Origin of the sequence: Ihuprevotella massiliensis (genome assembly GCA_900095835.1) — a bacterium.
GTDB lineage: Bacteria > Bacteroidota > Bacteroidia > Bacteroidales > Bacteroidaceae > Alloprevotella > Alloprevotella massiliensis.
The window spans coordinates 2414765-2472435 of record LT608321.1 but is presented as its reverse complement, the minus strand read 5'-3'; the positions used below and the strand labels follow the sequence as shown (position 1 = coordinate 2472435).

Below are 57671 nucleotides of genomic sequence, written 5' to 3'. Positions count from 1 at the left end.
CTCAGAGGAGGGAGCAGTTGGTGCCATACCTTTCCTCTACCAAGGGCAGTACCTTGATGGGGAGACGGGATTAGCTTACAATCGCTTCCGCTACTACTCTCCCGAAACTAAAGCGTACATCAGTCAATATTCGAGTCATCTTGAAGCAGAACTCTCCAACCTTTGCCCACGATGTGAATGCAGGGTGGATCCTTGGGGGCTAGAACTCATTCCTAATAAGGTTGCAGGAAATGCTCGTGAAGCACTTGCAAAGAAATGGCTTCAAAAAATACCCTAATGCTCAGATACTTTCTGAGCGATATATCAGAGACTCTTCTGGGGTTAGCGTGAAAGATAGTTTCGGCTTACGAAGAAGATTAGATTTTGTTGTTGTCGAAGACGGAAAGGTTCGAGGTATATTTGAGGTCACAAGCCCGACCGCTGATAAAACTCTTCAAATACGTAAAGAACAATATATCAGAAATAACGGAGGGACTCATATTAAGGCACCTGGAAGAAATGGAATGTTATACGACATTTCAGAGGTTGATACTCAAAGATTGGATATTGATTTAGAGTCACATAAAGTTAGCTCTCATTAAAACGAAAAATCAATGGATGGAAACAAAGTACTGGAGAAGTTGAGCTGGATAACTCAATCTAAATTAGCTCCACAGCCTGTAACTGAGGAATATAAAGAACGGATATATCGTTTCTTTGAAAATTATGTTCACTTTTTACAAGATAACGGGTTTACCACAAGGGAGATCCTAAGAAAGGGAGAAAAAGCTACCGACGAATCCCAGATAACAATTGGAGATTTAACAGAACAAGGCTTCAAGTTTTATGCTTTTGGCATTCTTAAATGGATTGCTAAATATGACCGAGCTAAAGACAAGGATAAAGCTATTGGAGATTTCTCTTTCATAGAGAAAAAGCTCAAGGAGTTTCGAGAAAGACATGGTGGCTAAAAACATATTACTCTCCCGAAACAGGAGCATACATCAGTTAAGCCCCTATTCGTCTCGAGACGGGATTAACAAACCTGTATGCATACGTACACGTTGTAAACGTCTGGATCAATCCATGGGGGCTAGTACCTCTAGGGACAGAAGGATTCTCTGTTTATGCACTATATGAAAAAGGCTGTTCTACCCCTTATTATATTGGGATTACTCGACAAGATGTCGATGTGCGTATGGAACAAAATATTAAGACTGGGCGATATGAAGCCACTACCACCCATCGTGTTTTACATCCAGATTTAACTATTGAAAGAGCAAGAGGATCTGAACAATTTTATATAGAGAAATACCAAACAGGAATTATAGGCCAAGAAGTTTCTTCTACGAATAAAGGGAACAAAATCAACTCATTTGATAAAAGCAGAGTTGATCCTAGAGGTAAAGCCTTTAAGGCGGAATACGATGATATCGTAGCTAATCATAAAAAACAAATAACCCCAAATAATTTTCATTGATGAAGTTTTTTCAGAAACGAGTAGGGAGTATATTCATTGTGCCACTATTCTTGCCTAGTGAATATACTGATAACATCAAAAGCTATGCTTCTGTTGACTTTCCCCCAACAGAACTCTATGCTTTCGGTCGGTTGATAGAAGTTGACGAATCTGGTGGAGATTTGGTGGAAATTTTCAACTATATAGGAGCAATACCGAGTTCTCCGATGGGGATAGTAAATTCTGGGCTTATGTTTAAGCCTTTACATATAAGTTTGGGGTTCAAAAAGAAAAGGTGGAGATTTATATTTGAAGACCCAAACTATGACAAGATAAGGGATTCTAATTATCAAGAAATTACATTCCTTATGGGAACCCCAGAGATGCCTACCCTTTGGGTTGGGGGAGAGTGCAAAAGAACAACTGTCTATGATTGTGAGAGCTACAGAGAATGGTTAGTATTTACTCCAACCGAAGTGGAAGGATTAATTAAGGAGTTAATTTAAGGAATGAGCTATTGACGGAGTCCTATCCTCCTGATATAGATATATCTCAATAGCATAGAATAGTAATTATGAGCAAGTGCATAGGAGGCATCGCACATGACGCAGTACAACTTGTTTGAGGAGAAGAAGGCGCAGCTGAACCCTCTTCAAGTGGGTCTTGCTGCCTCTGTGATGCCCAAGACGCCACCTATGCCAGCAGCGAAGTACAGTGATTTTGGGTTTGGTATAGACCTACATAAAGCCTTGCTCCCCATTATGTCTCTATTTCCTATTTCCAATATCAGTATGGTCTTCGACATTATAGGGGCAGTCTTTGCGAGCATCATCACCTTCTTGCCCGATCCACCTGTACCCCCCTCCGCCCACCAATGAAGATGGGACAGATGGAATAGCTCCAGAGCTATCCTTCTGTCAGATGGTAGCTATGGTTGCTCTCACCTTGATTGAGGGTCATCCTTACCATCAACTAAGAAGGCATCTTATAGCCAAAAGAAGGATATGAATGAAGAATATAATCACATGATGAAACAGCGAATGGATGAGCTTTATGATATTTCCAAAATTGAAGAGTGGGATCAACGAAGAATTCAAAAGGAAGTCGTAGGTTTACAAACCGAAGTCAGACAAGGATTGGATTCTGGAAAATATAAAACGCACTAATAGAAATGTATAGACTTCAACAACAAAGTGATATGGATTTTGTGCCATGTCACATCAGGAATCGCCAAAGGCAAGAAGAGTTATATGAATTTTTGATAGATGATAAGGAAGAACTTCTTCAGTATTCTCCAGTTCTGATCGCTGATAATAGATTGACATTGGAGTCCATCCAAAAGTTGGACTATCTCGAAAGTTTTTTGCCTGCTCCGATTTTCTCAGAACGAGCGAAAAAGAGAATTGAGCAAATTGTAGGAGAAGATGTTATCTTCTATCCTTGTAAGATAAGTCTTAGAGGAGAGTTATTGCAGTTTTACCTGGCTAAGATCTTTCGAAAGCTTCCAATATTAGATGTGGAGAATAGTCCATTTCGCACCTTATCCAATGGAAAAAAAATTCCCACATATCCTTATAAGTTTACCTCGCAAGATTTAGAGTTCACGCTCGCAAGAGATTGCTACTACCCTTCATTATTTGTTGTGTCTTCTAGGTTGCAAAAAGAAATGTATGGTTTGTCTTTAGATCTAGTTCCATTAATCTAAGAATGAAATAATTTTGACAGCATGCAGGATCTGATTTGTCACGTAAACGAGGGTTGCAAGATGTCGCGAAAGCACTGGACGTTCACTAATATTATCCGTTATATTGAGGAGTATGAAAGAAATCCTCTACTCATAGAAAGGATGAAGTGGAAATTTATTCCAGAGGGAGAGTGCATAGTTGAGTTCGTGGAGCTATGTAAGCATCTCGTCCTAGAACGAACTATTGATTCCAAGGAACCTCTAACTACAGCTATTTACTTGAGGTATTCTTCGCAATTGCTACTTAAAAAGAAGAGAGCAATCAGACGTCTTGGCATAGAGAAAGAAAACATTTCTGCAATCTTAAGACAGTGTGGTAGACATTATAAAGAGTATGGGGACGATGAGCATCGAGTCTTTTTTCTGGATACGGATGTGAATATATACTTCTGCAAACACTATCAATTACCTATGTACATTATACAAAGAATTGAATTCTCCAATAAAGAATCTAGACCTTTTATCCTCAAGGTTCTTCCAGGGAAAAAGGATGAATGGTAACTACTCCCGAGAAGACCTCGTCACAAAGGGGAGAGCTGGGACTTTATCTCATGATTTTGATGCTGAAATTGATTCAATATTGGTAAATCCTCATGGGAAGGATCCTAAAGCAAAAGGTGCTCAATTTCCGATAGTTAGCGATAAAACCACAGACATATTTTGACAAACACTAGGTTGTTGCTATAGATAGTCATTAGAATTATATTTTTATGGATGAGTTACTAATCTTCAAAGACAATCAGACTGGAGATAACGTTGGGATGTATTACAATACATGGTTGCTTATAATCAAATGTATTTTGATAGAATACGCGTATAAAACGACTGAGGAGGCAAATGAGGTTCTAAAAAGGCACTATTACAAAAAGCCAAAAAGCTATTATGAAGTCCTGTACCTGAGCCATGAAACCGAGTATCATTGGGCTATGCTCGGAGCTTACGGCGAACTGTATTGGTTAAAAGGAGTGAGTTCTCAAGCCCCTATTGACTATGATACTTGGTATAATAGTTTTATACGAAACAACAATTTGCCCTCCCCTTTTCAATGGTTCTAAGCGGGAGTAAAAGGGGACAAAAGTAGATTCCAGTTGTAAGGTTATATTCAAGGTATCAAAACTTCACAGAAGCCTTTTGGGGTTGACAATTAGGATGATGATTTGAGGTATCAGACCTCAAGGTGATATAGACGATCTGAGTATTTGCCTGTTGTCATTTGTGATGCCACAGCCCCCAATAGAAAGAGCAGAGCCACTGGGAAGGATAACATGGCACGTGTCAACGTAGGTGGCATCTTCGTTAAACACCTGGTAGCGCTGTAAAAGTGGACGTAAGAAACAAGTTCTGATATCCTCTTTGCAAGCGATAGGGACGAAGCCAACTTGCTGTCTACGATACTGTCTCTACTATAGATGGATTCGTGACAAGTTAAGGCACTCAGCATAGCTTCAACGAGAGTGTTAAAACTACTTTCAGGAGAGAGAGAGGTCCAAAAAAACTCCTATATTTGTGACTTAGTAAGTTCCACAGCTCTTGTTGGTTTTTCTTTCACCACAGAATAATGAGCTTTGCAATTCAGATACAAATTTAGGACACTATCCACTATCCCTTCGTTCAGTAACGCATGACAAGGAGCTCCAGAAGGAGGAAATTTGAAAAGGGACGACCGAATAGAAGATTAGCATTCTAAAGAACTAGAGCAAAGGCACACGATAGGAATGTAAACAAGATAATAGATTAGTTATGTATTCAGTTCGCATTCAGAATGGAGCTATATGGAATAGTTTCTTCGATATTGGAACGCTGACATCTGAAAATGAATATCTCTATATAGAAAGTCTATACATAGATTTATTGTTAGAGATTGCTCGTGAGATTGACGTTGCGTTCTTTGTTATAGCGGAATTTGAGAATTATGATTCGTTCCCTCTTAAGGATGGGCAAAATATTAGCTTGGAAAAACTTCCTTTTGTAGCTAAATCTATCCTCAGAGATAAGTGTTGGTGCAAGTTAGTCAATGATAGCATGGAGATCCATTTTGGCTATGATTATATTATGTATGTGGTAATCAATAAGGTCAATGTAAATATCAAGCCAATTCTTAATGAGTATACAGGAATGCTTGTGATAGACGAGAGAATGTCACCATACCTGGCGAATAGTTAAATGCTATGTCGAAGGTGCAATAGGCAGAAATCCAATCATAACGGTATAAATTTCAGGAAAAAGAATCGCGATGGCAGAGAAAAAAGTCAGACGCATGAGAAGAAATAAGATCTACTTCCAACTTGAAATGGATGAGGATGGATACCCACCATTTGATGTAGAGTCTCTATGGGTAAGCACTATTGATAAGGGAGTCGGCATTATTGACAACATACCTTTCTTTGTGAAAGGTATTGCTCTAGGTGATAGAGTTACTTTCGATGATGATTTTAACTTTGTCGCAGTAGAAGTCCCTGCTAATAATGCGACTATAAGAGTCTATTGCCCTAGTTGGGAAGAAGAAGTAGATATCAAGAATATACTCAAAGAAGAAAACTGCTCTTGGGAACTATCTCATCTATCCTCTTTGATTGCGATAAATGTCCCGAATGATAGTCTTGAGAAAGTACAGAGTTACCTGTTTGAAAGATCTGACATTGAGCCACTGTTTGCGTTTGAAAATGCAACAGATGGAAGACGCATCTAAGGGGCTACTGATGTCAGATAGCGAAGCTTCACGGAAATAAGCTGTATCATAGCTCAAGGCATAGAGGATATACAAAGATGGTTACAGGAAAGCTCAATAGCATAAAGAAAAGATTTGATATCGGGAAAATATCTCAAGAGGAGGCTGCAATGAATGTAAAAGCTCTCCAAAGGAGCCTTCGAAAAAAGATACGGAAAGGTAAGATTAAAACTAAAACATATAATGGCAGACTTGAGTAAATACTGGGCGTTAAAAGAGATAAAAGAGAGATGTGCACCTATCTCTATTTATGAGTGTGTTTTACATACAGCATTCTACGAAAAAGATCCTTGGAGCCTACGTCCAACTGATTATGGAGGTTGGACAGACGGAAAATGGGAACGAGTGGAATTACCCGAAGAGTTTTGGTTGATTAGTCCTGACAGGAAGTATAAGTTTGATTTAAGAGAGTACTATGATGGGTTCGTTGTCTCTGAACGATTTCTTTCTCTTTTGCTCTCAATGGAGGTTCAACCTTTCGTTTACAAGGAGGTATTCATAGTAAACAAGAGGAAGCAGTCTATTATTGAGAGTAAATACTACTACATACAGTTCTACCTCAAGACAGACGACCTTATTGACAAAGAAAAGTCTGTACTACAGCTAGAGAAGACTGGGTGGGTAAAGCGTATAGAACATCTCTGCATTAGAGAAGATGTCACTTGGGAAGCCTTTGTCATATCACCTAGTCCTATATCATTCACTTTGTTTGTTTCTGAGGAATTTCGTCAAAGATGCAAGGGAATGAAACTCATAGGAATAAAATTCTCCCCTTCAGAAGAAGCTGGACTTAATAGGTTTAGTTATGAATAGATTTGTGTCCTCTCTTAGAAGTCATCATAGTCTATACGAACCTCTCCTCACGTTCGCTTATGCCCCGTGGTTGCAGCACCCCGATCGAGGCTATTTTGATAGTGTAAGCACTCAGTTGGAGCTGAGTGTAGTAAGCCAGTTTTCTGTTAGTACGTAAGTTGCGTAAGAAGGGACTTAGCCTAGCACATAACCGAGGAAGAGATAAAATATCAAGTAGGATACAAGGGAAAGAAACCCTAAATAAAAAAGTCATGAAGGAGTATATTATATCATTTCCAAGTGAAATATCAAACCTAACAAGCCTAGAAATTAATCTGCAGGCTGTAGGAGTTAGGTTGAGCGAGATAGTAGATAAACTTGCGAAAGAACTTGATATGGGAGGAAGATCTTTGGTTATTTCCGTTATGACTAGAGCCTCGGATAGGGTTGGGGCAACTAAACGCTCTTTTCGCTGGGGAGAGCAGTATCGCTTATTTATCTCAATCCCCATTCCTAGTCATAAACAAACTAGATGGGGACTTCGAAAAGTAGAATGGTCTTTATGGAATCCGATATCAGACAGTAGGCACTTTTATTTCGTAGAAGAGATAGATTACTCAAGTTATAATACAATAGAGGACTACATTGTCGACGCAGCGACAAAAGCACTAATTCTACTTTTTACCAAAGGTGTAACATGTGGTGGGCATCGGATTAAATTCAGCAAATGCCCTTTAGGGTAACTTCTTCGATGACCCCGAACATAAGCTACGCAAGTACCTCCAAGGGGGTAAAATCGAGCAGTCGGGCAAGTGGACTCCATAAGAAACATCCCCGACTTATTACGAAAAACAGGATGGATATAAATATGAAATGGTGGCAAATACAATTCCCCGAAGAGGAAACTTCCTCAACACCCCTAGCTATCTCCCCAGGTGGGGGAAAAACTCTTATAGACTGGATGGAGGCAATCGAATCTAACAGAAGATTTCCATTCCAATACAGACTATCTCCCAAAATGTCATTGGACGACTATATCGCCGATGACTTGGGTGTACCATTATTCTCCGAACAAGTTCGAAATATCATAGATGAATTAATGACAGGCGAGGAGGGAATTGAGTGGTACGAAGTGCCCATAGTTCAGTCAGGAAATCAGTATCGTTATTTTGCTCCAAAATTCACTAGAACTCTTGATATACTTAATGAAGATAGTTCTCTTTATGGGGTGAATAAAAGCATATTGATTAAAGCAGTCCTCTCTACGGAGAAGATAAAAAAATACTCTATTGTCCCAATTGTTGGTTCCTCTGAGGCGTTTTTCTTCCCAACTAGAATAGCGATCTCTGACAGAGTCAAAAAGGCATTGAAAAAGGCACGAGTTAGCGGAATCAGTTTCTCCCCCATTAAAGTAGATTGATAGTTTTTATGCCTTGGGGCGTCGTCTCAGCAAGCCCGTCAGTGAATACACCCCCATTGGGTATGGAACTGCAATGTGCCGCTTGCACGAGTGAAACTCCAGCAGGGAATGGAAGAACGACGGCTGGCAACACTACGAGCTTGACCTCAGAACTTGTTTTTTCTGTTTATACATATAGAGTTCGCCACAGCTGGAATTACAGGCATTCAAAACGAACGTATAATCCATAAGTACAATGTATATCACAGCCTTTAGATGCACTATAGATGCTATCCAGAAAGCCTTGTTGGGTGTGATGAGTAAGACAGACCATTCTAATGGATGTCAAAGGATGCTCTCTCTTGATCCTCGAGGTGAGGAGCTATCTCTTTCTAATTTACAGTCACTATTATCACATAAAGAGGATGTCTCTCCCAATAGCTATACAGCATTCTTCTATAGACCACTGAATGCTCCTGATTTTGTATGTATGAGAACACGCCTTGAAGATGGTTGGCAGACGCTCTTCAATGTACTATCTTTGGAGTTGGCAGTAGAATCTTACAGAATATCTGCATCAAGTGGTAGGGGTGATTTTTATTGCTTTCAGTCTTATCAACAAGGCAAAGAACGTGTTGTCTATCTGATGAAGGATACTAAATGGATTTTCTATGAAAAAGGCGAAAGGCTTGCATTTGAACAAAGTGATATGTACACCAAACGGCGAATAAGAGACCGATTAAACGAGCCTATGCTGCTGGATTACTTGTTGCAGATCGGGCTTAATGCTCGTGATAGCTTGTTCTATCATTCCGAGGATAATATTTTGGTGTTTTATTATACTTGGGAAAGTTAGATATAAAGGGGAAATGATGGTCCAATTAATTTAGATGGCACTATACACGACAGTGACCCTAATTTTAGTAGAAAGACGAAAGAATGGATAAAACAGCACGGATGGAATTTATAACAGCAGAAGTTCATAGAAAGATTATTAATCAAGAGTTGTTTGATAATATTTCCAAGGTGAACGTCCTTGATGGTCAGTATGAGGAAATACCATTAATTACCAGGTATAAAAGTGTAGATTTCTTGAAGGATTATTTCAGTAACGAAGAAATCTCTTTATACCTTGCGTCAATGGCTCAAATGTTGCTGTTTGATAGTAGAACTTACTTTCGAAAGCTTTATTCATCGATGGAAGAGCGAAGGTTATTCAGTTGTTTGACCTTCGTTGACTTTGATGATGAAGTGGATGATGTCGGTTTTTGTATTCCAAATCTATTTTTTAGTACACTATCGACTGTGGAGTATCTGGATAACCCTCTAGATGATATGGGGTTTGATTGTAGATTTTCTACAACATATGCCCCAATACTTAAAGATAAACAAGTAAAGATCTATAAGACTATTACAGAGCAAGGAGGAGTGAATACTAACCGGATCTATCTCGTGTTTCCAGATGATTGTAATGGTAGATATTGATTGGCTATCTTGAAATTTGGAAAATACAAGAACATGGATAGAGTTCCCCCCTATTAATGAACTGATATAATGGAAGCATTTGGATATAGCAACAATGGACGAAAACTCCTAACTCTGAAGGAGGTTACACTCCATTTATCAAAAATGGAGCTAGATAGACTAATCGAGTTTCTTAAGATTGTTCGCTCCAGACATCAAGAAATTGCATTAGAGATCGGAGAGCAGGAAGAAGAGATAAATCCTGATGAACCACTAGGTTTTACTCACCTGAAAGACTGGATGAAAACAAATAAGGAGGATGTGGATTTAGTTATAAGCACTCATTTGTACTAATTTTGGAGCGCACACCTCTAACGCGAGGCGGTAAACGAACACGCTCGTGTGAGCTTCCGTTATGATGGTATGGGGCAACAAATAGCCCCAGAGGGATAAGAGGTCCCTAGAAGTATTTAAAAATTTGATAGCAAGGGAGAGATCCTAGCCTTGAATGCTATATACAAGAAGAAATGATTATCGGAGAAAAAACAACATTTGCGGTGGAGTTTTATGCCCTACTAGATACTATCCCTCCTTTTGGCCAAATTTGCTACTGGGTCGATGGAGAGGCTTATGGTGATATTGAATTAATTAGTACTTTAGGTTTGCTTTTCGGAGGACTAAATACAGAAAAGCAGAATACCAAACTATTCCTCAAAAAGAATATCCAACAAGAAGAGTTAGATAAAAAGGATTTTGATGACATATCGCTTCAGATTTTTGATAAGAAGAGTGTATCAGGGAGCTATGAATATTATGGATATCCTCTTACTGTTGAGGCTGCTGAATCCTTTGATGGTTATCACGTCTTCTTACTGCAAGATATACAACAAAACGCATGGATTATTGCAGAGGATTTTGAGAAACAGAGATATTGCTGTATCAATGTTAATGTCGATGATATTCAAAGTGTCTTTTGCAATCTCTCCAATAAAATTCATAATCTCTTGGAGCGGCACTATAAATAAGGCGTAGATAGACTCTCTGGTCTGCTGGATTTCCTATCCACTCGTCGTTTGGCAATCAATCTTACTTTATTATGTAAGGAGGGTCGGACTACGTCCAAGAGGAGCAGACTCTCCCGATTGCCTAAATAAATATACCACAATATAGGTTGATACTTCCTCTAAAAGGACTCTCTCTTCGCTTTGGATAGGCAACTGAAACTAGCAGGAACAAAGGAGAAGAGCTTCCTCTAAATAGGGAGAAAAAGTCTTATCATAAAAATAGTTAAGGTCATGAATATAAGAATAAGTTTTAGTTCAATGTTGATCAATACTCCTCTGGTTCAAGATATGCCACTTCTATTAAGTTTTATCAGCAAATACATTCAGCATATCGAAGGTATAGAGAAGTTAGACGGTTGGACTATGGTAATTTGTATAAACTATACAAGTATAAAAAATCATGGTTCTTTCCTCTGGATCTTTAAGAGAAGTATAACCTACAAGAACGATAAAGAGAAGGAGTTTACGATTCACTTACCCCTACCTTCTTCGATAGATAAGGATTGGGGGATAGGGTGGAAGCAAATTACTCCTCAGCTCCCCTTCAATGATGAGCGTTTTCACAAAATCGATATTGACCTAGATACCTACAACAGTCTGTACGATTATGTAAACGACTTGATTATTAAGGGTGTGCGTGAGCTTTTCGCAAGAGGATTTACTTTCGAGGGGGTAAAAATAAAGATAAAAGAAAATGAGACAATACATCCCTTAAATAGGTAATGCAATCTCTTAAAAAGCGAGATAATGGATCGAAAAAAAATAGCGGTAAGGGTTATAAAGGAAGAGCTTTCAGGATTTGGTTTTTCTCAGAATGGTAAAGAGTGGTTCTTAGGATCTGATGAAGTTGTTTTCGTTTTGGCGCTGCAAAAATCATCATTTGATGACTGCCTTTATTTTAATGTTGGCATCTATATCTATAGCTTATCAATGATTACCAGGACTCCCAAAGAAAGAGAATGTCATATTCGAACAAGACTTGAGGATCTATTTGTACATCAAATAGGTAGGACTCCTCCTAATCTTTATTATACAGATACTGATGAGGACTTCGAGAAGTCTCTCCGAATTCTTTTGAAGCAGTTTTTATGCCCATTACTCTCTCCCTTAACTAATATCTCTGGACTCAAAGAGCTGTATCGGAATAATGTGTTTTCAAAATCTCTCATTTCTCGTGAGGCCAGAGAAATAATCAGCAATCTGTCCTAACGATACAGAATATATATTTTAGCAATCTCATAATATCATAATCATGGAATATGAAAGATACATACAAGCTCTTATAGAAGAGCAAAAAGCCCTAGGGGCTGTAGAAGAGGAGGTGGTTTCAAGATATGGACATATACCTCTGGCAGGTCCAGAGGCATATAATATCTATACATTTGCACCCCTTACAGAAGAGCGACTTGCACTGGTGGAACAAAATATTGGAAGAGAAATCCCTTACCAATATAGAACATTTCTCACCCATGTTAGTAATGGGCTATACATATTCCACAGAGGGCTCTTTCTCTACGGACACCAAGGAAGCTTTAAAAGGGAACAGGGCGTTCAAGGTCCATTTGATTTATCGGATCCTAATGTGTATGAACGTCCTAAAAATGCAGATAAGAGTTGCTTCTTTTTTGCCTCTTACAGCAAAGATGGTTCTCGCTTATACATGAAGGATGATTCTGATAAAGTATATTATTGTGCTCGGCGAGATGCAACTCCACTCAAAGAGTGGAATAGCTTTTCTGAGATGCTCATAGAAGAGATTCAAAGACTTAAATCTCTACATGGCGCAGATGGAATGCTTCAAGTTCCAAGAGAAGAGACTCTCCCGATTGCCTAAATAAATATGCCTCAATATAGGTTGATACTTCTTCTAAAAGGACTCTCTTCTCTTTGGATAGAAAACTGAAACTAGCAGAGACCATAATTATAATGGTATTATAAAGCGATTAGTAGATGTAATAAAGTCAAGTTAATTCGATGTACTCGTCTTTCTTCGGATGCTATTTCGAGATTGATGAAGTAATAGGAGTATAGATATGAATACTTTCATAAGATTTCTCATCACTGTATGGCTGTTGCTGGGGTTCATCTCATGCCATAGTCACGAAGGAAATAAAAAAACATCAATGCAAAAGTTTCGGTCAAAAGGCCCAATAAACTATTTGCCAGCAGAACTCGATACTCTCTATCAGCCTCTTTCTCGAGATAGCTTCATATTACAAGAATTGCACGATGAATTTAGGAATCCAACAGAGAGGCTATTCCCAATGGAGCAACGAAAGGCACATAAGACATGGATTCTAGAATTCACTTGGAGAGAGAAAGCTGATAGTCTGATCACAGTATGGTATATAAGAGAAGCTGATACATTAAAACGTCTCAGATATTTCAGGTACTCAGAGTTCGACATTTTCTAATATAAAGACTCCTTAATCAGCCCCTTATGTTACCTATCCTCTTGAAGTTACTCTTGGCATTTCTATGCTTTGGACTACTTCATTTGAGTTACCATTTCGAGCTAGATGCAGCGGGTCATGTGATGCGCGAGCAAGGCTTCGACATATAGTACCGTACCTACAAGCGCGACAGTGCCGGTCGTGTGTTCAAGGAGTTCCTCCCCAGTGGCAAGTTCAAAGAGAACGAGTATGCCAAGTGTGGTCGAGTAGTTAAGACTAGAGTAAGTGGAGGTAGAATACGACAAGTTAGCAAGATAGAAAATCAGGAAGAACTGAACTTCAAGTAAGTAGATGTAATAAAGTCAAGTTAATTCGATGTACTCGTCTTTCTTCGGATACTATTTCGAGATTGATGAAGTAATAGGAGTGTAGATATGAATACTTTCATAAGATTTCTCGTCACTATATGGCTATTGCTGGGATTCATCTCATGCCATAGTCACAAAGGAAATAAGAAGACATCAATGCAACAGCTTCGTTCGAAAGTTCCAATAAGCTACCTACCAGGTGAGCTAGATAGTCTCTATAAGACTCTTTACCGAGATAGTTTTATTTTGCAAGAGAAGCATGACGAATTTAGACACCCTGTTGAACAGCAGTTTCCAATGAAACAACGCCTGGCACATGATACATGGATTCTAGAATTCACTTGGAGAATTAAAGATGATACTCTTATCACTGTTTGGTATATCAGAGAGTCCGATACCTTACGCATCTTGGATAGATATATATACTCCGAGCACGCTGAGTTTTAAGCATCTCTCTACTCCTTAACCAGTCCCTTTAGATTCGGGTCATTCTTGATTCGCTCGATCTCACTAGCGACAAGGCTCAGCACCTCTTGTTTAACCCGCTTATAGTTGGCTTCGATAGTCTCACGGAGATTGTCGGAGCCATCTTCGTTTGTGAAGTCAGCGATGATGGGAATGGGCTGATAGGCTTTCATATCGGCAAAGACTTTGGTGGAGTCTACAACTATCTCAGCGTGGAAGATTTTACTGTGCCCTCTCCCTCATCGTGTGTTTTTCCGTGTTGTGCCAGAAATAGAAGTTCTTCTCCTGTCATCTGCCACACAGGTTTGTCGAGTAACTCATGTAGTGTCATAGCATATAGTTGTTATTTGTGCGTTGATGTCGCATTGTTTTTTATGATGTTTTCCGAGCCTTCGGGAGCCCTTCTGAAAGGCTCTGACACTGCAAAAGAACTTAGTTTTTAGGCTACAAACAAGAAAAGGAGAAAATGGGGAAATATAGGGATGAATAGGAAAGTCCTCCAACGTTCCAATGGCTAAAAATCAGTGAAATAGACTGTCATTGATGCGTGTTTCTCATAGAAGTTACTCCGTATATGTAAAATGTCATGTCTTTTATGCTTTTCCCTGCCTATTAGTTCGTATTTTTGTAGGTAAAAATAGAGTGAGGCTACAAAGAGGGTTATATTTACCTTTAGAAAATCCGCTTGAAATAGAGGCACATTGACATGTTTTATCTAGTTGTTTGGGCTTAGTTCCAGTAATACTAACGTTGATAGTTGCATCCATAAGTAGCCTATTTTGTTACGATATTAAAGTAGCAGACATGCTCAATGTTTCATCCAAAGAATAAATAAGATAATTAACGATGAATAAGAACCAGAATCAACTCAACGAATGGGCTGAATTAGATTGCGACTCCATTGACTTTGATGACCTTGAAAGTAAGCTGAACTCTGAATTGGAGGAACAGATGGCGGATTTGGAGGGTTTGGAACTCGATAGAGAAAAAATAGGCAATCCAGATACCATCGGTCATGTCGTTATGAATGTTGTATGGGAGCAGTTTATCAATCAAATCGGGGTTATTGCCGGTGAAGACTTCATCAAAGAAAACCGCGGACTGACATTGGACTTGCGCGATTCGGCTCACATCCAAACTACAGACAATTTTGCGGAAGGAAAAATTGCGACTCATAATGATAAAATTGATTATCAGCAAAGGTATGACGATTGGCAAGGAAATTTTCAGCATGATGAAAATGGAAGTATTATAACTCATCAAACTAGATCAGGCAAAGAAGAAGCAACTTTAGATAGGGGAGCGAGAAGACCATTTGATCAAGGAAGACCAGCAGGTTTTGTTGAACGTAGTACTGATATGGACCACACTGTCTCCGCAGGTGAAATCATCCGCGATCCAGCGGCAAATGCTCATTTGACAAAAGATGAGCAAATAACATTTGCTAATAGTGATGCCAATCTAAATGAGATGAATGCAAGTCACAATCGCTCAAAGGGAGACAAAACAATGAGCGATTGGCTTGATAATCCGAACTCCAACGGTCAGACCCCAAAGGATATATATGCAGACCCGATGGATAAGACTTATTTGAGTGACGAGAAAGAACAAGAATATCGGGATAAGGATGCAGAGGCGCGAGCGGAGTATGAGAAACAGAAGAAAGAAGGAGAGAAGCGGTCTATTGAAACGGGCAAAAAATCTCAGAAAGACGAAGCTCTACGTATTGGTCATAAAGCACTTCGATCTGTCGTTATGGGACTTTTGGCTTCTCTCATCAAAGATATTATCCGCAAGCTAATTTCTTGGTTCCGCCTTGGAAACAGAAAGATTAGAACGTTTATAGATAGTGTTAAAGAAGCAATAAATTCTTTTGTGTCAAATTTAAAAGGACATTTGCTTAATGCAGGCAACACCTTTGTGACAACAATTGCCACTGCTATATGTGGCCCTATTATTGGCATGATTAAAAAAGCATGGCTTTTCCTTGTACAGGGATGTAAGTCTGTAAATGAAGCAATCAATTTTCTGAAAGACCCAGCTAATAAAAACATGCCGTTTAGTCTGAAAATGATGGAAGTAGGCAAAATTATTATTGTTGGTTTCACTGCTGGAGGTGCAATTGTTTTAAGCGAAGTGATTGAGAAGGGACTTCTGTCTATACCTGGATTTGCGATTGAAATTCCACTATTGGGAAGTCTTGCTAGTCTTGTTGGTATGTTCCTTGGTGCTCTTGTCAGCGGTCTTATAGGTGCTTTAGCACTAAATCAGATTGATAGACTTATAGCAAAGAAACTAAAAAGAATCAACACCCAACAACAGATTGAGAAGAGAAATGAAATCCTTGCAACCCAAGGTCAACAAAATAAAGTAGCAGCAAAGAAAGTAGAAAAGACTAGAGATAAAACGATAACAAGTATCAAGGAAAGACATGCAGCAGCAGCAGAAATAATAGAAGAGTCAATAAAAAAGATAATGAGTAACTCTGAAGATATTGCTGCAGAACCTATCGAAGATGCAGAAGTAATCGAAGAAAATGAAAACGGTATTTCAGAGAATAACGATACTTTTGATCATATTTTCAGTGATTTAGAATCATTAAGTTAGTATGGCAAACGAAATCATAAAACCCAAGGATTTTGAAGACGCGAAGAATAAGATTCATTCGTTGTCGAAGAAAGAACCCAATGTATCCCTACAGAACTTTCCAACAGAGGGTTCTATATTTCCATGGAATAAGCATAATATAACTGGTGATGAAGTAAATAAATTGTTAGTATCTCCTCTGCAAAGTACTTTAATAGAACAAAATTCGACGATAAAATCCCTTTTCGAGATTGCAGACGAGGTTTATAAGGCGTTAGAATCCTTGGATAAAGAATATATAAAAGGTATAATTACTGCTATAAAGTCTGCTGAAGCTGCTAGCAATCAAGCAAAAAAAGCGAGCGACAAAGCAAATACTGCAAGTGGTCAGGCGCTTGAAGCAAGTCGTAAAGCATTTGACGCTTCAACAAAGGCTACAATTGCACAAGCTGATATAAAAAAAACAATTGAAGCATTGCAGACTACGGTTAGGATTTTGAAAGAGTTTAAAGAGAAGGCAACAAAGGATTTGTCCTCAGTCGCTTCTCTGAATACAGAAATCTCATCTGTTAATAGCAAAATACAATCTATAGAAAATGAGATTAATGATTTTGCAGCTTCTACTCAGGAAATAAAGGACATCCAATCATTCTTGTCGAGCCTTACTCATATTAAGGATATTGATCAAATCTGGACTGATTTGACAAGTAGTCGTGAGGTTGTAAAAGGGCTAATAGATACTCTTACTCCATTTATGTATGAAGTCAATCAAGCCACCTCACGCATTGACACCGACATAGAGGCCTTGAAGCAGTACCGCACTATCCTCGAAACATACCAGCACCTTGGAGATGTTGATGCGATGTGGAACGATGTGGAAGAACACAAGACCAATCTTGAAGACTTTCATAAGCAGGTTGATGCCTTTGTTGAGAAAGTCAATCAATCCACCTCACGCATTGATACCGACATTGATGCCTTGAAGCAGTACCGCACTATGCTCGAAACATACCAGCACCTCGAAGATGTGGATGCGATGTGGAACGATGTGGAAGAACACAAGACCAACCTTGAAGACTTTCATAAGCAGGTTAACGACTTTATTGAGAAAGTCAATCAAGCCACCTCACGCATTGACACCGACATAGAGGCCTTGAAGCAGTACCGCACTATCCTCGAAACATACCAGCACCTTGGAGATGTTGATGCGATGTGGAACGATGTGGAAGAACACAAGACCAATCTTGAAGACTTTCATAAGCAGGTTGATGCCTTTGTTGAGAAAGTCAATCAATCCACCTCACGCATTGATACCGACATTGATGCCTTGAAGCAGTACCGCACTATGCTCGAAACATACCAGCACCTCGAAGATGTGGATGCGATGTGGAACGATGTGGAAGAACACAAGACCAACCTTGAAGACTTTCATAAGCAGGTTAACGACTTTATTGAGAAAGTCAATCAAGCCACCTCACGCATTGACACCGACATAGAGGCCTTGAAGCAGTACCGCACTATCCTCGAAACATACCAGCACCTTGGAGATGTTGATGCGATGTGGAACGATGTGGAAGAACACAAGACCAATCTTGAAGACTTTCATAAGCAGGTTGATGCCTTTGTTGAGAAAGTCAATCAATCCACCTCACGCATTGATACCGACATTGATGCCTTGAAGCAGTACCGCACTATGCTCGAAACATACCAGCACCTCGAAGATGTGGATGCGATGTGGAACGATGTGGAAGAACACAAGACCAACCTTGAAGACTTTCATAAGCAGGTTAACGACTTTATTGAGAAAGTCAATCAAGCCACCTCACGCATTGACACCGACATAGAGGCCTTGAAGCAGTACCGCACTATCCTCGAAACATACCAGCACCTTGGAGATGTTGATGCGATGTGGAACGATGTGGAAGAACACAAGACCAATCTTGAAGACTTTCATAAGCAGGTTGATGCCTTTGTTGAGAAAGTCAATCAATCCACCTCACGCATTGATACCGACATTGATGCCTTGAAGCAGTACCGCACTATGCTCGAAACATACCAGCACCTCGAAGATGTGGATGCGATGTGGAACGATGTGGAAGAACACAAGACCAACCTTGAAGACTTTCATAAGCAGGTTAACGACTTTATTGAGAAAGTCAATCAAGCCACCTCACGCATTGACACCGACATAGAGGCCTTGAAGCAGTACCGCACTATCCTCGAAACATACCAGCACCTTGGAGATGTTGATGCGATGTGGAACGATGTGGAAGAACACAAGACCAATCTTGAAGACTTTCATAAGCAGGTTGATGCCTTTGTTGAGAAGGTCAATCAATCCACCTCACGCATTGATACCGACATTGATGCCTTGAAGCAGTACCGCACTATGCTCGAAACATACCAGCACCTCGAAGATGTGGATGCGATGTGGAACGATGTGGAAGAACACAAGACCAACCTTGAAGACTTTCATAAGCAGGTTAACGACTTTATTGAGAAAGTCAATCAAGCCACCTCACGCATTGACACCGACATAGAGGCCTTGAAGCAGTACCGCACTATCCTCGAAACATACCAGCACCTTGGAGATGTTGATGCGATGTGGAACGATGTGGAAGAACACAAGACCAATCTTGAAGACTTTCATAAGCAGGTTGATGCCTTTGTTGAGAAGGTCAATCAATCCACCTCACGCATTGATACCGACATTGATGCCTTGAAGCAGTACCGCACTATGCTCGAAACATACCAGCACCTCGAAGATGTGGATGCGATGTGGAACGATGTGGAAGAACACAAGACCAACCTTGAAGACTTTCATAAGCAGGTTAACGACTTTATTGAGAAAGTCAATCAAGCCACCTCACGCATTGACACCGACATAGAGGCCTTGAAGCAGTACCGCACTATCCTCGAAACATACCAGCACCTTGGAGATGTTGATGCGATGTGGAACGATGTGGAAGAACACAAGACCAATCTTGAAGACTTTCATAAGCAGGTTGATGCCTTTGTTGAGAAGGTCAATCAATCCACCTCACGCATTGATACCGACATTGATGCCTTGAAGCAGTACCGCACTATGCTCGAAACATACCAGCACCTCGAAGATGTGGATGCGATGTGGAACGATGTGGAAGAACACAAGACCAACCTTGAAGACTTTCATAAGCAGGTTAACGACTTTATTGAGAAAGTCAATCAAGCCACCTCACGCATTGACACCGACATAGAGGCCTTGAAGCAGTACCGCACTATCCTCGAAACATACCAGCACCTTGGAGATGTTGATGCGATGTGGAACGATGTGGAAGAACACAAGACCAATCTTGAAGACTTTCATAAGCAGGTTGATGCCTTTGTTGAGAAGGTCAATCAATCCACCTCACGCATTGATACCGACATTGATGCCTTGAAGCAGTACCGCACTATGCTCGAAACATACCAGCACCTCGAAGATGTGGATGCGATGTGGAACGATGTGGAAGAACACAAGACCAACCTTGAAGACTTTCATAAGCAGGTTAACGACTTTATTGAGAAAGTCAATCAAGCCACCTCACGCATTGACACCGACATAGAGGCCTTGAAGCAGTACCGCACTATCCTCGAAACATACCAGCACCTTGGAGATGTTGATGCGATGTGGAACGATGTGGAAGAACACAAGACCAATCTTGAAGACTTTCATAAGCAGGTTGATGCCTTTGTTGAGAAGGTCAATCAATCCACCTCACGCATTGATACCGACATTGATGCCTTGAAGCAGTACCGCACTATGCTCGAAACATACCAGCACCTCGAAGATGTGGATGCGATGTGGAACGATGTGGAAGAACACAAGACCAACCTTGAAGACTTTCATAAGCAGGTTAACGACTTTATTGAGAAAGTCAATCAAGCCACCTCACGCATTGACACCGACATAGAGGCCTTGAAGCAGTACCGCACTATCCTCGAAACATACCAGCACCTCGAAGATGTGGATGCGATGTGGAACGATGTGGAAGAACACAAGACCAATCTTGAAGACTTTCATAAGCAGGTTAACGACTTTATTGAGAAAGTCAATCAAGCCACCTCGCGCATTGATACCGACATTGAGGACTTGAAGCAGTACCGCACTATGCTCGAAACATACCAACACCTTGGAGATGTTGATGCAATGTGGAACGATGTGGAAGAACACAAGACCAACCTTGCAGACTTTCATAAGCAGGTTGATGCCTTTGTTGAGAAGTTCAATCAAGCCACCTCACGCATTGACACCGACATTGAGGACTTGAAGCAGTACCGCACTATGCTCGAAACATACCAACACCTTGGAGATGTTGATGCGATGTGGAACGATGTGGAAGAATACAAGACCAACCTTGAAGACTTTCATAAGCAGGTTGATGCCTTTGTTGAGAAAGTCAATCAAGCCACCTCACGCATTGATACCGACATTGAGGAATTGAAGCAGTACCGCACTATACTCGAAACATACCAGCACCTTGGAGATGTTGATGCAATATGGAGCGATGTGGAAGAACACAAAACCAATCTTGAAGACTTTCATAAGCAGGTTGACGACTTCATAAGGGAAACTCGTTCCGAGCACGCGAGAATTTATGACTTAATTCATCAGATGGAAGCTGATAACGACTTTACGCGAAAGCAATACAATAAAAAAATCAAAATCGCATACTGGATAAGTGGCAGTGCTGCTGGACTTACTGTTATAAACTATATTCTTCAGATTATTGGGGTTTTATGAACCATAATCAATACGAAAAGGCATTAGTTGACAATGCAACATATTTGGACACTGTTACTAAAGGTGATGGTAGAATTATTGATTGTGCCAAATTAATTGTAGAACACAATGACAAGGAGGCAATCAAACTGTGTCAATACATAAACATAGCAACAGAATACAAAAATGCTCAAATAACAAAGATAGCAATATCAGTTAAAGAAGCTCTTATTAAATTCTATGGCCATAGACAATTGAGAAGTATTTGTTCTAATGAAATAGTTCGCGAAAAGGACTATAGTCTGGAAGAGTTAATGAGCCAATTAAACTCATTGATTGGTTTGGAGAAGGTGAAATCAAAGGTTAACGACCTTATTGCGTTCCAAAAAGTACAACTATTGAGGAAGGCAAAAGGACTTCATACTCCTAAGAGCACAATGCATTTAGCGTTCACAGGCAATCCTGGTACTGGTAAGACTACTGTTGCAAGAATTGTCGGGAGAATTTATAAAAAGATTGGGCTTCTTTCAAAGGGGCATTTTATGGAAGTATCAAGAACAGACCTTATAGCTGGCTACCAAGGACAAACAGCCCTTAAAGTGAAAGAGGTGATAGAGAAGGCTAAAGGCGGGGTATTATTTATCGATGAAGCATATAGCATAACAGAAAACGACCATAGTGATTCGTACGGACGTGAATGTCTTACAGAATTAACTAAAGCACTAGAGGACTACCGACAAGATCTTGTTGTTATAGTTGCGGGATATTCTGACCCGATGAAACAGTTCTTTGATTCTAATCCTGGACTGAAATCTCGATTCAACACCTTTATAGAATTTGAAGACTATAATGACAATGAGCTTTTTGACATTCTCCAAAGTATGTGTATGAAAGAGGATTATATGCTTTCAGAAGAACTTAAACAACTAATAAAGAATAGTCTGAAGAAAGACACTTTAAATCAAGAAAGCAAATTCTCTAATGGGAGATTCATCCGTAACTTATTTGAAGAAATGATAATGAAACAAGCAAGAAGACTAGCTACCAATGTAGCCCCAACTATAGAAGACTTGAAAACATTATATCCAGCAGATTTTTCGATAACAAACCAAAACTCCAAAGAACAACATCTGTTGTAGAGAACCTCCAACAAAGGCTTATAAGATAAATTCTGCTGTTCTCCCTATGAGAATAGAGAATCTTTTCAACAAACAACTTTTCGGGCGTAAAAAAGGGTGTAAATCGCATAACTTGCTGATTTACACCCTTGTTTGCGGAGAGAGAGGGAAAGGAACGAACCTCTCTTATTTCGTTGTATTACAGTCCTTTAGTAAATTCAGTCAAGTGGTAGTGTAGCAATTATGTAGCAGTTTTTTGACTACCTTATGACTACCTTTCTGACGGGCTCTTGAAAGCGTAATAGCTCTCTTTTCTTTGGTGCAAAGGTACATAAAAAAGAACCATTTACCAAAGTATTCTCTCATAATTATTTACAGTTTTTTCTGCTACACTGCCTGGTGCACGGTGCAAGACCCTTTATATATAAGGGCTTGCACCGTGCACCAGTGTCCCTTGGTAGTTGCAAAAAACAAACTTTTTTGTACCTAAATTTTGTCCTCCCTTTATCTTATACCAGCCCTATTGCATTCCTATCAATACTTACTTTGCATCTGATGCAAGACCTCTTGCATTGGGCGCACAAACTTGCATTATATGGGTTGGTCAAGCTAGGATGCGTTTATAACTTTGACTATATGATAAAGTTACTTCAGATTCTGAGAGAAAATCGCCTGGAAAAAGGCATCTCTCAAGAGTATCTTGCTGGAAAACTGGGTGTTTCCTCAAGTACAATCTCTCGCTGGGAGTCTAAGGGAAATTTCCCAAGTACTGACAAGCTTTTCGAGTATGCGAGCTTTCTAGACCTCTCATGCTACGACGTACTTGCACTACTTGCAAATGAGCAACCAAAACCTGTGGGTAGGATTGAAATTTCTGCCTACAACAAAGCAACCTTCAATCGTCTTGTTAATCTTCTTCTCAAAGAAGGAGGAAATGATATTGACTTTACTAAAACACATCTAATGTAATGGAAGTAATTTCTATGGAGAGCAGTGTCTACCAAGACTTGATAGACCGTCTCAATCGAATTGAGCAGTACGTTGAACGCACAACGCACTTGCTTCAAGACATCGACGATGAACTCGAGATGTCTACCAAGGATCTCATTGATACCTTGGATGTATCAGAATCAACCTTATACCGTTGGCGTAAAAAGAATATTGTTCGCTTCCGCTATACGGAGAGTGGAGATGTTCGTTACTTCTATAAGTCACTACTCATCTGCGCTCGGTGCAATCGTCTACGCATATCGGGTATGCGCAATGACGAATTGTTGGAGCGCCTACTTCGCTACAAGGATAAACTGATTCTTTGCAACTGCCTTAGTTTAGAACAAAAAGACGAACCATGATAGACAAAGAACGAATACTAGCATTAACAGATAGAGGACTAAGGGTCTTCTGTCATTATCTAGGCTTCGAGGTCAATCTGCATCGTAACTTTCGTAGTCCATTCTACGATGATAAGCGAGCTTCTTGCCATATCTATTATGACAAAAGGTCCTCGACTTATAAGTACTATGACCATGGCAATCCCTCCTATGCGGGGGATTGCTTCTGGTTCGTATCCGAGTTGAGAGGCATAGACCTTAAGACTAGTTTTCCAGAACTACTTCAAATGATAGGTCAAGACCTAGATCTTTGTATTCTTGATGATGTTAAGCAGCTACACAAGTTTGTTTCAACAAAAACGAAACCGACAGCCCCTATCTCTCTTCAATGCCAAACAAAACATGTAGAAAAGGCTGATGAGCTACCTTATAGTTTTGAGATACAACCTTTCGATGCTGCACTTCTTGCTTATTGGGCTCATTATGGCATTTATGAGGAAACATTGAGGCGATTTCGGGTTCGTGCTCTAAAAAGCTATTCTAGTCAAACTAGAGAGGGAAAACAATTTGAAATCAGGGCTACACCAACAGAACCCATATTTGCGTATATAGGAAATGGATACATCAAAATCTATCGCCCCAATAGTCCAAAGATGCGTTTTCTCTATGGTGGACAAATGCCCAATCCTTACAGTTTCGGAATGGAACAGATTCCAAGTAAAGGAGATATACTCTTTATCACTGGTGGAGAAAAGGATGTTCTGTCTCTCTCTGCTCATCACTTCCATGCGATATGCTTTAATAGTGAAACAGCACAAATACCAGAGAATATTATAGAGAGTTTACAGCTACGCTTTCGACACATTATCTTACTCTATGATACGGATGAAACAGGGGTAAGAGAATCTGATAGACAAGCAAATCTACTAGAGGCTTACAAGGTACAACAGCTTCAATTACCACTAAAAGGGACAAAGACAGAAAAGGACATATCTGACTACTTTGCACTAGGTAATGAGGAAGAGGACTTTCGTAAGTTGCTCGATAAGCTTTTCTCTCAAATGTACACGCAAACTATGATGATGCTACGTTCATGTGAAATAGACTATGATAATCCACCTGATGCATCGAAGTCAGTGATAGCCGTTAATGGCGTTCCTCTCGGTACACAAGACAATCTCTTCTGTATCACTGGAGGAGAAGGAACAGGCAAAAGTAACTACATCGCAGCTATACTTGCTGGCACATTAGGAACTGAGCGATTGGATGCAGAACAAACCCTAGGGCTTGAGGTTACACCCAATCCTAAAGGGCTAGCAGTGCTACACTATGATACCGAGCAATCAGAGGCGCAACTCCACAAAAATCTGGGCAAGACACTTCGGAGAGCATCTCTCACGAGTGTTCCCGATTTTTATCATTCGCTTTACCTCGCTTCTCTCTCTCGAAAGGACAGACTGAAACTCATCCGTGAAAGTATGGACTTGTTCCATCACAAACATGGGGGAATACATCTCGTAGTTATTGACGGCATAGCCGATTTGATCCGTTCAGCAAACGATGAAACAGAAAGCATCGCCATTGTCGATGAACTCTACCGCTTGGCAGGTATTTACAACACGTGCATTATCTGTGTGCTTCACTTTGTGCCGAATGGTATCAAACTGAGAGGGCATATCGGTTCTGAGCTACAGCGAAAGGCGGCTGGCATTCTCTCCATTGAGAAAGATGAAAACCCTGAATACTCGGTAGTAAAAGCCTTGAAAGTACGTGATGGAAGTCCGTTAGATGTACCTATGACGCTATTTGGCTGGGACAAAGCTCTCGATATGCACGTTTATCGTGGAGAGAAGTCTAAGGAAGACAAGGATAAACGAAAGAGCAACGAACTCCATGCTGTCGTACGTGGTGCTTTTCGCTCTGCAACACGCCTTTCTTACCAACAGCTCTGTGAGATTTTGATGCGAGAACTCGACATCAAAGACCGCACAGCTAAAAAATATATTGCTTATATGAAGGAACAAGGTATCCTTATTCAGGATAGCCAAGGAAACTATCAACAAAGAAAAATATGCCTTATCTAGATCCACATTATACCGAAGAACAATTTCGGAATTTGTTTCAGAAGCTCTTGCAGATGGAACTTAAACTTGATGAGTTGATATCATTGCAAGCACAAGAACACGCAACTACTGTTCATCCACCTCTCAGACCAGAGTACCTCGACATCATTGATGTTTCCAAGCTCCTTAAAGTTGAGCAGAAGACCATCTATAATTGGGTGTCGCAAGGAAAGATTCCCTATCTCAAAGCCAATGGCAGGTTACTTTTCCTTCGGGAGGAGGTGGATAATATGCTTAAACGGGGAGAAAGCTAGTAAAGACTCATTTCAGTCCTCTCTGGAGTAAAATACTTGGATAAAAAGGACTATAAGTCATCTCTTTCTGTTACCTTTGCAATAAAATAGATTTATGGCAAAAGAAGCAATCAACATTGACGAGCAGATAAGCCTTCTAAGGCAGCGAGGAATGATAATAGACAATGAAGATAAGGCTAAGGAGGTCTTATCGGATGTTGGTTATTATCGTTTAGGCTTTTACTGGTTTCCTTTTGAGCGTTCATACCCATGTAAAGTTGGTAGGACGCATGAGTTTCGGGAGGGGACTAACTTTGATGACATTGTTAGGCTGTACTACTTTGACTTCAATCTTAGAGGCATCCTAACTAGGTATCTAAATCGAATAGAGATTCACCTTAGGACATTTCTGACTTATTATGTCTCAAACTACTATAAGACCTCTCCTACGTGGTTTGTTGATCCTTCTATTGTTACAGCTAACTACATACAAAGCTTTGACCAAGAAGTATACACTAGTCGATTTAAGCGGACACCAGTGATAAAGCAACATCATCAAACCCATATCAACGATAAGTATGCTCCAGCTTGGAAGACATTAGAGTTTATGACTTTGGGAAGTGTCATACATCTCTTTAGTACTCTCAAGAATCAGCTAGTTAAGAGAAGAATTGGGGAGCATTTTGGAATAAAGCAACTTGTTGTATTTGAGAGCTACCTGTGTCTAATAAATACGATAAGGAATTATTGTGCTCATGGCAATGTTCTATACGATATTGCTCTGCCAGTGTCTATAAGACGTGGTCCCGCAGGTAAGATGGAGGAAACAAATTATCAGAACCTCTATGGTGCGATAAAAGTCATTTATTATATGATTGGTATTGTGTCACAGAATAGACAGGCTGATTTGAAAAGAGAATTATCCCAATTATTTGATAAGTATAATGCGTTTCAAGAGGTCCAAAAGACGATTGTAAAGGCAACTGGGATAAAAAATATCGGAGAAATGCTTGGGTAATTCAAGCATATGTATTACCTTTGCATCCAGTTAGAAGTGCCGGTAAAGACTTTAGTCGCTTTGCTAGCACTATAAAAAGTGATAATGGGGCTGTACACTTCGTCGGTACAGTCCCACTCTTTTTGTATATACTCCACATACATCATCTCATCTTCGGTCTACTGAACACTACTTTGCTCATGATATTTTGTTTCTCTTCCTTTTGTGGATTGAACGTTTGAGCGTAGTTGGAAGCAGACTTGAAGGTCTTTGAAGTATCTAATGGAGAACCAGCGGTATTCCCATTTCCGATGCTCTGGTGCTGTCCGCTCTGCTCCTGCGTACTCCTTGTCTGTTGCCCTTCTTTCGCTACATTCTCTTCCGAGGGAGGATTGAGGGTTAGCGCAATCTTTCGGTCAAGTTCTGCAGCTTGGGCTTTGATGTTGCGCAGCTCATCCTCCTTATTCCAAACTCCGGAGGAGATGGCTTTGTACACGTCAATGTCTTTTGTAGCCTTGGCGAGTTCCTTTTCGTGAGTGGCAATGACTTTCGGTATGCGCTCGAGTGCAGAGAGGAAGTTTTGACAAGCTAGTTTGGGGTCATTGGCTAGTTTGCCGTTGTTGTGCGTATAAAGAATACTACCCTCTCCTTTGACAAAGAACCGATTGACAGAGCCTTGGAAAAGCAGTAGAATATAAAAAAAACAGATTACCCACATATTATTTTGTTTTCCCCAAATTATTACCTATCTTTGCGGGAGATAAATGTTTATTTGATATGGCATATATTTCTTATACAACACTTAGTCATTATTTTGCAAGAGTAAAACGTCTTGCTCCATCACAGGTTGGTCAACTCATAGGGGGGAAAGTTGAAGAAAATATTAAAGCAAATATATTCCAAAATGCTTGTGCAATTAGACTTTCATACGCCTTTAATTATTCAGGATTACCCATAAGTAAATATGATGGTAAAGTTTCATCAGGGAAAGACAAAAAATGGTATTTATATCGTGTCGAAGATATGAAGAGTTTTGTCAAAAGGAACATTGGAGGAACGCCTATAAAAGGACACTCTCCAAAAGATTTTAGGGGGAAGAAAGGGATTATCATATTTACAGATTGTAACTGGACTAACGCTTCTGGTCATGTAGATTTGTTTAATGGAAAAGAAGTTGAAGGGCATGGATATTTCAATGAATGTGGAATGGCTATGTTATATGAACTAAAATAAAAAAATGAAAAATCGCAATAAGATTTTCTATCCTGCAATAACTTGCATCGCTCTTTTGTTTGTTAGTTGCGGAAAGAAAGAGAATAGGCTTTTCGTTGTGGAAAGAAACAACCTGTATGGATATGTCAACCAAAAAGGTGATACAGTTATAGATTGTAGATATCCGCTGACTTACACGGATACCATATCAAAGATAGGTTTTGTTGCCGATAACGAGGGAAATGTGAGGTGTTTTGATAATAGAGGAAAATTTCTTTTTTATGTATTCAAGTATGATAATGGACCAGACTATCCCTGTGAGGGATATTTCAGGATAGTGGATAAGAATGGACTTGTAGGCTTTGCCGATACTTTAGGAAATATAATTATAACTCCTAAATACAGGTTCGCCTATCCTTTCTCTGATGGAAAGGCCAAAGTAACGGATACGGGGAAATTAGTTATCGAAAAGCAATCTCTTGATAATCATACATACTGGTTATCTGATAAGTGGTATTTCATTTCATACAAAAAAACTCAAACACCCTGATTGAAAGAAATATAATATTTCAGGCGTATAGATCAAATTGCAGGCTGATTTGATGGTACTACAAGCACAAAAAAGGGAAAAAGTTTTGTCTATTCAAGAAAACTCCGTATATTTGCACTGAAATAGTAATGACACTTGATTGTAGGTTATGCCTACATCTAATGATAACAGTACTCGCTTGGCATACCGTAAGAACTGCCAGCGAGTCATTTTTTTATGTCTAACAAGGAATCACGATCTATTAGTGAGCAAATTGCGCTTCTAAAAAGAAGGGGTATGAGAATTGATGATGAGTTAGAAGCTTATCATCTACTAAGTCATGTCAGTTACTATCGCCTAAAAGGATATTGGTGGGACATGCAAAGTGATAAAGAGATACACCTCTTTAGAAATAATGCAGACTTTAAGGAAGTTGTCACCCGCTATAAATATGACAAGGAATTACGAATCTTGCTCTTTGGTGCGATAGAAATTATAGAAGTAGCTTTAAGAACAAAGTTGATATATCATCTTTCTCAATCTTATAGTGGTCAATTCTATACCCAAGCCTCTCTATTTGAAGATAAAGCAATCTTTCAAGAGCAAATTGCAACTTTGAAATCTGAATTTCTACGTAGTAATGAGCCTTTCGTCAAGGAGTTCAAAACAAAGTATGGAGTTTGGAACGGTCGAATATGTACTGATTTAAAAGAAGCTCCCGACTCGTGGATTATCTTTGAACTTGCCAGCTTCGGTACACTTTCAAAGATATACAAGAACTTGAATCACCAGCTCCCTGAGAAGGCACGTATTGCTAATGACTTTGGGTTAAATTTGCATAGCGAACTTTCTAGTTGGTTGGAGGCAATAACCTATTTAAGAAACCTCGTTGCTCATCACTCTCGACTTTTGGGACGTACAATGGTAAAGAAACCGATGCTTCCAAGTAATCCAAAAGGCTTATGGCATACAACTCCGATTGATGAACTCACCCGCAAGAAGCCTTATGCAATCATAGTCTCTTTACTCTATATGTGCAATGCTTTAGGGGAAGGAGGTCAGTTTAAGCATAAAGTAATTGTTTTTATAAAGTCATACCCATACATATTAGCATCAAAGCTTGGATTTCCCTATGATTGGGAGAAAGAGCCCATTTGGAAAGATTGAATATAAGCAATCTTTCTTGTTTCGGGTGAAACAGCATTTTAAGGCTGGCGAGCTTTATAAAATAACGACAATAAGCCCCTCAGGCGAGTCGAAAGACAGCATACTTGAGGGGCGTTTTTTATTTTATAAGGGCTTAGAAGAGAAAAAAGGGGAAAACACTATCTCATCTTCGGTCTACTGAACACTACTTTGCTCATGATATCCTGTTTCTCTTCCTTTTGTGGAGTGGAAGTTTGAGCGTAGTTGGAAGCAGACTTAAACGCCTTTGAAGCATCCAATGGAGAACCAGCGGTGTTCCTACTTTCGATGCTCTGGTGCTGTCCGCTCTGCTCCTGCGTATTCCTTGTCTGTTGCCCTTCTTTCGCTACATTCTCTTCCGAGGGAGGATTGTGGGTTAGTGCAATCTTACGATCAAGTTCTGCTGCTTGGGCTTTGATGCTGCGCAGCTCATCCTCCTTGTTCCAAACTCCGGTGGAGATGGCTTTATAGACGTCAATGTCTTTTGTAGCCTTGGCGAGTTCCTTTTCGTGGGTGGCAATGACTTTCGGTATGCGCTCGAGTGCAGAGAGGAAGTTTAGACAAGCTAGTTTGGGGTCACTGGCTAGTTTGCCGTTGTTATGCGTATAGAGAATACTACCCTCTCCTTTGACAAAGAATCGATTGACAGAGCCTTGAAAAAGGTCTTTCATCGAACTCTCTGTTTTGACCAAGATGTCAAAACCATAAATCGTACCAATCTTGTGATGCTCTCCTTCCGTACGCGCTTTTTCGGCTATTTCCTGCAAGCGCGTAGCCACTGCTTTCATATCGCTACTGTCCGAAACACCATTGATTTCTAGTTTGTTTATTGGATTGCCATCGCCATCACGCACCACCCGTTTCTCAAATTGTTCGAGATCATTTTGGGCTTCTGCCACACGTGAGGAATGGAAATCCACAGAATATTGAAGTTCACAGAGTTTTCCCGAAGCCGAATCACGCTCCTTCATAAAGTTCTTGCGCTCTGACTCTAGGGCTGTAATCTTCTTGTCGAGCTTTGCCTTTTCTAGAAGGTCGGTATTGCCCGAAAGTACAGCTACGTATTCGGAAAAATTCATACCGCTGTCTTCATCCATCGAGCCTTCATCAATGGTTCTTGCGCCAAGGGTGTTACTTTTCAATTGATTGATAAAAAGCTGCTTGTTGTGCAGCAGATTGAATTTGTAGCTATCCAATGACCGCTCCACGGCATAGATGATTACATCTACCTTATTATCGGCAAACTCCTTGGCAATGAGATTTCCCTTGCGCACGGCTCGTCCATTGCGCTGCTCAAGGTCTGAAGGTCGCCACGGGGTGTCCAAATGGTGGATGGCTACGGCACGTTGTTGCGCATTTACTCCCGTACCGAGCATAGAAGTTGAACCAAAGATGATGCGGATATCTCCACGATTCATCGCATCTACCATCGCTTTCTTGGCTCTCTCATTCTTGCACTCCTGGATAAAGCGAATTTCGTGGGCTGGAATGTTGTAGTCCTCTACGAGTTTACGCTTGATTTCTGAATACACGTTCCATTCTCCAGCCTTGTATGTTCCCAAATCAGAGAAGACAAACTGTGTCCCTTTCTGCTCATTGTATTTTTGATAGTAGTCATTGAGCATCTTGGCGCAATGTGAAGCCTTGTTGTCGATATGATCACTATACTTGCTTTCGTCAATCATACGCAAGTCTAAGCTCATCTTGCGCGCATAGTCCGTAGCGATAAGCATCTTTGCCTTTTCTTCTTTTTGACTCAAGGGTTCTCTGTCCAAAAGCGTTGCATCACCTGAGCGTGCAAATTCCATCAACTTCTTGATGAATTCTTCTTGCTCTGGTGTGGGCGGTATGTTGTGTAAGATTTCATTCTTTTCGGGTCTGTCAATACCAATGTCTTTGGCTGTACGGAAATCACATATCTCCGCATAGAAACTCGCAAGCTCAGGCACTTTAATGAAGGTGCGGAAGCGTTCCTTCTGAATAATTTCGTTGGTGATGGAAAACTCGTAGTCTGTACTCTTCTTGGCAAAGACAGCTGCCCACGCGTCAAAGCTGTTGATGCCTTGCTTCTCGAGAGCTTGTGGACGCAAGTATTTGAAGAGGAGATAAAGTTCCGTTAGTGAGTTGCTGATCGTCGTTCCACTGAGAAATGTTGCTCCCAAATCCTTACCGGAGCGTTCTTGAATGGTGCGAATGGCAAAGAGCATATTGAGTGCGCGTTGCGAACCATCGGGATTTCCTAAGCCGGACACGCGGTCGTGTCGGGTGTTGAACATCAGATTTTTGAACTGGTGACTTTCGTCTACAAAGAGGTGGTCGATGCCCATCATCTTAAAATCCACCGCATCATCCTTGCGTTCGGTGATACTGTCTTGTATCTCGTGCAGTTTTACTTCGAGCGTCTGTTTGCGTTTTTCTAAGCCTTTGAGCATCGCTTTGGAAATGTCCTTGCCTTCGTTACGCAAAACCTCTAAGTTCTCCTCTATGGAGTCTTTTTCCTTTTGGAAAATGGCTTCTTGCACCTTTAAAGCCTGCGGTATCATTCCGAATTGTTCGTGGGTCAAGATGATACAATCCCAATCATTGTTCTTGATGTCGGCAAAGATGCGCTGTCTATTTTGTTTGGTAAAATCATCTTTACCCGGATAGAGTATACGCGCATTGGGGTATGCCTTTCTAAAGGTATCGGCAATATCAAAGACATTGGCTTTGAGTCCTATAATCATGGGTTTGTTGGCTATCCCTAGACGCTTCATTTCATAGGCTGCTGTACACATGATAAGGGTCTTTCCTGCTCCTACTTCGTGGTCACAGATGCCTCCGCCATTGGTTTTGAGCATCCACACAGCATCTTTTTGACTTTTGTAGAGGTCGGGAATGCCTAATCGTTTGAGGTCTAAGTTGGGGAAGCTCTGATGCCCTCCGTCAAAGTTTGGACGAACAAAGCAATTAAAGAGTTCATTGTAGCGATTAGCCAACTGTTCTTTGAAACTGTCAGGACGTCTGCCTAACCAATCCACAAATCCTTGTCTGATTTCCTCAATCTTGCTATTGGCTTGTTGGATTTTCTCTCCATCACGCACTTTGATGGTGCGTTCTTCTCCGGTGATGGGGTCGACGACTTCTTTGCTTTTACTGATGTCGGGAATGGTGTTGTGCAAGGCGTGTTTGAGCAGATGCAAACCATCGTATTTGCGAAACTCTCCCTGCACGGCATATTTGTGCAAGATATTGCCGTTCTTCTGGTCGCAACCGATGGTATACTCGTCCATATTGGGATGATAGCCTACTCTTAGGTCTGTATCGAAAAACTCTGTGGCAAATTGTCCATAAACGCCTGCTGGTATCCAGCGTTCACCAAGGTTGAAGTCCAATTCAGCAAAGGGAATAGGAGTGGGTTTGGCGGCTATGAGGGCTGCCAAACTTTGTTGGGCTTCTTCATGGTCGGGATGGTCTAAGAGCCAAGAACTGATGCGCTCTGCTTTTTCGACGACATTGCCTGAGATGAATTTGTCTGCGACTTCGTAACCTTCGATTTCTGGGTTATAATAGATGCGTCCTTCAAGAGCGGAGATGATATCGCTTTCTTCCATCTCGGGGAGTAGCGAAGACATATAACTGAGTTCTACACTGCCATATTTGTTGAGGGATGCGCCAAGTGCTTCCAAAGGATCGGAAGCAATGGTGAGTTCTGAGGTTGAAAAGGCTGTGGGATGGTCGAAGATGTCGGCTTTGGTGTACTTCCCTTGTTCGGAACGCTCCAGAAATAGCATTTCTACTCCCGTGGCATCCATCTTGATGAGGTCGGTATTGGCTTTTTTGTTGAGTGCTCCCCAGCGTGCTACGAAGTTATCGTACAAGCGATTAAGTTTTTCTCGCTCTTCTTTATCTTCTGCGTGGTTGGTGGCTTCATAATCATAGAGACGGTGGTAACACTCACGGATTTCCACATAGGCTTTCAGGCGTGTGATTTGCGTGAGGGGCAAGTCCATCGGATGAAAGGTGGGTTGTCGTTTGAGGTCGGAGAGATAGCCCACTTGTCCTTTCTGCACCACAATTGAGCCATCACGCAGATGACTGTCGGGGGCAGAAAGAAATGGTCGGGGATTGGCATCAAAGATTTGTTTCACCTCCGCTATGGGCTGTGGTTTTAGCGTGGTGTCTTCATTGACAAAGTCAAAAAGCGAAGGCTCGGAAGTCGTGTTTTGCGTGGCTTTCCTGGACTTAGCGGTTGTCTGTGGTCTTGTCTTTGACTTTGTTTGCGTCTTAGCGGTTGCTTTCTTGGGGGTATTGGCTTTTAGTTCTGCACTGACGCGCTCTACTTCTTGTGTCCACAGCGTGTATTCCTCGGGAGCAAAGAGCAGATACTCCTGATTATTGTTGCTTTCTACAATGGGATGGTGGTCGTCATCGAAATAAACAGTTTGCCCATTCATCTCGCGTGGGGCTTCCACGTCTGGTCGCTTCTCTGCTTTTTCTTCATATTGATGGAATAGGGTTAATGTAGGCACACCTTCGGGAGCGGGTTCTTCGGATATGGATGTTTCTCGTATGTTTGTAGAAGCTTCTTCCTGCTCCTTTGTATCCTCCTTAATCTCTTCCTTTATTTCTTCCTTTATTTCCTCCTTTATTTCCTCCGCAATAGCTTCTTCTATCTGTACTTTTTCCTTGGTGAATTGTCCTTGTACCAAGTCTTCTAGTTCTTCTATTTCGTGGAGTTTGCAGGGCGTGAAATACAAATCGCGTTCTATACCCAAGCCGTGTACCTTCACTTCTTGCATTTCATCGAGCGACATATTTCCAAGTTCCCAACCATAACCCATCGTTACGGCTCCAAAACCTATTCGAGTTTTGGGGTCGTATTCTAATAGGTAGGCGGTGTAAGCACCCATCGGAAAGAAATAGCGTGCATACGCTGTTTTATCGCCAACTAGTTCTTTTTGTGTGGAATAGAGTTTGGGCAATTGCTTTTGAATGGCCTTGGGCATCAGGTTGTAGGCATCATTTGCTTCCTTTTCTTCTTGTGGAGTTGATTGTTCCTTCTGTTCTTTCTGCCCTGACAATCCTGCGGTCACACCCAGTTTTCGCAGTTTCTTTTCGGCTTCGGCTTGGCGTTCTTCTTCACTCATCGCAACGCCTGTGTGATAGAGTTTGCGGTCAAATCGTTCTTCTATATCGTGTGAGAGTTGTGCACGCAAACTGTCAGCCATTTCTTGAATTCCGCCCTCAAATTGATACTCCCACGTGGGTTTGCCATAAGGATCTGTTCCCATTATTCGAGTAGTGGCAATGGTATGCGATTGGATGTCTTCCCAACTGCCTTCAAAGAGCGCACTGTGTGTGAATGCCATTGAGAAACCATCGCCTTTGGGAACTGCAATGGTCTGCACAAACTTTTCTTCATCCGATGTTGCAATGCCTTTTCCACTTTGTTTTTGCAAGACAATGAGGTCACTCCCAACTTCTGTGCCTGCATTTTCACTGAACATTCCTCCGGGCAGGCGAATCGCAGAGATGAGTTTACTATTTTCCATCAAATAACGGCGGAAGGCTTCATTGCGTGGGGCATCTAATAAGCCTTGTGAGGTGATGAAAGCTAGTACGCCTCCTTCGCGAATGCTGTCGAGTCCTTTGATGAAAAAGTAATTGTGAATGGCGCGTGTGGATTCTTTCTTGATGACATTTTGTCCTTTGTTGTAGGCTCTATCATAGACCATAAAGTCACCAAAGGGGATATTGCTGGCGATAAGGTCATACTTATCGGCTTCTGCGCGTTCTTCTATACTTTCAAAGGGGGCTTGCTGTACAAAGATGGTGCTTTGCCCTAGGGGATGTAGACTTTGGGCTATGCGGGCGGTGAGCAAATCTTTTTCAAAGGCGTCTACCCGACCTACGTGTGGGGCGAGGGTTTCGGCAAATGCCCCCATTCCTAAGGAAGGGTCTAGGCAAGTACGAAAGGTCACGCCTGTTTTCTCTAAGGAGTCGGCAATGGCATTGACGATGCGTGTGTCGGTATAAAAGGAGGTGAGGACGCTTGCCTTGATGCTTTCCCAATAGCGTTTAGCCATATCGGCACTGGGGGCTTCTCGATAGATGAGTTGTTTGAGTGCGCAAGTGGGGGCAAAGAGGTCTTGTTCGGACTTTGACCAATAGCGGATGTCTTCGGGTTGGTCGGTTCGGTTTAAGATGCACTTCAATCCGCCAAAACCTTGATAGGCGCGCAGTACTTTTTGTTCTTCTTCGGTGGCGCTGCGTTGTTCTTTCTCCAAACGAAGGAGAAGACCTATGGCTGCTGTGTTGGCTGCTAATACAGCTTTTTTGTTGTAAGACATAGTAAAGAAATGAGAGAATTGAATGGAGGATAAAGGATAAGGAAGGGGGCGCAGAAAATGTGGCTTGTTTTCAAGAAAACGTGGGAGATTTTCTAAAAAAGCTCGGACTTTTTTGATGAAATTTCCCACGTTTTTATGGCTTACTTCCTACCTTTGGGTTTAGATGTGGTGTTGTCAAACTCAAATGCGGTGGAACCATCGCCACGAAGCACAAGATGGGCATTGAATTTCTTGCCTGCTTTGCTCTGAAAACCTTTGATGAGAGTTGTGCGCTTGGTCGTCAGGAGGTCTTTCGTCTGCGCTTCGGTGAGGGTGACGCCGCATATCTCGCGAAAGACGTGGAAATCGCAACCTTCACTCTTGCATTTCGCCACCTTGGGGAAGATGCCCACGGTGTCCTTACCGCACATCGGACAACGATAAGTGGGATATTGAGGCTGCACTATTTGTAAAGCAAGGAGTTCACGACAGATTTCAGCGGTATAGTCCTTGATGCGTGTAGAGAAGTCCTCGGCTGATGCTTTGCCTGCTTCGATGGCAGAGAGGGCGAGTTCCCAATTACCCGTCATTTCTGCATTGGCGATGCGTTGGTCTTTGACGATGCCATAAACGGATAAGCCTTTTTCCGTGGGGAGGAGTGTTTTCTTTTCTCTGCGGATAAAGTCACGAAGTAGGAGGGTTTCGATGATACTGGCGCGTGTGGCTGGTGTACCGATGCCACAGTCGCTAATGGCTTTGCGACTGTCGGTGTCTGCTATCTCTCGACCTGCGTTTTCCATCGCAGAGAGCAATGTAGCTTCTGTAAACAAGGGCTTGGGTTTGGTCTTATGTTGCGTAATCGCTCCGTGGTCAAGTGAGAGGTTCTCTCCTTCTTGAACATTGGGAAGCTCGGCGAGCAGTTCTTCCTTGGTTTCTTCGCTTTCATCGGATTGTGTTTTCTCTCCTTGGGAAGTATAGGCTTTCCATCCTTGCGACAAAATTTGTTTACCGCGCCAGACAAAGCGATGAGTGCCATCAGTTAGTTCTATCTGCATACGCTCTTCTTGGGCATTGGGGGCAAAGGCTTCTACAAAACGAATGCAAATCATTTGGTAGATAGCAGCTTCGTCGGATGACAATGTCTGGGTATTTCCCTCACCTGTAGGCAAGAGGGCGTGGTGGTCGGTCACCTTGCTGTCGTCCACGGTGTGAGGATTGAGTGGATGCGGTAGTGATGTGCCGAGTTTCTGCAGCAAACTATCGACTTCTTCAAAGACATCTTGGCTAATGTAACGACTGCCCGTGCGGGGATAGGTCGTTACTTTCTTTTCATAGAGGGACTGTGCCAGAGAAAGGGTCTTGTCTGCTGAAAATCCTAGTTGGCGATTGGCTTCTTTTTGAAGGGTTGTCAAATCATAGAGCAAAGGTGGGGGCATTGCTGCAACCTTGCGACTTACTGAGGTGGCTACCAAGGAGGACTGACGGCTTAGCGTAGCAAAAGCGGTCTGTGCCTCTCTCTCGGTTGCGAAATCCTCTGTACAAGTGGTCTGAAGAGGGACACCGTCTTTCTGCACAAAAGCTTGTAATCGCCAAAAGGGGACGGACGAGAATCCTTGATGTTCTAAATACCTACGGCAGATCATGGCTAGTGTGGGTGTTTGCACACGACCTAGTGAATAGGCTCCGCGTCGAGCGATGGACAAGGCTCGACTGGCATTGATGCCGACTAACCAATCGGCTTCACTGCGTGCCTTGCCTGCAAAATAAAGGGCATCATACGCGCATCCGGCTTTGAGCTGGGCGAGTCCCTCTCGGATGGCTTTATCGGTGAGGGACGAAATCCAAAGTCGCTGGAAGGGCTTTTGGCAACCTAGATAGCCATAGATATAGCGGAAAATGAGTTCTCCTTCTCGTCCAGCATCGGTGGCTACGATGATTTGATCGCTTTTTTCAAAACAGGAACGGATGATTTTAAGCTGCTTAAGGGCGGTTGGATCGTCTTCAAAATCTTTGCCTTTGCGGATTTGGCGCACCATAAGTTGGAAAGGCTGCGGAACGATGGGGAGTTCCTCTGCTTTGTAAGCACCATAGCCATATTGTTCGGGCATTGACAAGGTGATGAGATGACCGAATGCCCAAGTGACAAGGTAGCCTGCTCCTTCCAGGAAGCCATCTTCTTTATGATTCGCACCAACTATACGCGCAATGTCACGCGCCACGGAGGGTTTTTCGGCAATGATACAAGTTATCATAGCTTATTTTATTTATCGTTTTATTTATTGCTCACATCTTGCGACCGCGCTTTGCTTTTTGTTCTTGCTTGGCTTGCTGCGCTTCTGTGGGTTGGGTTTGTTGGGATTTGAGCGGTTCTTTGAGGCCTTTCGTGGCTTCGTTGGTTTTGCCGTGGTTATTGACCGCAACTTGAGTTTTATTCTCTTCGGCTACGGCTTCAACCTTACCCTTGTCTTGTTTCTTATCAGGATTCCATTTATAGAATCTTGGGCGGTTTTCCTCCATGTCCATACGGACATAGGCATTGAAGCTCTTGCCTTCCTTGTCTACCATATTCTTGAGATAGAGCGTGCTACCTGCATTCAAGGATTCGCGCTGTTTGTCGGAGAGCGTGAGTCCACAGAGTTTACGAGGAATTCCGCCTTGCTTTTGTCCTTGTTCTTGATGTTGTGCCTTGCGCTCCTGTAAACTATTCTTGTCACCAAAGATAAATTCAATGCCTTTCTTCTCGGCATTGACTTGGAGCGTGGCATCAAAGGATTTGCCGCTCTTGGAAGTCATCCCTTCTACCTTCACAGCCTTGCCTTCTATGAGGTCTTTGTATTGCTGGTCAGAGAGGTTTACGCCTTTTATCTCCTTGGGAATAGACACTCTGTCGGCACGCAAAGCGATAACTTCATTGGTTTGTGGGTCAATGGAAATGTATGCAGAGAAAGGTTCACCACTCTTGGGCGTTACTTCGATGGTTTTACCCAAATTTCCCGTTGCCAAAAGGGTTTCCTTTTCCTCATTCGAAAACTTGTGTCCCATATAGGGAAAGTCGAGTTGCGGTTCTTTTCTTAGGGAATGAACGGCAAGTGATATTTTTCCTTCTTCGTCTGTTCGGAATGCAAGGCGTGCTTCGGTGTGGATGGTGGTTTCTCCTACGGGAATGGCAATCGGCAATAGATTGGTTTTCTGCCAATTGAGCATTTTGTCGAGTTCTCCGTTCTGTTCGAGTTTTTCTTTAGAAAGTCCCAAGGTTTCAAGCATCTTCCAGTCTACTCGTTCGGGATTGATGGCTGTGGCATTCTTCTGCTGAGGAAGGTAATCTTCGAAATCGAGCTGAATGTCTTTTATCTTCTGCTGATTGTCGGGATTTTGCTTGTTTTGCAACATTGTTTTGAGATTCGCCACGCCTTGTTCCACATTGTCAGCAAGCACCTTGTACAAGCCTAAACGCTTGGGCTCGTTGAACTGTTTGAGGAAGTTCTCCATGAAGTTCTTCAAGAGTCCATCTCTGCTATTGAATTTGAAGAATTCGCTTTGATTTGCTTCTTCGGCAGGGGTTGTCTTGAGTTTCCCCTTTTCATCGATGTTTGAAACTACGGAAAGTTTACCTACTTCCGCCTCGTTTTTGACCTCCGTGCGGTCTTCCAAGACCAGCACATAGTCGTCCATGTGATTGTTGTCCATATTGATGCTATTAGTTGATATTTAACACTCTAAGAAGCAAAAATACAGACTAAGACAACGCACTAAGCAGGGGGAGGATAAGGAAGGAAGAGGAAGGAAGAAACAGGATAATATAAAATTCTTAATGAAATACTTGCTTACTTGAACGTCAATCGTTATATTTGCACGTACGCACTATGTGCGAGCTATTTAGCGATACAATTATGAGACCGTTATGAGCTTTTTGAAACTACCTCTAGATTTCTCCTCAGCCCTTCGAGGGACGCTGTCACGTTGCTCGCTGGCAGAGTCCATTGCGCAGCAGCTGATGTTACTCATCGTCTCTCATCCTGGAGAGGTGCTTGGGCGAGAAGACTTTGGCTCTGTGATTTGGGAGTTGGAGTTTCATCAGCTCGTCAAGATTAAGGACTGGGAAGAAGAAGTACATAACTCGCTTTTAGACAGCATTCTGCGGTATGAGCCTCGACTCAGGGAGGTGGTACTCGAGGTACGTCTTGCTGAGATTGATGATGATACCGATGAAGATATCAAGAGCAAGCATCCTTATGTCAGACGTCGGGCCAGCATTCGTGTGCAGGGGGTGATTGACAACACCGATGAACCTTTCTCTTTTCAGACGCAGGTTTACATTAGTCCTCTCTCTCAGTAGACGAACTTTCTGCAAAACAATACTACACAATGGCAGCAATGGACAAGCGTTATTTACGCATCAAAGAGCGACTATTAGATAGGGCGCTAGATCTGTGGGGTATAGAAGATGAGCGTCAGCTAGATCCTGTGGTAGACCTCTTGCTTGAGGCTGTAGCTTTTGAGAGCTTTCAGCTGGAGGAGACATTAGCACGAGCCGATGCGGCACTTCTAGGACGTTTGTCTCGTCTCCTTATACCTCAGAAGTGGATGCTGCCTCGTCCAGCACACGGACTGCTCTCAGTGCATCCCAAATCGGGAGAACATCTGATGGAGCTTAGTCCTCATGACCATTTTTCTGTGAATCGTGTAGTGCAAGGGGTGAAGAGTCCTCCACTCTTTTTTACTCCCCTCTATGCTACTCAGCTCTTGGACGCACAGATTCGCTATCGCTTATGGGGTACACAGCTAGAGGAGCTGGGACGAAGACGTTGTTATACCGAGCAAGCATTTGCTGAAGAAGATCGTTTGGGCGACCATACTCTCTATTTAGGTATTCAAATAGCAGAGGAAAACCTAGTACATACCGATAGACTACGCCTTGCCATCCTGCCCGAGCGTGGAGAATTACTACCCTTCCTCTCGGAAATCCAAGCCTTTGATGCGTGTGAACACCCATTGGTTATTCAGTCGCAAAATATCCCCGAAGCTAGTTACGAGGGGCATTACGTTCAAGACCTCAAGGAGCATTACTGCCATTATCTATATGAAATAGAACTCCAAGAGAGCAAAGCCTCTTGCAGTCTTACCTCGCTCTTCCCAAAACTCAAGGAAGAACTTCATGAACTTCATGATGTAGCATCTCAGCTCTACTGGATTCGCTTAGAATTTCCTGCTGTATTTACTTTGGATGATATGGCAAGTATGGGAGTCCATCTCAATACCGTTCCTGTTATCAATCGAAGACTTATTCGTAAGCTCCATAGCTTGGAGCGCGAGGGGCGTATCCTTTCTCTGAGTACCTCCGATCAGGGGCATTTTCTCAGCATCGAGTCTCTTGAGGATAATCTTGGTAAAGTCTATATCCCTCGGGAGAGGAGCTATGAGGCAGGAGCCTTAGGTGTGTATAGCCTTTACTTTGGCGATTTAGAACGCTTCGATGCCAGTGATGCCCAGCGTCAGTTGCGTCGGGTGCTTCAGCTCGTCCGAGAGGAAGGGAATGCCTTCTCGGCGGTAGACAATAGTAGCTTTGCTTCGGTGCTGAAAGAGCTTCAAGATCGTCTTACGACGCTGGAGAAGACAGTGAGTAAGATGCAAAGCGAGTCGGGACCTAGCAAAGCCTTTTTGATGACTATGCCTGAAGCTGAAGCCGAGCACTTAGCACTCAGCTATTGGGAGAGTACAGGAGGGCTAGCTAATGGACTAAGTCCTCAAGATATCATCCAGTCCTTAGAACCTGATAAGTTCGACAGTGCTTCGATTCGACTACGAACCAAGACAAAGGGCGGTCGGGCAGCTGAGACAGAAGACATGTTGATAGCTCATTTGCGCTATGGTTTGCTCTCTAAGGAGCGTATTGTTACAAGGGAAGATGTCAAGAGCTACCTCAAGCACCGCTTGGGGATTACCTTGAAACAGGTAGACCTTCGCGATGGTGTGACCATTTCCCAAGAACCCAATAAAGGGCTAGTACGATGTACCGACGTCTACCTTGAGTTAGTAAAGCAAGGAACCGAGCTAAACGAGGAAGAACAAGCTCATCTCTCAAGCCGATTAGAAACTGAACTCAAAGAGCGTTCTGTAGCTCATACCACCTATAAAGTACGATTTGTATGACAACACCACTATACTATAGCCGAAGCCTACAGGAGAGTTTGCTTCTTGCTTCATCAATGGCCAGTGCTGAGGGGCACAGCTCCTTTGGCGTAGCGCATCTTGTTCTGGCACTCTTGCACGAGAGTAGTTCTAGCGGACTACGTGACCTAATCTGCTCCATGCACAAGGATCTGACCTATGTGATGGAGTGGTTTGATACCTACAGAGAGCTCTATGTTCCCAAGGAAGAGGATAAAGATACGGAGAATGCTTGGGGAGCAGATAACGATGTCTTACATCTTTTAGAGGAATCCGAGCGTTCCAAGATTAAGCTCGGTCAGGAGGAGCTTGATGGTCTCTGCGTGCTTTTAGCTGTCGTGCGTCGAGGTGTCGTCTATTCTGACAGCCAGCTTCAAAGCTTGGAACTGGAGGAGGAGGAACTACTTCGTTTCTTTGAAGCCAGTGAGAGTATTCTTCCTAATGATAAGCTCAGCCAGCTATTGGTCACCCATCCCTTTGTGTATCCTTTCTCCACGGAAGCTGCTTGTATTAGCTCCAATATACAAGGGCGAGCGAAAGAACTTCGTCATATGGAGGAAGCCTTAGAGCGTCTGGGTGGACAAGCCGTTCTCTTGGTCGGAGCTTCGGGGATAGGCAAGACGAGGTTAATAGAAGCCTTTGTACAAAGACTACAAAGTCCCCGAGTGGGGAAACTTGGCGAGCTACTTCCTCTTGGACTTGATGTAGCGAAGCTCATAGCAAGCTCGGCAGACGAAAGGGAACAGACACAGCGTATCTCTTCGCTTCTTACAAAGCTCCAGCAGATGGAAGAATCGAGCTTGCTTGTCATCGATGATGTGCAGATGCTCTTGGATGCCGGACATAGTACAAAGTCTTCGATGCTGCTAAGCATCTTACAGCGAGCTTTAGATAAGGGTAAGGTTAATCTCCTGATTAGTACCAGTGCTGATGCTTATCGCCAACATTGGGAGAAGCACAGCTTAAGCCATAGAGCAGAAGTTCTGAACCTGGAAGAGCTACCTAAAGATTGGCTTGTGAGCATCCTCAAAGAGCGTACAAGGAGTCTTTGCGAAGCTTATAAACTCAATATTAGCCCAGAGGCTTATCAACATGCGCTGTGGCTTTCAAGTCGCTTCTTCAAGGAGAAGAATGAGCCAGCTGCATCTTTAGACTTACTGGAGCGCACGCTTGCCGCTGCAAGCTTGAGCAATGACCAGTCTCAAATACAATTAAGGAAGTTTAGAGAGGAGCTAGAGAGACTTACTCAAAGTGCAGAGGATGAAAGTAAAGAGACCGAAAGTCAAGAAGCCCTTCAACTGTTGGAGAAAAGTCTTTTCTCTGGTCTCAGCATCTTGCTAACCTCACGCTTGCAGGAAGAAGATGCACAAGAGCATACTCATCAAGGCGAGAAGTCCTCATTATCTACTCTAGAACATTTTGCAAAACGCCTTGATATCCTTCAGGACATCGCAGAGCGAGGCATTGCTTCTGTGGGTGTTCATGAACTAGACGCACTTGTCGCCGAGCGTACGGGTATCCCCTTAGGAAAGCTCCAAGCAGGGGAGAAGGAGCGGCTCTTGAATATAGAGGAGAGGCTTGCCGAGCGCGTGAAAGGACAGGGTGAGGCTATCGAGGTACTCTCAGATGCTATCATTGAGTCGCGTAGCGGACTGAGTGATCCACGCAAACCTATCGGGTCGTTCTTCTTCCTCGGGCCGACAGGGACGGGTAAGACGGAGCTAGCCAAATCGCTTGCCGAACTTCTCTTTGATGATGAGGGGGCGATGATACGCTTTGATATGTCTGAGTTCAAGGAGGAACATGCTGCAGCCCTGCTCTATGGTGCACCTCCAGGCTATGTTGGCTATGAAGAGGGCGGACTCCTCGTTAGTCGCATTCGTCAGAAGCCTTATTCCGTGGTGCTCTTCGATGAGATAGAGAAAGCGCATAGCAGCATCTATGATGTTTTTTTGCAACTGATGGATGAGGGCAAGATACACGATAAGCTCGGACGAGAAGGTGACTTCTCCAATGCCATTGTCATCTTCACCTCCAACATCGGTAGTCAGTGGATAGCCGAGCAAATCACCGCAGGGAAGCGTCCCTCCTCCAATGCACTCATCGAAGTGATGACGGATTACTTCCGCCCTGAGTTCCTTGGACGTCTCACAGAGGTCGTACCCTTTGCTCCCATTAATGAAGCTATTGCTCGGGAAATCTTTCTTCTCCATTTTGGTCGCTTGCAAAAACAGCTACAAGAAGAGAAGCAGGTTAGTTTAACTCTCAGCGAATCCGCCTTAGCTTATCTTGCTCAAAAGGGCTATTCGGCACAGTATGGTGCACGCCCCATCGCTGGCGTCATTCGTAGTTACCTGAAGAAGCAGGTAGCACGGCTCATGATTGCTGAAGAGATAAAGGCAGGCGATAGTGTTTTGGTAGACTATGCTGAAAACAGTTTGAAGTGGGAGCTATGTTAAGTGAACAAGCCAAGGATCCGAAGACGGAACGTCTGAATAGTTTTAAGAAGAGTCAGGCAAGTAATCTTCAGGCAGAAGTCTTCTTAGAAGAGCTTCAGTATATCCTTGATGAGGATCTACTAGAACAGCTTGTTGTGCATCCGCAAGGGATGAATCCTCGAGTAAAGGGGACTGACATCCTCTTCTTGGAGCAGGGCTACGTCTATGGTCGTGGAGAAACGATAGAGCTGGGGCTTGCTCGTAACAGCTTATATCACGAGCTCCCCGAGTTTCTCTTTCATCCACTCTCCCTGCATGAACCTGGGATGAGTCCACAGGAGCTGGTAACTGCTATCAAGCGCAATAAGGAGCGAACTGAGGCCAGTAAAGCCTTCTTCGTTCCCTTTGATACGGCTTTCTTCAAGGAGCGCGTCAAGATACATCAGCGTTATCTCAGACTCTTCTCGGGCTTAGAACGAGGAGATAAGAAGAGCATCCTCCATCAGTTGGTGGATGCCATCATAGCACAGCCCGAGCTAAAGCTCACGGCTCACGAGCGTTATAAGCTCTTTCTTTACCTCTTGAGCGTAGAAGATTACAAGGAGGATTTGGCTAAAATCTCAGAACTTCTGCATATTGTCTTGGGGCTAAAAGTAGAACTCTCCTACGTTTTACATCACATAACGGAGAGTCCCTATGCGAAGCTCGGGGAAATGCTCCTCGGTTATAGCTCAGGCATATCGGGAGAGGTCACGGCAGAACTAGATGATATTGCCTTTCGGATCGTCTATGAGGATAAAATTCCAGAGCATCCTATAGTATGCCGTGATCTAGCTAACATCGAAGCCATCCTTGGCTTTGTCCTTCATTCGGGAAGAGCGATACATACGAGCTATACCAAGGAGGGCAATGATACGCTACTCTTAGGGGACCGCAGGCTGGGCTATGATACCCAGCTATAGAAGTCATACAAGATAGGTCTAAATAAACGATACAATGTAACATGGAACTACTGATAACTTTCTTTCAGAGCTACCTCTTAGCTCCCTTGCTCATCATCATCCTGCTCCTGGTGATGGGGAGTCTTAAAGGGCTCAAGGAGCAACTCAGCATGAAGTATGCGCTGCTCTACATTCTTATAGCAGGTTTACTACTTGGCACGCCTGGTTTCTTATCCGTCTTGCAGGATGAGTACGTGTGGGGTGGTATCTTCATCTCTGTGGGAACTTACTTCATTTTAGGTCTACTTGCCCTGCTGACGATGAAGGGAGGCGTGGGAAAGTCGCTCGGTGTTTCCGATAAGCCTTTCGGACAAGCTTGCATCCTTATTGCGTCTACAATCCTAGGAGCATGGATACACTACCTCCTTTTTACGAAGTTTGGGGGCTTGCCCTATGGGCATATTGCCATGATGCAGTCCCTCTGGTTTCTCATTCCTTTCCTCACAGAGTTTAGCCTCAGTCGCTTTCACCTCGTGCCTCCTCCTATGTACGAACTATGGTATACAGGAAATAGCACCTTTAATCGTAACTACTGGGATACCGTAGATAGCTATAAGACGATTGCTGTGCGTGTTAAGCTCAAGCGAAAGCTGGGAGATAAGGAATACTCTTCTTTCGTCGTTCGTCTGCAAGATGAAATTAGCCTTGGGGATTGGTTCAACTGGCTGGTTGAGGACCAGAACAAGCGCTCTCCTGAGCAGTCCATCGTAGTGGGAGAGGAAGAGGTTGATGCAGGATGGATATTCTATACCTCAAGATGGATTAGTTATCCGCTCTTTATCCGTGTACTCAATCCTAAGCTCAACCGAGTTGCTAACAACATACGAAAGAACCAAACCATCTATATCAAGCGAGTTATCGTAGTCAATGAACGTCAGTATGAAGAAGAATAAATACCTCCCCATCAATTGGGTAAATGGCACTAAGCTCACGGAGCGTCATTTCGTGGAGACTCACCTCTATGAGGTGGCAACACATCAAGAGTTGCGTGCACTACAACTCACAGCCTATAACTATGGACTTGGTTGCGCGCTAGCTCCACACACCGACGCCGTCTCTATTGAGACCATTGGTACAAATCCCGAAGCCGTTACCCTAAGACTAAAGCATTGCAATGCACTGACTCAATCTGGGATAAGCCTGTTCTATGAGCAAGAACTCTATGGAAGCCATCTTGTCGAGTGTACACTCAGTACGTCATCCTTTGGGGATGAAAAGTCTCAAGCCTACTACGTTGTTGTCAGTGTTGATGATGAGGAGCTGCTCCCAATAGGTGTTCCCAATCCGCAAGAAGTTCCCTTGCATCATCCTTATGTTCTTCCCAAGGTAAGCCTATCTATTATTCCTGTCTCAGGAGCAAATGAAAGTTACCTTAGCGAAGAGCATGTTGTGGTTGCCAAGGGAATAGTGGAGCGAGGTGTTTTTGTCCTTGACATGCACTTCATACCTCCTGTGCAACGTATTTCTTCAGACAAACGTCTCTCTCAACTACTAGAGCAGACTCTCGGAAGACTTCGTCGCCTTGAGTCCAGTATAGCTCGGATTTACAGTAAGAACAATGCCGATGGGAGAAGGAGTCCGCTCTGTCTAAGCTTGCTCTCCATCTGCGAAGCGGTACAAAGTTTCTTGGACAATAAGTTCTTTGACTTTGAAACTGTCTTCTTGCATCAATCTCCAGTCTACTACATACAAGCCTTCAATGTGCTGGCTCGTGCGATGTCCAGCAGTCTACGAAAGCTCTCGGGTAAAGAATATGAGCATATCCTGCAGTACATCTACTCTTGGACGGATGTGAGCCCTTCCCTCCTAGAGAGTACGCTCAACAAGATGCTTGCTTTCCGCTATAGCCACCTGAATATATTCGAGGGTATAGAAGCCTCCGAACACTTGCTTGAGCAAGTACTCGTTATCTTGGAGAAGATGAGCGAACTTGAATACATCGGTGTGGTACGTGAGAACATCATCATCAGCGAGGAAGAAGATTCACCACGCAGTAAGGAGCGTAGTTTTTGGAAGATACTAGACTAAGCAAGCGATGGAAGACGAACAGAAACAGCAAGCTCCTCTTGAGGGACAATCCCCAGGGGAGAATGAACAAAAGAAACAAAAGGCGCTGAAGAACAAGCCAGAGCGCAGACGTATGCTCCAGCTCTTTATATTGAGCTTCCTCGTGCTCCTTGTGGGCATTGGGAGCGCAGGAGCTTTCACGCTCCTGACGGCACAGCGAGGCGTTGCTCTCTTGGAGCAGAAAGCCTCGGCTTATGATAGAGTACTTCAGAAGCAAGCGGAGATGAACTTCCAGCTGGAAGAGCTCTTCAAGGACCTGCATAGTCTGAGAACAAAGTTTCGAACCAGTAGCGAGTACAAGTATATGCAGAAGCGTATCACACAAAACCGCATGCTGATGGAGGAAGAGCTCTCAATGATGAATGAAGAGGAGCGTAAGCCCTATGTGATTTATGCTGAAATCCTAGAGGTCGTCAAAGCCACTCAAGGAGAGCTAGACGAGCTGGATGCCGTACGTAGGGATAGACTCTACAATATGGATCAGCTGGAGAAATGTCGCAAGAAGTATCAAGAATTAAGCAAGAGTAAGAATGGAAAAAACTAGAGATGAGCGTCTATGGACGCATGTGCGCTTTGGGCTACTGCTCTTCTTTTGCTCGGTAAGCTTGGTTACGCTCCTGAGTAAGTACGTGCTACATGTCCCAGTAGTCGAGAGTGAGCGTCTGATACAGAGTATCCATGAAGCCAATCAAATCTTCAAAGAGCAAGAAACGAGCGCAGGACAGTTGAGCAAACTTAAAGGTGAGATTGACTCCCTTAACTTTGACATCCAGCAGGTACAACGCCTCGATGAAGTCAAAAGCGAGATTAGCACGCTACAAGATAGCTATCGTCAGCACGACAACACCTCGAAGTACCTCTTCGGTATTCAAGCCTTTCGTGCTATCCGTAGTTATTTTGATATTAAGGAAGAGACCTCTAACACTAAGGCTGGCAATCAGATGATTAAGACCAATCTTGAGGATTGCAAAGCCAACCTATAATCCTATGACCGAAAGACAAAAGATAATAGCCTTAGTACTGGCTATTCTTGTACTTACAGGAATAGCCGTACTCTTGTGGCTTCCCTCTCGCTCCGTAAAGGGAAGTGTAGACTTTGGTATTCGTGATGAGAATAGTAACTTCCACTACGAGGTAGGAGAAGAACTCGCCTTTGTCGTTAGTGATAGTAGTCTTGTTCGAGGCAAAGACCTTCTCTGGGAGTTGGGCAATGGTGACACACTGCATAGTAACCCCATAGCGCATTATCAATATAAGGAAGCAGGTAAGTACCTTGTGACCCTGCGTTTGGATGGACGTTTGCTCTCTAGTCGCTACATTCAAGTGGTAAAAGCAGGAGAGATAACAGCCATTGATTCCGTGCCACGTATCAGTGGAGTGAGTGAAGCCTACCAAGATGAAGAACTCACTTTCTCGGCAGTGGGGCAAGGCGCAGATACTTGGTTTTGGGAGTTTGGCGAGACGGGAGGGGTAGATGCTTACGAGCGACAAGTGAACTATACCTACGAAAAGCCAGGCAACTATACTATCCGTCTAAGCACCAATACCACCAAGTATCCTATAGAACATAAGATTAAAATCCTTCCTCGATTTGAGAAGGTGGAAGAAGTTATAGCTGTGGACTCTTTGAGTCTTGCTGAGGAGGACATCCGTCGTCGTCTGCAAATTATCGCCAATACTTCAGTGCGTGATAAACCTCGCTATAGAGAGCAGGTGAACTATATTCGCTCCACTTACTTCTGTACGCCAGCTGGTGAAGTTGCGGTAGTTGTAAATGGCGATAAGTACAACGACTTCCTCGGCTATTGTCAAGGACTCCACTTCTTAGAAAGTAGCCCTAAGCGAAGAGTGCAAATTACTGGAGTTAAGCTAGACCAGCTTCACTGTGTAACTACTTTGCAGGTCACTCAAACAACGGCAGAGCAATGAATACAGCCACATCTCTATTTTCCCTATGCTCCACGCGACGAGCTTATATCTCCTTCCTCATTCTACTGCTCCTTTGTTTCAGCCAGGTCGGGAAGGGGCAAGTTAGTACCTATAGCTCTATTAAGTTACAGGGGAGAGAACGCTATAACTATGTTTCAGGGCGCGTGGTATATCACTTACCCAAGAGAAGTTCTTCTCCTAAAGTTGTCTATATCGCTCAATCGGGTGTTAAGGGCTATGAACATGCTTTTGGAGGGCTAGTCCTCAGTGAACCTCCTCTAGGTTCCGCTTGCTTCGTTCTTCGTGAGAAGAGAGGCTATTCGGAGCTTGTTGAGGCAAATGCTAAGATCATAGGTAAACCTAGTGGTCTATGGAGCTTCCTCTATGGGAGTAAGAAGCATTTCAAAGATATCAAAGAAGTTAACTATCTAGGTTGGGTAAGCAAGAAAAACTTACTGGTCTATAACCATAGCTATGTCAGCCCCGAAACGCTTCGTCCGTTGCGCTATGCTGTAGGCATCAGTAAACTTGCACAGCTCTATGAGCTGAAATCTTATCTAAGGGGAGATAGCTTGCAAGTCTATAGTGACCCCTACCTCAAAGAGCGTCAAAAGAAGACTGCGCTCACGATAGGACAGCTGGTCTATGCCTATAAGCAGGATGCATCAGGAAAGAGTATTCTTATCAGTGACTGCTCTAGCTTGCAGGATAGCAAGCGCAAGGTCTTAGGCTGGATTCCCTCTGGTATGCTTGCCGAGGTGGGACAAGGAGTAGTCTATCGCTTTCAAGAAGGGGATAACCTTAGTTTGATAGGTGTAGAAGGAGTATCTGCTTTATATGCTGACCAACTAGACACTTTAACCATCAAGCAAGAGAATCTCAATACCAATACGATATTCTTACGAGATAGAGGGTGTCGGGATAAGCTTGTTACCGATAGCCTTCAAGGTATACTGCAACTAAGCGAAGGTTTTTCTGATCTTGTCTTTCCTCTTTCGGTATGGGACAAAGCCTCCAATTGCTTCCTCAACATCGAGGGAGGAGAGATTAGCATGCAAGATGTAGCACGGATACGAAGAGGAAGTCAACGTTTCTCCTGCCATGTGGTCTTCTTCGAGAGCGACTGGTCACGTCTTCGCCCTTTGCTCAGTTCTTTTCAGCGACTTGCCCTCATAGCCCCCAAATATAAGCAGTGTCTCTTCTCAGCAAGCATTATCGGTTCGCAAGGTATTAGGCATCTTGCGCCAAGCACAGATATGGCCTCTTGGCTAGACTTTTTGCTCTCGGGGAAAGGAGCAAAGGTACAGACTTGCACAGGAGGATTTTCCGCTGCGATGGATGAGCTGATGAAGGCTATCCCCAATGATAATTTTGCAGGCAACCTACTCTTTATCTTTGGAAGTAAGCAAGCGCTGAACTTGAGCAATCAGCAAATCCAAGGATTGGCACGACGATCCATCATTCCTGTCTTTTTACAAACTAGCGGAGAAGCAAGTGATGATGGGCAGGATTTCTTGCTCAATGCTAAGGAGCTACTCAATAGCTACATTATAGCCTATGATAAATATGTATCGGGCTACTTAGTCGATGCAGGTTTGAAACGCCCCTACCTCTTTGGCGACTATGGAAGTGAGGAAAAGGTCTATCTTCTTGATGCCCCTGAAAGTAGTTTGGTCATGGGAGGTATCGCTTATCCCAGCGCAGGAAGTATACTCTCGGGAAGACCGGTAGAGATCTGCTTGGATACCCTACAGCGTCAGTTTGATGCTAGGAGCAAACTTCTCCTAGAGAGTCTCGGCAAGTATGAGACCAAACTAGGTATCTTAAGAAGTAAGCCTAATCCTGTGCTTGCGAAGCTACACGCAAGAGATAGCCTTATGAAGACACCACTAAGTGGAATCGATCGTAATGCAGCAAGCGACACCTACTATACGTCGCTTTGGCTGTCCGACTCTGTAAGCAAAAACCTGCAAAGTGGCTACCTCCTAAAGGAGGAGGAAGTGCAAAGCTTGCTGCAGAACTACGAGCGTCTGCTGCCTGAGTTTACCGATAGTCTCAGGAAAGAAGAACTGTCTTATTTAAGGCGTATTTATAAGGAGGAAGCCCACCGCCTTAAGCAAGCCCTCGCTCAGCAATTGCTCCCGAAGCACTACAAGCTTTCTCATCTCTTTGAACTCTGCACAGGAGTACGCCCATCCAAGGAGCTTTTCTTCACGCTTGAACCTAGGGAACTTTGCCTTAAGATACCCCAGCTATCAGAGCTGAATGCTGGCTACCACAAGCTGCTCGCTAAGCGTAAAGACCTAGAGGCTACCTATCGAGATGGAAAGCTAGAAATAGTTCATCAAGGTGGAGCAAACTATTATTTCATCCCTCAAATACTCCTCCCTTAGCCTCATGCGTATCACAAAGAGAACCCTAGAGGAGGCTATTCTTGCCGTCCTCTATGCAAAGAGTTTAGAGCATCCGCTGTGGATCAATGCCAGTGAGGTTTACTGGTCACTCCCCTTTGCAGAAGTAAGTGAAAGAGAAGTGACGACCATGCTTACCGAGCTTGTTGAAGAACAACGAGTGAAGCTCTATCTCGGGAAATATCAGCTCAGTAAGGAGGAGCAGATACGACTTAAAGAGCGAGAACAGGAAGCACAGAAAGTGAGAATACTTGATCAAGGGACAAAATACGATGACGTAGAGAAGTCACATCAAGAGAAACTAGATACGAAGTTTTCTGTTAGGTCTTATCACATTCTCCAAGCTCTTGCAGTCTTCCTCATGGGGGTTGTTCTTGGTGGATTATGTTGGGAGATATGTTCTTCTGCACTCTCTTTGGAGACAGCATCTTTTTCTCATGCGGTAAGTTTGGAGTCCATACAAGAAAGCCTAACCCAAGTACAAGAGAGACAAGTGTTACAGGGCTACCTTTTGGCACTTACTTGGGTGCTTTTGTTAGTTATCAGTGGACTTCTCTATTACAGTCAGATGCGTACTGAACGTAAGAAAGATAAGCCCTAAAAGGAGACGTTTGTTCTTTTTTCGGGATAAGGCGTGAAATATCGGGCTAAATATTTGGTAGAGTGAGAATAAGTACCTACCTTTGTTCATAGATAAGACCAAGGTTTGTTTTTCTCCTCTTCCCTTAGCCGATAGGTCTTTACAGAGCTGATGCTAATGAGCGGAGATTTTCAGACACATATATTGGTCTGGAGGTCTCTTTTTGCTTTTAAGGATCATCCCTATAGCAGAGCGAGCCTCTTGTCGATATTAGTATTAACTATTAAATAAAGTTCAGTATGGGATCATTCCGTGCATCACTAGAGCTTGGGGGCAAAGAGTTCGATGTCCTCTATTCCAATGTTGAGTTTGCTCGCTCAACCGACAGTAAGGGTAAGCCCTCTTCCAGCATCACTGGAGGGCGTGTCGTTGTCACCATTGAGTCTACAGAAGACACCTCAACGATTGAGGCGATGCTCAACAGCCAGTTCAAGCCCATCGAAGGCAAGATCGTCTACAAGAAGACTGATGAAGATGCCAAGATGAAGGAGGTGGAGTTCAAAAACGCCTACATCGTTCACTACAAGGAAACATTGGACGTGAACAATGACGTGCCTATGACCATCACTCTGACCTTCTCGGCTGAGAACATCACATTGGGTGCTGCCGAACACGACAACCGCTGGCCAAAAGCTTAAGCCATTTCTCCTATGCCACCGTTAGGGAGATAAGTTTGTTCTTGTCTTCCTAACGGCAGCAAAAAAATCTAAATACGCTCAACTACACAAAAGGTTTATGCACGAAAATCTTCCTGAACCCATCATTAAAGTGGTGATAGCAGGTAATCCCCTGCATTCATTCAAGTCCTTGCGTCTTGAACAGCGTATCAATGAGCATCACCGCTTTCAGATTCTCTTGGACTATGAGGTTGGAGAGTCTGCTGGGGCATACACCTTGGATAAGACCACCCAATGGCTCGGTCAGCTCACTGGAATTATCTTTGGTGAGCGTACTTTCCGAGGCATCATCACCAAAGTCAGTCTCTACAAAGACACCGGAGCGACTTTCCTTAATGTCTCGGGCTATTCCTACACCTATCTTCTGGAAACAGAACCTCATTTTGCCTCGTGGAATAAGTCTACGCTCAAGGATATCGTCTCAGAGCTAACGAGCGAAGCTAAGGTTGCAGCTAAAATCAGCCCCGATCGTACCAAACCTCTTGAATATGAGTGCCAGTATGGAGAGAGCAACTTCCGCTTCTTACAGCGTCTAGCACAACAACATTACGAGTGGTTCTACTTCAACGGAGAGGAGCTCGTCTTTGGTAAGCCTGTGCTTCCTAAGGATATTACGCTCATCTATCAGCAAGATCTTGACCACTTAAATATAGGCATACAAGCCTCGGCAAAGGCTTCTTCGAGCTATGCCCATCGCTCGGAAAACGATCAAACCTTTAGAGCCGAGAGTCCAAATACCCCTAAAGGCTTTGGTCCACTTGGCTATCAAGCCTTTGAACAATCCATCAAGGTCTTCTCCACGCCTGGTAATCAGTACTCTGACATCCGTGTTGGTAGCGATTACGAGCTACAGCAGTATATGGAGAAGAAGCAACAAGCCGATGCCGCCTACTCGCATAGCATCACAGCCGACACCGATTACCTCGGACTGATGGTAGGTAACGTAGTCACCATCAAGAGTAGCGTTCAGGTCAAGGGCAATCAATTTAAGGACGAAATCCTCGGTAGCTACTTCATCACCGAGATAGTACACTATGCGGATGAGCCAGGGCGCTACCGAGCCTCCTTTAGAGCTATCCCAGCCTCTGTTTATACGCTACCAACGGCTGGCGTTGCACTTCCTGTGGCAGAGCCTCAGATGGCAACAGTCATCAGCAACGAAGATCCACAAGGGCATGGTCGTGTCGAGGTGCGAATGAACTGGCAGGTCAAAGGAATGAAGACTTCGTGGATACGTGTACTGACACCCGATGCAGGTAGTAGCGGCAAGGTTTCCTCCAACCGTGGTTTTGTCTTCATTCCTGAAAAGGGTGACCAAGTTATGATAGGCTTCCACTACAATGACCCCAACCGTCCCTATGTGCAAGGTAGCCTTTTCAATGGTAAGAACGCAGGTGGTGGCGGGGTGGACAATAATGTCAAAAGCCTCACCACTAGAAGTGGTGCGACCATAGCACTTGACGACAAGAAAGGAAGTATCACACTGAGAGATCCTAAAGGGAGTACCATCATCCTAAATGGTGATAATACAATCACCATCCAGTCAGCAGATAAGATTACTTTTGAGTCCAAAGAAATTGAGATTAAAGGTAAGGAGAAGGTTAGCATCTCAAGTGAGGCTAAGCTTAGTCTTCAAGGAGAGAATAGTATAATATCAGGAGCTTCGTCTATGCAAGTTTTGGGTGATACTCAAGTTGGTATTGACGCACCTTCCTTGGGGGTTGGCACTAGTAGCACTACGTCTCTAAAGATTGAAGGAAGTACAGTAGAAATTGATGGACGTGTGATGACTAACGTCAAGGGAACTATACTCAATTTGAATTAGTTGCACTATGAACAATCTACATAATCCGATAGCTGTCCGAGTGCAAAGAGTTCAGGAACTTTGGTTGAAGCAGAGTACTGCATATCCTCAAGTTCGAGTATTTGTACTTCGTTATGAGCCCTCAGATGCTCCCCTTATAGAAGGGTTTTTAGCTTTAGAACCTACTGAACATGGTCTTTCGGACGATACATTCCTACTCTTTAGAGTTAGTTTGAATAGTACAGAGCAACTACTCAAAGCAATCATCTCCGAATGGATAAATATTTTTCAAAGAGAGCAACAAGAACATCCAGAATGGAATTGGGCAGAGTTTCCTTCATTCCAAGAAGAGTTCAAACTCTGTTCTAAGAAAGGCAGTAGTACTTTGTGGAGCTTCTATCAACGGATGCTTACGAGCTTCAAGCGATTCGAAGGAATTGAAGGAAATCGTCTTGTTCAAGTACTCCTACTAGACCGCATCGAGTCCATTGATATCCTCAAAGAGACATTACAGGATTTTGCAGAGAATTTGCCTACTTTCGCTTCCATACTCCTTATAGAGGAAGAATCAAAAGAGTCTATCTATGAACCGATAATGAAAGGTTTAGGAAAGAAGGGCTGTATGCTCCTTCTTCCTAATCAACGAATGAATGAGGCTTATAAAGAACTTGCAGCGCAAGGAGAAAGTAGTGATGCTGAAGTTCAATATCGAATGCTGTTATTTGAGTTAGGAGAAGCTGCACAAAAACAGGATAAAGGCCGACTGAAGCAACTTGCTGAGCAGAGATTTATTCCCTTATGTCAATCAATGAATGATACGGCAATGTGGATATCTTCTTACCTCATTGTAGCAGGCTTTATGATGCAAATAAAAGGAGAAGAAAAGTTTACTCAGGAGTTACTTGATAAGGGGTTAGACAACCTTCAAGTAGAAAGTCCCGCAGATGATCCTTTCAAATTCTCTGATTTGTTGATACAATATCATATGTATAAGGGAGCGTGCTACGCAATGAGCAAATATCTAGGCGATGCAACCTCTTCATTTATGCATGCTGTTGCTGTAGCCAAAGAAGTTGGACACAAAGCGTTTGCTGTGAACGCCTACAATAGTGCATTGGTCGTTGCTCTAAAGCGAGAACGGAGAGACTACTTTCCCATTCTCAAAGAGGCTTACTCCTATGTGATTGCTTTTTCGGACGAAGAACTGAAGAGTATCAATATCTCTTTTATAGTCAGTGCTTACCTTGATAAAGAACAAGGATTAAACTCTAAACAACGCGACACGATCCGCTCACGAATGATAGAACTTTATGGTGTGCATTGGGATGCTAGTCCAAAGGAGGCGATGAAGCATTTCCAGGAATCCCAACATACCCCTCATTGAAAAGTTAGCCTATGCTACCAGTAAATAATCATTGGACACCTGTTTTGGGGATAGACCTACATCTATCCGCCTCGGGGAATATGTTCCATCCTTATATAGGGATGGTCATAGATCCTTTTGATTATTTGCCTTTCATCGGTAGCAGTGTGCATATCAATGGAGTTAAACGAGGGGTTTCCGATACGAGCGGTGTTTTAGCAACACTACAACATATCCCTTTGATTGGACCATTTGTGATGGCTCCGCTTATAGGGCATGAGAGTATGAACTTCTTCGCCTCGGAGACGGTCTTTGCCGAAGGGACAAGGCTAAGCCCAAAGGCCTATATGACGATGACCTGTAATGATGTGGGGTTACCCTTGTCAGGTTCAGGCAAGATTGCCAAGAAGAAGTTTAAGTTTACTCCCACACTCTTTGCCCCGACGGCATTTTCTCTACCTCTCCCTATCCCAGCGGGCAAGCCCGTCTTATTGGGAGGACCGTATGTTCCGGATTGGGGAGGAGCATTGATGGGATTAGCCACAAGTGTAGGCTTTAGTACTTTCTTGAGCTTTGCTCCTGCATTGCTCAAGGCAATGAAGAAAGCAGGGAAGAAAGCTAGCACATCAGCACTGAAGAAGTCTAATAAAGCTCTTCGAAAGCTCTTTGGACCAAACAAGCTGAGTGATTGGCTGTGTAAAAAGGGGTTTGAACCTGTAAACCTCATCAATGGCTCTGTCATTTATGAAGGGAATGACTTTGGATTTCCTTCGATGCTTCCTTTATCATGGGAGCGAAGTTGGTACTCTGACTCTCAGTATAGAGGTTGGCTTGGTCATGGAGTGCATTGCTCTTATGATAGACGTGTTACTTATCTTCCCGAAGAGGAACTGCTGTCGCTTCGTTTGAGCGATGGACGACTAGCAACGTTTCCAGTGTTAGCTCCTGATGA

Annotated in this window: 48 protein-coding genes and 3 pseudogenes (1 of these 51 cut by a window edge); 45 read left to right on the top strand and 6 right to left on the bottom strand. The window is 43.0% G+C overall.

The annotated features are described in order from the left end of the window. The 19 genes from BQ2633_RS11215 to BQ2633_RS09845 form a co-directional block, all read left to right on the top strand. Positions 1-277, top strand: partial view of an RHS repeat domain-containing protein gene (locus BQ2633_RS11215; protein WP_346048584.1) — the 3' portion only. The gene continues 206 nt to the left of window position 1, outside the view; the window shows 277 of its 483 coding nt (coding positions 207-483); its start codon lies off the left edge, out of view; the stop codon is at positions 275-277. A gap of 316 nt (positions 278-593) precedes the next feature. Beyond that, on the top strand, positions 594-950 hold the full coding sequence (locus BQ2633_RS09935) for a cyclopropane-fatty-acyl-phospholipid synthase (protein ID WP_075566821.1): 357 nt from the start codon (positions 594-596) through the stop codon (positions 948-950). A gap of 227 nt (positions 951-1177) precedes the next feature. Next, positions 1178-1459: a hypothetical protein gene (locus tag BQ2633_RS09930; protein WP_075566820.1), complete on the top strand. Its 282-nt coding sequence runs from the start codon at positions 1178-1180 to the stop codon at positions 1457-1459. Further along, positions 1459-1944: an Imm26 family immunity protein gene (locus tag BQ2633_RS09925; RefSeq protein WP_075566818.1), complete on the top strand. Its 486-nt coding sequence runs from the start codon at positions 1459-1461 to the stop codon at positions 1942-1944. The genes BQ2633_RS09930 and BQ2633_RS09925 overlap by 1 nt, the downstream gene beginning before the upstream one ends. 96 nt (positions 1945-2040) lie before the next feature. Continuing rightward, positions 2041-2316 carry a hypothetical protein gene (locus BQ2633_RS09920; protein ID WP_075566817.1) on the top strand — a complete coding sequence of 92 codons (276 nt, stop codon included), beginning with the start codon at positions 2041-2043 and terminating at the stop codon, positions 2314-2316. 126 nt (positions 2317-2442) lie between these two features. Further along, on the top strand, positions 2443-2604 hold the full coding sequence (locus tag BQ2633_RS11525; protein ID WP_176720125.1) for a hypothetical protein: 162 nt from the start codon (positions 2443-2445) through the stop codon (positions 2602-2604). A 5-nt stretch (positions 2605-2609) separates the two neighbouring features. Next, on the top strand, positions 2610-3143 hold the full coding sequence (locus BQ2633_RS09915) for an imm11 family protein (RefSeq protein ID WP_075566816.1): 534 nt from the start codon (positions 2610-2612) through the stop codon (positions 3141-3143). Between the two features lie 1779 nt (positions 3144-4922). After that, the gene (locus BQ2633_RS09900; protein WP_075566810.1) at positions 4923-5345 is read left to right on the top strand and encodes a hypothetical protein; all 423 of its coding nucleotides are present in this window, start codon (positions 4923-4925) and stop codon (positions 5343-5345) included. A gap of 70 nt (positions 5346-5415) precedes the next feature. Then, the gene (locus BQ2633_RS09895) at positions 5416-5871 is read left to right on the top strand and encodes a DUF4265 domain-containing protein (RefSeq protein ID WP_075566809.1); all 456 of its coding nucleotides are present in this window, start codon (positions 5416-5418) and stop codon (positions 5869-5871) included. Between the two features lie 222 nt (positions 5872-6093). After that, positions 6094-6723: an Imm43 family immunity protein gene (locus tag BQ2633_RS09890; protein WP_075566807.1), complete on the top strand. Its 630-nt coding sequence runs from the start codon at positions 6094-6096 to the stop codon at positions 6721-6723. A 251-nt stretch (positions 6724-6974) separates the two neighbouring features. Beyond that, positions 6975-7445 carry an Imm9 family immunity protein gene (imm9, locus tag BQ2633_RS09885; protein ID WP_075566806.1) on the top strand — a complete coding sequence of 157 codons (471 nt, stop codon included), beginning with the start codon at positions 6975-6977 and terminating at the stop codon, positions 7443-7445. A gap of 125 nt (positions 7446-7570) precedes the next feature. Further along, positions 7571-8122: an imm11 family protein gene (locus BQ2633_RS09880; protein WP_141700199.1), complete on the top strand. Its 552-nt coding sequence runs from the start codon at positions 7571-7573 to the stop codon at positions 8120-8122. A gap of 235 nt (positions 8123-8357) precedes the next feature. Further along, complete coding sequence (locus BQ2633_RS09875; RefSeq protein WP_075566803.1) at positions 8358-8957, top strand: hypothetical protein; 600 nt, start codon at positions 8358-8360, stop codon at positions 8955-8957. 83 nt (positions 8958-9040) lie between these two features. Beyond that, positions 9041-9586 carry an Imm15 family immunity protein gene (locus tag BQ2633_RS09870; RefSeq protein WP_075566801.1) on the top strand — a complete coding sequence of 182 codons (546 nt, stop codon included), beginning with the start codon at positions 9041-9043 and terminating at the stop codon, positions 9584-9586. Between the two features lie 69 nt (positions 9587-9655). Beyond that, complete coding sequence (locus BQ2633_RS09865; protein WP_075566799.1) at positions 9656-9919, top strand: hypothetical protein; 264 nt, start codon at positions 9656-9658, stop codon at positions 9917-9919. Positions 9920-10092: 173 nt separating this feature from the next. Next, complete coding sequence (locus BQ2633_RS09860) at positions 10093-10590, top strand: Imm42 family immunity protein (protein ID WP_075566797.1); 498 nt, start codon at positions 10093-10095, stop codon at positions 10588-10590. 270 nt (positions 10591-10860) lie between these two features. Further along, positions 10861-11352, top strand: a complete 492-nt coding sequence (imm9, locus tag BQ2633_RS09855; protein ID WP_075566795.1) for an Imm9 family immunity protein — start codon at positions 10861-10863, stop codon at positions 11350-11352. A gap of 24 nt (positions 11353-11376) precedes the next feature. Next, complete coding sequence (locus tag BQ2633_RS09850; protein ID WP_075566793.1) at positions 11377-11838, top strand: DUF4304 domain-containing protein; 462 nt, start codon at positions 11377-11379, stop codon at positions 11836-11838. A gap of 43 nt (positions 11839-11881) precedes the next feature. After that, positions 11882-12463, top strand: coding sequence for an SMI1/KNR4 family protein (locus BQ2633_RS09845; RefSeq protein ID WP_075566792.1), 582 nt, complete (start codon positions 11882-11884; stop codon positions 12461-12463). A 1382-nt stretch (positions 12464-13845) separates the two neighbouring features. On the opposite strand, the pseudogene BQ2633_RS09830 reads toward BQ2633_RS09845, so the two are convergent. Next, positions 13846-14079: pseudogene (locus BQ2633_RS09830) on the bottom strand (conjugal transfer protein TraG); the annotation flags it as partial. Beyond that, positions 14067-14186: pseudogene (locus BQ2633_RS09825) on the bottom strand (DUF3853 family protein); the annotation flags it as partial. The pseudogenes BQ2633_RS09830 and BQ2633_RS09825, both read right to left, overlap by 13 nt. Positions 14187-14701: 515 nt before the next feature. Here BQ2633_RS09825 and BQ2633_RS09820 point away from each other — a divergent pair. The 8 genes from BQ2633_RS09820 to BQ2633_RS09785 all read left to right on the top strand — a co-directional run bounded on the left by BQ2633_RS09820 (position 14702) and on the right by BQ2633_RS09785 (position 27005). Continuing rightward, complete coding sequence (locus BQ2633_RS09820) at positions 14702-16462, top strand: cation diffusion facilitator family transporter (protein ID WP_075566789.1); 1761 nt, start codon at positions 14702-14704, stop codon at positions 16460-16462. Positions 16463-17195: 733 nt separating this feature from the next. Continuing rightward, positions 17196-21203 carry a rhoptry family protein gene (locus BQ2633_RS09815; protein WP_075566788.1) on the top strand — a complete coding sequence of 1336 codons (4008 nt, stop codon included), beginning with the start codon at positions 17196-17198 and terminating at the stop codon, positions 21201-21203. Further along, complete coding sequence (locus tag BQ2633_RS09810; protein WP_075566786.1) at positions 21200-22321, top strand: AAA family ATPase; 1122 nt, start codon at positions 21200-21202, stop codon at positions 22319-22321. Before BQ2633_RS09815 ends, BQ2633_RS09810 begins: the two co-directional genes overlap by 4 nt. A gap of 615 nt (positions 22322-22936) precedes the next feature. Further along, positions 22937-23269: a helix-turn-helix domain-containing protein gene (locus tag BQ2633_RS09805; protein ID WP_075567368.1), complete on the top strand. Its 333-nt coding sequence runs from the start codon at positions 22937-22939 to the stop codon at positions 23267-23269. Further along, a complete protein-coding gene (locus BQ2633_RS09800; RefSeq protein WP_009437858.1) occupies positions 23269-23652 on the top strand; it encodes a MerR family transcriptional regulator in 384 nt (127 codons plus the stop codon). Before BQ2633_RS09805 ends, BQ2633_RS09800 begins: the two co-directional genes overlap by 1 nt. Further along, a complete protein-coding gene (locus tag BQ2633_RS09795) occupies positions 23649-25715 on the top strand; it encodes an AAA family ATPase (protein WP_075566785.1) in 2067 nt (688 codons plus the stop codon). The genes BQ2633_RS09800 and BQ2633_RS09795 overlap by 4 nt, the downstream gene beginning before the upstream one ends. After that, positions 25703-26008, top strand: coding sequence for a helix-turn-helix domain-containing protein (locus BQ2633_RS09790; protein ID WP_075566784.1), 306 nt, complete (start codon positions 25703-25705; stop codon positions 26006-26008). The genes BQ2633_RS09795 and BQ2633_RS09790 overlap by 13 nt, the downstream gene beginning before the upstream one ends. Before the next feature lie 94 nt (positions 26009-26102). Beyond that, positions 26103-27005 (top strand): Abi family protein, encoded by a 903-nt coding sequence (locus tag BQ2633_RS09785; protein WP_075566783.1) that lies wholly within the window; start codon positions 26103-26105, stop codon positions 27003-27005. A 352-nt stretch (positions 27006-27357) separates the two neighbouring features. Here BQ2633_RS09785 and BQ2633_RS11685 read toward each other — a convergent pair. Beyond that, positions 27358-27669: pseudogene (locus BQ2633_RS11685) on the bottom strand (hypothetical protein); the annotation flags it as partial. 92 nt (positions 27670-27761) lie between these two features. Here BQ2633_RS11685 and BQ2633_RS09775 point away from each other — a divergent pair. The 3 genes from BQ2633_RS09775 to BQ2633_RS09765 all read left to right on the top strand — a co-directional run bounded on the left by BQ2633_RS09775 (position 27762) and on the right by BQ2633_RS09765 (position 29892). Beyond that, positions 27762-28217, top strand: coding sequence for a type VI secretion system amidase effector protein Tae4 (locus BQ2633_RS09775; RefSeq protein WP_075566781.1), 456 nt, complete (start codon positions 27762-27764; stop codon positions 28215-28217). A gap of 4 nt (positions 28218-28221) precedes the next feature. Then, positions 28222-28746: a WG repeat-containing protein gene (locus BQ2633_RS09770; RefSeq protein ID WP_075566779.1), complete on the top strand. Its 525-nt coding sequence runs from the start codon at positions 28222-28224 to the stop codon at positions 28744-28746. 216 nt (positions 28747-28962) lie between these two features. Continuing rightward, positions 28963-29892 (top strand): Abi family protein, encoded by a 930-nt coding sequence (locus BQ2633_RS09765; protein WP_075566777.1) that lies wholly within the window; start codon positions 28963-28965, stop codon positions 29890-29892. Between the two features lie 158 nt (positions 29893-30050). Here BQ2633_RS09765 and BQ2633_RS09760 read toward each other — a convergent pair whose 3' ends face one another. The 3 genes from BQ2633_RS09760 to BQ2633_RS09750 form a co-directional block, all read right to left on the bottom strand. Next, complete coding sequence (locus BQ2633_RS09760; protein WP_075567366.1) at positions 30051-36242, bottom strand: helicase-related protein; 6192 nt, start codon at positions 36240-36242, stop codon at positions 30051-30053. Positions 36243-36382: 140 nt separating this feature from the next. Next, positions 36383-38473 carry a type IA DNA topoisomerase gene (locus BQ2633_RS09755; RefSeq protein WP_075566775.1) on the bottom strand — a complete coding sequence of 697 codons (2091 nt, stop codon included), beginning with the start codon at positions 38471-38473 and terminating at the stop codon, positions 36383-36385. Between the two features lie 31 nt (positions 38474-38504). Further along, a complete protein-coding gene (locus BQ2633_RS09750) occupies positions 38505-39908 on the bottom strand; it encodes a DUF3945 domain-containing protein (protein WP_075566773.1) in 1404 nt (467 codons plus the stop codon). A gap of 214 nt (positions 39909-40122) precedes the next feature. Between BQ2633_RS09750 and BQ2633_RS09745 the strand changes: the two genes are divergently transcribed. The 15 genes from BQ2633_RS09745 to BQ2633_RS11520 all read left to right on the top strand — a co-directional run. Continuing rightward, positions 40123-40557, top strand: a complete 435-nt coding sequence (locus BQ2633_RS09745; RefSeq protein WP_075566771.1) for a GPW/gp25 family protein — start codon at positions 40123-40125, stop codon at positions 40555-40557. Positions 40558-40586: 29 nt separating this feature from the next. Further along, positions 40587-42371, top strand: coding sequence for a type VI secretion system baseplate subunit TssF (locus tag BQ2633_RS09740; RefSeq protein WP_075566769.1), 1785 nt, complete (start codon positions 40587-40589; stop codon positions 42369-42371). Beyond that, a complete protein-coding gene (locus BQ2633_RS09735; RefSeq protein ID WP_075566767.1) occupies positions 42368-44848 on the top strand; it encodes an AAA family ATPase in 2481 nt (826 codons plus the stop codon). Before BQ2633_RS09740 ends, BQ2633_RS09735 begins: the two co-directional genes overlap by 4 nt. Further along, on the top strand, positions 44842-45789 hold the full coding sequence (locus tag BQ2633_RS09730; protein WP_075566766.1) for a hypothetical protein: 948 nt from the start codon (positions 44842-44844) through the stop codon (positions 45787-45789). The genes BQ2633_RS09735 and BQ2633_RS09730 overlap by 7 nt, the downstream gene beginning before the upstream one ends. A gap of 41 nt (positions 45790-45830) precedes the next feature. Continuing rightward, positions 45831-46721 (top strand): TssN family type VI secretion system protein, encoded by an 891-nt coding sequence (locus BQ2633_RS09725; RefSeq protein WP_075566764.1) that lies wholly within the window; start codon positions 45831-45833, stop codon positions 46719-46721. Further along, complete coding sequence (locus BQ2633_RS09720) at positions 46708-47856, top strand: hypothetical protein (protein WP_083234027.1); 1149 nt, start codon at positions 46708-46710, stop codon at positions 47854-47856. Before BQ2633_RS09725 ends, BQ2633_RS09720 begins: the two co-directional genes overlap by 14 nt. Before the next feature lie 7 nt (positions 47857-47863). Beyond that, a complete protein-coding gene (locus BQ2633_RS09715; protein WP_176720124.1) occupies positions 47864-48439 on the top strand; it encodes a type VI secretion system TssO in 576 nt (191 codons plus the stop codon). After that, positions 48426-48878 carry a type VI secretion system TssO gene (gene tssO / locus BQ2633_RS09710; protein ID WP_075566760.1) on the top strand — a complete coding sequence of 151 codons (453 nt, stop codon included), beginning with the start codon at positions 48426-48428 and terminating at the stop codon, positions 48876-48878. The genes BQ2633_RS09715 and tssO overlap by 14 nt, the downstream gene beginning before the upstream one ends. Positions 48879-48882: 4 nt before the next feature. After that, the gene (locus BQ2633_RS09705; protein WP_075566758.1) at positions 48883-49824 is read left to right on the top strand and encodes a PKD domain-containing protein; all 942 of its coding nucleotides are present in this window, start codon (positions 48883-48885) and stop codon (positions 49822-49824) included. After that, entirely contained in the window at positions 49821-52217 is a 2397-nt protein-coding gene (tssR, locus tag BQ2633_RS09700; RefSeq protein WP_075566756.1) for a type VI secretion system protein TssR domain-containing protein, read from the top strand. Before BQ2633_RS09705 ends, tssR begins: the two co-directional genes overlap by 4 nt. A gap of 4 nt (positions 52218-52221) precedes the next feature. Next, entirely contained in the window at positions 52222-52836 is a 615-nt protein-coding gene (locus BQ2633_RS09695; protein ID WP_075566754.1) for a DUF5457 domain-containing protein, read from the top strand. 278 nt (positions 52837-53114) lie between these two features. After that, positions 53115-53513, top strand: coding sequence for a type VI secretion system tube protein TssD (tssD, locus tag BQ2633_RS09690; RefSeq protein ID WP_075566752.1), 399 nt, complete (start codon positions 53115-53117; stop codon positions 53511-53513). A 97-nt stretch (positions 53514-53610) separates the two neighbouring features. Next, positions 53611-55377 (top strand): type VI secretion system Vgr family protein, encoded by a 1767-nt coding sequence (locus BQ2633_RS09685; RefSeq protein WP_075566750.1) that lies wholly within the window; start codon positions 53611-53613, stop codon positions 55375-55377. A 7-nt stretch (positions 55378-55384) separates the two neighbouring features. Further along, a complete protein-coding gene (locus BQ2633_RS09680) occupies positions 55385-56740 on the top strand; it encodes a hypothetical protein (protein WP_075566749.1) in 1356 nt (451 codons plus the stop codon). A gap of 80 nt (positions 56741-56820) precedes the next feature. Continuing rightward, on the top strand, positions 56821-57671 hold an 851-nt coding region (locus BQ2633_RS11520), incomplete at its 3' end, for a DUF6531 domain-containing protein (RefSeq protein WP_346048566.1).

What these genes read in the sequence shown, in the direction of transcription:
- BQ2633_RS09870 (WP_075566801.1), top strand. Translation starts at nt 9,041, where the DNA reads ATGGATAAAACAGCACGGATGGAATTTATAACAGCAGAAGTTCATAGA.
- BQ2633_RS09745 (WP_075566771.1), top strand. Translation starts at nt 40,123, where the DNA reads ATGAGCTTTTTGAAACTACCTCTAGATTTCTCCTCAGCCCTTCGAGGG.
- BQ2633_RS09805 (WP_075567368.1), top strand. Translation starts at nt 22,937, where the DNA reads ATGATAAAGTTACTTCAGATTCTGAGAGAAAATCGCCTGGAAAAAGGC.
- BQ2633_RS09740 (WP_075566769.1), top strand. Translation starts at nt 40,587, where the DNA reads ATGGCAGCAATGGACAAGCGTTATTTACGCATCAAAGAGCGACTATTA.
- BQ2633_RS09695 (WP_075566754.1), top strand. Translation starts at nt 52,222, where the DNA reads ATGCGTATCACAAAGAGAACCCTAGAGGAGGCTATTCTTGCCGTCCTC.
- BQ2633_RS09800 (WP_009437858.1), top strand. Translation starts at nt 23,269, where the DNA reads ATGGAAGTAATTTCTATGGAGAGCAGTGTCTACCAAGACTTGATAGAC.
- BQ2633_RS09730 (WP_075566766.1), top strand. Translation starts at nt 44,842, where the DNA reads ATGTTAAGTGAACAAGCCAAGGATCCGAAGACGGAACGTCTGAATAGT.
- BQ2633_RS09680 (WP_075566749.1), top strand. Translation starts at nt 55,385, where the DNA reads ATGAACAATCTACATAATCCGATAGCTGTCCGAGTGCAAAGAGTTCAG.
- BQ2633_RS09865 (WP_075566799.1), top strand. Translation starts at nt 9,656, where the DNA reads ATGGAAGCATTTGGATATAGCAACAATGGACGAAAACTCCTAACTCTG.
- BQ2633_RS09895 (WP_075566809.1), top strand. Translation starts at nt 5,416, where the DNA reads ATGGCAGAGAAAAAAGTCAGACGCATGAGAAGAAATAAGATCTACTTC.
- BQ2633_RS09705 (WP_075566758.1), top strand. Translation starts at nt 48,883, where the DNA reads ATGACCGAAAGACAAAAGATAATAGCCTTAGTACTGGCTATTCTTGTA.
- BQ2633_RS09880 (WP_141700199.1), top strand. Translation starts at nt 7,571, where the DNA reads ATGAAATGGTGGCAAATACAATTCCCCGAAGAGGAAACTTCCTCAACA.
- BQ2633_RS09925 (WP_075566818.1), top strand. Translation starts at nt 1,459, where the DNA reads ATGAAGTTTTTTCAGAAACGAGTAGGGAGTATATTCATTGTGCCACTA.
- BQ2633_RS09930 (WP_075566820.1), top strand. Translation starts at nt 1,178, where the DNA reads ATGGAACAAAATATTAAGACTGGGCGATATGAAGCCACTACCACCCAT.
- BQ2633_RS11525 (WP_176720125.1), top strand. Translation starts at nt 2,443, where the DNA reads ATGAATGAAGAATATAATCACATGATGAAACAGCGAATGGATGAGCTT.
- BQ2633_RS09790 (WP_075566784.1), top strand. Translation starts at nt 25,703, where the DNA reads ATGCCTTATCTAGATCCACATTATACCGAAGAACAATTTCGGAATTTG.
- BQ2633_RS09860 (WP_075566797.1), top strand. Translation starts at nt 10,093, where the DNA reads ATGATTATCGGAGAAAAAACAACATTTGCGGTGGAGTTTTATGCCCTA.
- BQ2633_RS09735 (WP_075566767.1), top strand. Translation starts at nt 42,368, where the DNA reads ATGACAACACCACTATACTATAGCCGAAGCCTACAGGAGAGTTTGCTT.
- BQ2633_RS09765 (WP_075566777.1), top strand. Translation starts at nt 28,963, where the DNA reads ATGTCTAACAAGGAATCACGATCTATTAGTGAGCAAATTGCGCTTCTA.
- BQ2633_RS09820 (WP_075566789.1), top strand. Translation starts at nt 14,702, where the DNA reads ATGAATAAGAACCAGAATCAACTCAACGAATGGGCTGAATTAGATTGC.
- BQ2633_RS09785 (WP_075566783.1), top strand. Translation starts at nt 26,103, where the DNA reads ATGGCAAAAGAAGCAATCAACATTGACGAGCAGATAAGCCTTCTAAGG.
- BQ2633_RS09775 (WP_075566781.1), top strand. Translation starts at nt 27,762, where the DNA reads ATGGCATATATTTCTTATACAACACTTAGTCATTATTTTGCAAGAGTA.
- BQ2633_RS09720 (WP_083234027.1), top strand. Translation starts at nt 46,708, where the DNA reads ATGAAGAAGAATAAATACCTCCCCATCAATTGGGTAAATGGCACTAAG.
- BQ2633_RS09755 (WP_075566775.1), bottom strand. Translation starts at nt 38,473, where the DNA reads ATGATAACTTGTATCATTGCCGAAAAACCCTCCGTGGCGCGTGACATT.
- tssD (WP_075566752.1), top strand. Translation starts at nt 53,115, where the DNA reads ATGGGATCATTCCGTGCATCACTAGAGCTTGGGGGCAAAGAGTTCGAT.
- tssR (WP_075566756.1), top strand. Translation starts at nt 49,821, where the DNA reads ATGAATACAGCCACATCTCTATTTTCCCTATGCTCCACGCGACGAGCT.
- BQ2633_RS09810 (WP_075566786.1), top strand. Translation starts at nt 21,200, where the DNA reads ATGAACCATAATCAATACGAAAAGGCATTAGTTGACAATGCAACATAT.
- BQ2633_RS09890 (WP_075566807.1), top strand. Translation starts at nt 6,094, where the DNA reads ATGGCAGACTTGAGTAAATACTGGGCGTTAAAAGAGATAAAAGAGAGA.
- imm9 (WP_075566795.1), top strand. Translation starts at nt 10,861, where the DNA reads ATGAATATAAGAATAAGTTTTAGTTCAATGTTGATCAATACTCCTCTG.
- BQ2633_RS09795 (WP_075566785.1), top strand. Translation starts at nt 23,649, where the DNA reads ATGATAGACAAAGAACGAATACTAGCATTAACAGATAGAGGACTAAGG.
- BQ2633_RS09685 (WP_075566750.1), top strand. Translation starts at nt 53,611, where the DNA reads ATGCACGAAAATCTTCCTGAACCCATCATTAAAGTGGTGATAGCAGGT.
- BQ2633_RS09715 (WP_176720124.1), top strand. Translation starts at nt 47,864, where the DNA reads ATGGAAGACGAACAGAAACAGCAAGCTCCTCTTGAGGGACAATCCCCA.
- BQ2633_RS09760 (WP_075567366.1), bottom strand. Translation starts at nt 36,242, where the DNA reads ATGTCTTACAACAAAAAAGCTGTATTAGCAGCCAACACAGCAGCCATA.
- BQ2633_RS09850 (WP_075566793.1), top strand. Translation starts at nt 11,377, where the DNA reads ATGGATCGAAAAAAAATAGCGGTAAGGGTTATAAAGGAAGAGCTTTCA.
- BQ2633_RS09725 (WP_075566764.1), top strand. Translation starts at nt 45,831, where the DNA reads ATGGAACTACTGATAACTTTCTTTCAGAGCTACCTCTTAGCTCCCTTG.
- imm9 (WP_075566806.1), top strand. Translation starts at nt 6,975, where the DNA reads ATGAAGGAGTATATTATATCATTTCCAAGTGAAATATCAAACCTAACA.
- BQ2633_RS09875 (WP_075566803.1), top strand. Translation starts at nt 8,358, where the DNA reads ATGTATATCACAGCCTTTAGATGCACTATAGATGCTATCCAGAAAGCC.
- BQ2633_RS09770 (WP_075566779.1), top strand. Translation starts at nt 28,222, where the DNA reads ATGAAAAATCGCAATAAGATTTTCTATCCTGCAATAACTTGCATCGCT.
- BQ2633_RS09815 (WP_075566788.1), top strand. Translation starts at nt 17,196, where the DNA reads ATGTATGAAGTCAATCAAGCCACCTCACGCATTGACACCGACATAGAG.
- BQ2633_RS09750 (WP_075566773.1), bottom strand. Translation starts at nt 39,908, where the DNA reads ATGGACAACAATCACATGGACGACTATGTGCTGGTCTTGGAAGACCGC.
- BQ2633_RS09915 (WP_075566816.1), top strand. Translation starts at nt 2,610, where the DNA reads ATGTATAGACTTCAACAACAAAGTGATATGGATTTTGTGCCATGTCAC.
- tssO (WP_075566760.1), top strand. Translation starts at nt 48,426, where the DNA reads ATGGAAAAAACTAGAGATGAGCGTCTATGGACGCATGTGCGCTTTGGG.
- BQ2633_RS09920 (WP_075566817.1), top strand. Translation starts at nt 2,041, where the DNA reads ATGACGCAGTACAACTTGTTTGAGGAGAAGAAGGCGCAGCTGAACCCT.
- BQ2633_RS09900 (WP_075566810.1), top strand. Translation starts at nt 4,923, where the DNA reads ATGTATTCAGTTCGCATTCAGAATGGAGCTATATGGAATAGTTTCTTC.
- BQ2633_RS09935 (WP_075566821.1), top strand. Translation starts at nt 594, where the DNA reads ATGGATGGAAACAAAGTACTGGAGAAGTTGAGCTGGATAACTCAATCT.
- BQ2633_RS09845 (WP_075566792.1), top strand. Translation starts at nt 11,882, where the DNA reads ATGGAATATGAAAGATACATACAAGCTCTTATAGAAGAGCAAAAAGCC.